The 47,384-nt window shown below is 60.4% G+C and carries 40 protein-coding genes (1 of these 40 only partly in view); 19 read left to right on the top strand and 21 right to left on the bottom strand.

Annotated features, from left to right (window positions below; translation table 11 throughout):
- Both DI396_RS09710 and DI396_RS09715 read right to left on the bottom strand, forming a co-directional pair.
- Positions 1 to 33 carry the start of an HlyD family secretion protein gene (locus DI396_RS09710; protein ID WP_110796003.1) on the bottom strand. The gene continues 1,128 nt to the left of window position 1, outside the view, so 33 of the gene's 1,161 nt are visible here — the first part of the coding sequence; it begins with the start codon at positions 31 to 33; the stop codon falls past the left edge of the window.
- Positions 26 to 505 (bottom strand): MarR family winged helix-turn-helix transcriptional regulator, encoded by a 480-nt coding sequence (locus DI396_RS09715; RefSeq protein WP_235851808.1) that lies wholly within the window; start codon positions 503 to 505, stop codon positions 26 to 28. Before DI396_RS09715 ends, DI396_RS09710 begins: the two co-directional genes overlap by 8 nt.
- A 71-nt stretch (positions 506 to 576) precedes the next feature.
- On the opposite strand from DI396_RS09715, the gene DI396_RS09720 reads away from it, so the two are divergent.
- On the top strand, positions 577 to 1,035 hold the full coding sequence (locus DI396_RS09720) for a universal stress protein (protein WP_110796004.1): 459 nt from the start codon (positions 577 to 579) through the stop codon (positions 1,033 to 1,035).
- A gap of 289 nt (positions 1,036 to 1,324) precedes the next feature.
- Positions 1,325 to 1,975 carry an RluA family pseudouridine synthase gene (locus DI396_RS09725; RefSeq protein WP_110796005.1) on the top strand — a complete coding sequence of 217 codons (651 nt, stop codon included), beginning with the start codon at positions 1,325 to 1,327 and terminating at the stop codon, positions 1,973 to 1,975.
- A 90-nt stretch (positions 1,976 to 2,065) separates the two neighbouring features.
- Here the strand turns inward: DI396_RS09725 and DI396_RS09730 are convergent, their stop codons facing one another.
- Positions 2,066 to 3,508 carry an aldehyde dehydrogenase family protein gene (locus DI396_RS09730; RefSeq protein WP_110796006.1) on the bottom strand — a complete coding sequence of 481 codons (1,443 nt, stop codon included), beginning with the start codon at positions 3,506 to 3,508 and terminating at the stop codon, positions 2,066 to 2,068.
- 183 nt (positions 3,509 to 3,691) lie between these two features.
- Between DI396_RS09730 and DI396_RS09735 the strand changes: the two genes are divergently transcribed.
- The gene (locus DI396_RS09735) at positions 3,692 to 4,345 is read left to right on the top strand and encodes a peroxiredoxin (protein ID WP_110796007.1); all 654 of its coding nucleotides are present in this window, start codon (positions 3,692 to 3,694) and stop codon (positions 4,343 to 4,345) included.
- A gap of 222 nt (positions 4,346 to 4,567) precedes the next feature.
- Here DI396_RS09735 and pnp read toward each other — a convergent pair whose 3' ends face one another.
- The 7 genes from pnp to rbfA form a co-directional block, all read right to left on the bottom strand.
- Entirely contained in the window at positions 4,568 to 6,700 is a 2,133-nt protein-coding gene (gene pnp, locus DI396_RS09740) for a polyribonucleotide nucleotidyltransferase (RefSeq protein WP_110796008.1), read from the bottom strand.
- Positions 6,701 to 7,196: 496 nt separating this feature from the next.
- On the bottom strand, positions 7,197 to 7,466 hold the full coding sequence (rpsO, locus tag DI396_RS09745; RefSeq protein WP_110796009.1) for a 30S ribosomal protein S15: 270 nt from the start codon (positions 7,464 to 7,466) through the stop codon (positions 7,197 to 7,199).
- Between the two features lie 352 nt (positions 7,467 to 7,818).
- Positions 7,819 to 8,892, bottom strand: a complete 1,074-nt coding sequence (locus DI396_RS09750) for a calcium-binding protein (protein ID WP_162617200.1) — start codon at positions 8,890 to 8,892, stop codon at positions 7,819 to 7,821.
- A 180-nt stretch (positions 8,893 to 9,072) separates the two neighbouring features.
- Positions 9,073 to 9,594, bottom strand: a complete 522-nt coding sequence (locus DI396_RS09755) for a DUF1643 domain-containing protein (protein ID WP_110796011.1) — start codon at positions 9,592 to 9,594, stop codon at positions 9,073 to 9,075.
- A gap of 92 nt (positions 9,595 to 9,686) precedes the next feature.
- Positions 9,687 to 10,601 carry a tRNA pseudouridine(55) synthase TruB gene (gene truB / locus DI396_RS09760; RefSeq protein ID WP_110796012.1) on the bottom strand — a complete coding sequence of 305 codons (915 nt, stop codon included), beginning with the start codon at positions 10,599 to 10,601 and terminating at the stop codon, positions 9,687 to 9,689.
- 113 nt (positions 10,602 to 10,714) lie between these two features.
- A complete protein-coding gene (locus DI396_RS09765; protein WP_110796013.1) occupies positions 10,715 to 11,500 on the bottom strand; it encodes a phosphodiester glycosidase family protein in 786 nt (261 codons plus the stop codon).
- Entirely contained in the window at positions 11,475 to 11,870 is a 396-nt protein-coding gene (gene rbfA, locus DI396_RS09770) for a 30S ribosome-binding factor RbfA (RefSeq protein WP_110796062.1), read from the bottom strand. The genes DI396_RS09765 and rbfA overlap by 26 nt, the downstream gene beginning before the upstream one ends.
- A gap of 87 nt (positions 11,871 to 11,957) precedes the next feature.
- On the opposite strand from rbfA, the gene dapB reads away from it, so the two are divergent.
- Positions 11,958 to 12,779, top strand: coding sequence for a 4-hydroxy-tetrahydrodipicolinate reductase (gene dapB / locus DI396_RS09775; protein WP_110796014.1), 822 nt, complete (start codon positions 11,958 to 11,960; stop codon positions 12,777 to 12,779).
- Positions 12,780 to 12,854: 75 nt separating this feature from the next.
- Here dapB and DI396_RS09780 read toward each other — a convergent pair whose 3' ends face one another.
- Positions 12,855 to 13,091, bottom strand: coding sequence for a DUF1674 domain-containing protein (locus tag DI396_RS09780; protein ID WP_110796015.1), 237 nt, complete (start codon positions 13,089 to 13,091; stop codon positions 12,855 to 12,857).
- Between the two features lie 92 nt (positions 13,092 to 13,183).
- Here DI396_RS09780 and DI396_RS09785 point away from each other — a divergent pair, with 92 nt between their 5' ends.
- The 8 genes from DI396_RS09785 (at position 13,184) to DI396_RS09820 (ending at position 22,682) form a co-directional block, all read left to right on the top strand.
- Positions 13,184 to 14,572 carry an RsmB/NOP family class I SAM-dependent RNA methyltransferase gene (locus DI396_RS09785; RefSeq protein WP_110796016.1) on the top strand — a complete coding sequence of 463 codons (1,389 nt, stop codon included), beginning with the start codon at positions 13,184 to 13,186 and terminating at the stop codon, positions 14,570 to 14,572.
- 166 nt (positions 14,573 to 14,738) lie between these two features.
- A complete protein-coding gene (locus DI396_RS09790; protein ID WP_110796017.1) occupies positions 14,739 to 16,502 on the top strand; it encodes a heparinase II/III family protein in 1,764 nt (587 codons plus the stop codon).
- A 135-nt stretch (positions 16,503 to 16,637) separates the two neighbouring features.
- Positions 16,638 to 18,227 (top strand): bifunctional phosphoribosylaminoimidazolecarboxamide formyltransferase/IMP cyclohydrolase, encoded by a 1,590-nt coding sequence (gene purH / locus DI396_RS09795; RefSeq protein ID WP_110796018.1) that lies wholly within the window; start codon positions 16,638 to 16,640, stop codon positions 18,225 to 18,227.
- 60 nt (positions 18,228 to 18,287) lie between these two features.
- A complete protein-coding gene (gene lspA, locus DI396_RS09800) occupies positions 18,288 to 18,758 on the top strand; it encodes a signal peptidase II (protein WP_110796019.1) in 471 nt (156 codons plus the stop codon).
- Between the two features lie 53 nt (positions 18,759 to 18,811).
- Entirely contained in the window at positions 18,812 to 19,348 is a 537-nt protein-coding gene (locus DI396_RS09805; protein ID WP_110796020.1) for a DUF3035 domain-containing protein, read from the top strand.
- A gap of 311 nt (positions 19,349 to 19,659) precedes the next feature.
- Positions 19,660 to 20,973 (top strand): M16 family metallopeptidase, encoded by a 1,314-nt coding sequence (locus DI396_RS09810; protein WP_110796063.1) that lies wholly within the window; start codon positions 19,660 to 19,662, stop codon positions 20,971 to 20,973.
- A gap of 56 nt (positions 20,974 to 21,029) precedes the next feature.
- A complete protein-coding gene (locus tag DI396_RS09815) occupies positions 21,030 to 22,349 on the top strand; it encodes a M16 family metallopeptidase (RefSeq protein ID WP_110796064.1) in 1,320 nt (439 codons plus the stop codon).
- A 126-nt stretch (positions 22,350 to 22,475) separates the two neighbouring features.
- The gene (locus tag DI396_RS09820; RefSeq protein ID WP_235851809.1) at positions 22,476 to 22,682 is read left to right on the top strand and encodes a DUF6500 family protein; all 207 of its coding nucleotides are present in this window, start codon (positions 22,476 to 22,478) and stop codon (positions 22,680 to 22,682) included.
- Between the two features lie 16 nt (positions 22,683 to 22,698).
- Here DI396_RS09820 and DI396_RS09825 read toward each other — a convergent pair whose 3' ends face one another.
- Together DI396_RS09825 and deoC are read right to left on the bottom strand one after the other, a co-directional pair.
- Positions 22,699 to 25,041 (bottom strand): aldehyde dehydrogenase family protein, encoded by a 2,343-nt coding sequence (locus DI396_RS09825; protein ID WP_110796021.1) that lies wholly within the window; start codon positions 25,039 to 25,041, stop codon positions 22,699 to 22,701.
- Positions 25,042 to 25,044: 3 nt separating this feature from the next.
- Positions 25,045 to 26,061 (bottom strand): deoxyribose-phosphate aldolase, encoded by a 1,017-nt coding sequence (gene deoC, locus DI396_RS09830; protein ID WP_407936306.1) that lies wholly within the window; start codon positions 26,059 to 26,061, stop codon positions 25,045 to 25,047.
- 437 nt (positions 26,062 to 26,498) lie between these two features.
- Here deoC and DI396_RS09835 point away from each other — a divergent pair, with 437 nt between their 5' ends.
- The 4 genes from DI396_RS09835 to DI396_RS09850 are packed head-to-tail and all read left to right on the top strand — an operon-like array spanning position 26,499 to position 30,436.
- The gene (locus tag DI396_RS09835; RefSeq protein ID WP_204362826.1) at positions 26,499 to 27,428 is read left to right on the top strand and encodes a metal ABC transporter solute-binding protein, Zn/Mn family; all 930 of its coding nucleotides are present in this window, start codon (positions 26,499 to 26,501) and stop codon (positions 27,426 to 27,428) included.
- On the top strand, positions 27,425 to 28,294 hold the full coding sequence (locus DI396_RS09840; RefSeq protein ID WP_110796022.1) for a metal ABC transporter ATP-binding protein: 870 nt from the start codon (positions 27,425 to 27,427) through the stop codon (positions 28,292 to 28,294). Before DI396_RS09835 ends, DI396_RS09840 begins: the two co-directional genes overlap by 4 nt.
- 1 nt (position 28,295) lies before the next feature.
- Positions 28,296 to 29,510: a metal ABC transporter permease gene (locus tag DI396_RS09845; protein ID WP_110796023.1), complete on the top strand. Its 1,215-nt coding sequence runs from the start codon at positions 28,296 to 28,298 to the stop codon at positions 29,508 to 29,510.
- Positions 29,507 to 30,436 carry a metal ABC transporter permease gene (locus tag DI396_RS09850; RefSeq protein WP_110796024.1) on the top strand — a complete coding sequence of 310 codons (930 nt, stop codon included), beginning with the start codon at positions 29,507 to 29,509 and terminating at the stop codon, positions 30,434 to 30,436. The genes DI396_RS09845 and DI396_RS09850 overlap by 4 nt, the downstream gene beginning before the upstream one ends.
- Before the next feature lie 84 nt (positions 30,437 to 30,520).
- Here DI396_RS09850 and DI396_RS09855 read toward each other — a convergent pair whose 3' ends face one another.
- On the bottom strand, positions 30,521 to 31,303 hold the full coding sequence (locus DI396_RS09855) for a 2-dehydro-3-deoxygalactonokinase (protein ID WP_110796025.1): 783 nt from the start codon (positions 31,301 to 31,303) through the stop codon (positions 30,521 to 30,523).
- Between the two features lie 129 nt (positions 31,304 to 31,432).
- Positions 31,433 to 33,187 (bottom strand): SulP family inorganic anion transporter, encoded by a 1,755-nt coding sequence (locus DI396_RS09860; RefSeq protein WP_110796026.1) that lies wholly within the window; start codon positions 33,185 to 33,187, stop codon positions 31,433 to 31,435.
- 316 nt (positions 33,188 to 33,503) lie between these two features.
- Here DI396_RS09860 and DI396_RS09865 point away from each other — a divergent pair, with 316 nt between their 5' ends.
- From DI396_RS09865 to cueR, 3 genes are all read left to right on the top strand, one after another.
- Positions 33,504 to 37,130, top strand: coding sequence for a hydantoinase B/oxoprolinase family protein (locus DI396_RS09865; RefSeq protein WP_110796068.1), 3,627 nt, complete (start codon positions 33,504 to 33,506; stop codon positions 37,128 to 37,130).
- 110 nt (positions 37,131 to 37,240) lie between these two features.
- Positions 37,241 to 39,856 (top strand): heavy metal translocating P-type ATPase, encoded by a 2,616-nt coding sequence (locus tag DI396_RS09870; RefSeq protein ID WP_268876844.1) that lies wholly within the window; start codon positions 37,241 to 37,243, stop codon positions 39,854 to 39,856.
- A complete protein-coding gene (gene cueR / locus DI396_RS09875) occupies positions 39,853 to 40,254 on the top strand; it encodes a Cu(I)-responsive transcriptional regulator (protein ID WP_110796027.1) in 402 nt (133 codons plus the stop codon). Before DI396_RS09870 ends, cueR begins: the two co-directional genes overlap by 4 nt.
- A 66-nt stretch (positions 40,255 to 40,320) precedes the next feature.
- On the opposite strand, the gene gap is transcribed toward cueR, so the two are convergent.
- The 6 genes from gap to DI396_RS16615 form a co-directional block, all read right to left on the bottom strand.
- Positions 40,321 to 41,346, bottom strand: a complete 1,026-nt coding sequence (gene gap, locus DI396_RS09880) for a type I glyceraldehyde-3-phosphate dehydrogenase (RefSeq protein ID WP_110796028.1) — start codon at positions 41,344 to 41,346, stop codon at positions 40,321 to 40,323.
- Positions 41,347 to 41,507: 161 nt separating this feature from the next.
- A complete protein-coding gene (locus DI396_RS09885) occupies positions 41,508 to 42,584 on the bottom strand; it encodes a DUF1513 domain-containing protein (protein ID WP_110796029.1) in 1,077 nt (358 codons plus the stop codon).
- Between the two features lies 1 nt (position 42,585).
- Positions 42,586 to 43,677: an imelysin family protein gene (locus DI396_RS09890; RefSeq protein ID WP_235851810.1), complete on the bottom strand. Its 1,092-nt coding sequence runs from the start codon at positions 43,675 to 43,677 to the stop codon at positions 42,586 to 42,588.
- A complete protein-coding gene (locus DI396_RS09895; protein ID WP_204362831.1) occupies positions 43,678 to 45,288 on the bottom strand; it encodes a di-heme oxidoreductase family protein in 1,611 nt (536 codons plus the stop codon).
- A gap of 86 nt (positions 45,289 to 45,374) precedes the next feature.
- Complete coding sequence (locus tag DI396_RS09900; protein WP_110796072.1) at positions 45,375 to 46,658, bottom strand: imelysin family protein; 1,284 nt, start codon at positions 46,656 to 46,658, stop codon at positions 45,375 to 45,377.
- 444 nt (positions 46,659 to 47,102) lie between these two features.
- Positions 47,103 to 47,384 (bottom strand): hypothetical protein (locus DI396_RS16615; RefSeq protein ID WP_204362827.1); only part of this gene is annotated, 282 nt, incomplete at its 5' end.

The raw sequence follows: 47,384 nt of genomic DNA on the forward strand, positions 1-47,384 counted from the left end.
CGATGCCGGTGCGTCCGGCGTATTCTTATCCATTTTTGCCACTGTTCATTATCTCCAAACGCGCGAGGATCTGATTGAGGATCTGTGTGGACGCCCGTAAATCCTCCTCGGACACGTCCGTGAGGATCTGGCGCCTGTTTCCCGTCGCTATTTTCTTCATTTCACCAATTAGAGAGCTTGCCTTGGGGGTGAGCCGCAGCTTTTTGGCGCGTCTGTCTTTTTCGCAAGGCTGCCGTTCTACAAGTCCGCTGCCCTCCAGCCCGTCGAGCAGGCGGACCAGCGTCGCACCCTCGATCCCGAGAAGGCGCGCCAATTCGGTTTGCGTCACTTCTTCGTTTCGCGACAGTTCCAGAAGCACGCCCCAGCGCGCCTGCGTCAGTCCGAGTTCTCGAAATCGCAAGTCGATAGAACGCTTCCATTGGCGCGCCACCATTGCCAGTGATCGCGTGAATTCTTCCATGTGGTCGGGTTGATCTTGCATCAGTAGGGAAAACGTCGCTTGCATCTAATTAGGCACCTAATTAGTGTTGAACTAATGAATTGGCAAGTGACGAAATGAAGTAAAGAGACCATCCGATGTACACGACTATACTGCTTTGCTACGACGGCTCCCGCGAGGGGCGGTTGGCGCTTCGTGAAGGTGCGAAACTTGCCCAGATTACAGGCGCTGCGGTGTATTTGCTTGCCGTTGTTGAAAAGGCGTCGGGAAGCATGATGGCGCTGGCTGCGGACGCCGAGGCGCTGCGTCGTCAGCAAGCCGATTTCGAAGCGATCTTGGAAGAAGGCCGCCAGAGGCTGACAGCAATGGGGCTGGCCCCGGTGGTTCGTTTGGAATTTGGCGACCCGGTTGCCACGATCACAAGGATCGCGGGCGAAGTGGGGGCTGACTTGGTCATCGCCGGACACCATCGCGACGGATTCTGGTCGCACTGGTTAAGGCGCTCGATCACTGGCGGGCTTGGCGATAGTCTCGATTGCAGCCTGCTTCTCGCACAAAAAGTGGTCGAAGATTCAGAGCTTTTCCCGAAGAAATAGGCGAGGCTGCCAGCGCACGGCCTTTGACAGGACAACCCATGATCGGCCTTCGGATACGGGGCCTGTACTGTGGGGAGCATAGAGGGTGGAATACCTTGCTGTGCCCCGAAAAAACACCGAACGCGGCCGGGCCCAAATCGGGACGGTGCCAAGGGTGCGGGGCAAGGAGGGCGCAGACCTTCAGTCTGCGGATAGGATGACATCGTGGCACGGCGCAGGCGGGAAGCGAGCGATCCGAGATACGGCCCGGCCTCTTGTCAGGGCGCGCAGGGCATGCGATTTGGCAGTTATGCAAAGCGATTATAACCCTCCACAGGATCCGTTGGTGATCTTGCATGAAGACCACGAGTTGCTGGCCGTGGAAAAACCGGCGGGGCTTCTCTCTGTGCCGGGTAAGGGCGAAGATTTGGCCGATTGCCTGATCGCGCGCATACAAGCGGTGTTTCCACAGGCATTATTGGTGCACCGTTTGGATCGCGACACATCGGGCGTGATGATTTTTGCATTGACCCGCCATGCGCAACGGCACCTTGGATTGCAGTTCGAGAAACGGAAAACCCGCAAAACCTACGTGGCGCGGGTCGCGGGAATTTTGGAACCGCGCAAGGGTATGATCGATTTGCCGTTGATCGTGGATTGGCCCAACAGGCCACGGCAGATGGTGTGTCACGAGACCGGAAAACCGGCGCAAACCGAATATAAAGTTCTGAGCCACGGCGACAATGAAAGCCGCGTGCGGATGCATCCGAAAACCGGACGCAGCCATCAATTGCGGGTGCATATGCTCGCGCTCGGGCATCCGATTTTGGGTGATCCGTTTTATGCCGAAGGTCCGGCGCGGGATGCCTATCCACGGATGATGCTGCACTCCGAAGAGTTGCGTTTGGCACATCCCGATGGCGGTCACGGGATGAAATTCCGCGCGCCCGCGCCGTTCTAGGATACCGGCCACAGGGCAAAGAAAAACACCCGCAGCGTTCTGCGGGTGTTTTTGGTTTCTAGATATGATCTCGGATAATGCGGCCGTGGATCAGGCGTCGACAGACCAACCGGAGACCGCTTTGATATCGAGGAAATCTTCGATGCCGAAGACGCCGCCTTCGCGGCCATTGCCGGATTGTTTGATGCCGCCAAAGGGGGCGCCGGGGCCGCGGGGTTGGCCGTTCATTTCAACCATGCCGGAGCGCAGGACGCGCGCCATGCGGTTGGCTTTGGCACCGTCTTGGGTCTGCACATAGTTGGTCAGGCCGTAAACCGTATCATTGGCCATCTCGACGGCTTCTTCTTCACTGTCAAATGGCGAGATGCACAAAACCGGACCAAAGATTTCTTCGCGGTAGATGGTCATATCGGGCGTCACATCGGCAAAGATGGTCGGGCGCACATAGAAACCGCGATTGAACCCATCGGGGCGGCCCGGCCCACCGGTGACAAGGCGCGCGCCTTCGCTAATGCCCTTTTCGATCAAGCCTTGGATCTTGTTGAACTGCACTTCGTTCACAACCGGGCCGATGTGTCGGCCTTCGTCATGGGCGTTGCCGACCTGGACTTTGGCGACGGTGGCGGCGGCTTGCTCGACGGCCTGATCATAGATCGCACGTTCGACCAGCATCCGGCTGGGCGCATTGCACGACTGGCCCGAGTTGTTCATCATATGCATGACGCCGCGGCTCACCGCCTTGTCGTCTGCATCGGCAAAGATCACATTCGCGCCTTTGCCGCCCAACTCCAGATGAACCTTTTTCACAGTGTCAGCCGCAGATTTCGAAATCGCAGTGCCGGCGCGGGTCGAACCGGTGAAGGACACCATATCGACGTCCTTATGCGCGGTCAGCTGGGTTCCGACGCCTGTGCCGTCACCATTCACAAGGTTGAACACACCGGCAGGGATGCCTGCCGCATCGACCATTTCGGCGAACAACAGCGCATCAAGCGGGCTTTCTTCCGAGGGCTTCAACACCATCGTGCAGCCCGCAACCAATGCCGCCACGACCTTGAGCGTGATCTGGTTCATCGGCCAGTTCCACGGCGTGATCAATGCCGCGACACCAACGGGTTCATAGATGATGCGTGTGTCGTTGAATTTTTCGGACAAAGGCTTATTGAAGTCAAAGCCTTTGGCGGCGTTGATAAAGTTTTTCATGTGCGCCATGCCTGCGCCGACCTGTGCCGTGCGGGCCAAATCAATCGGCGCACCCATTTCCGTGGAGATCGCTTGCGCCATTTCTTCCGAGCGCGACATGTAAACTTCGAGAAGTTTCTCGATCAACGCGATGCGGTCTTCGGCGGGGGTGGCCGCCCATGCGGGCCATGCGGCCTTGGCGGCGGCGACGGCGGCATCGGTATCGGCCTGATCGCCCAAAGAGATCACCGCACACACTTCTTCGGTGGAGGGGTCAATCACATTGTGGTCGCGCGGCGCGGCGGGATTAACCCATGCTCCGTTGATGTAAAACTGGCGTTTTTCGATCATGATTTTCCTCCTAGGATGTCTGCCCGCCTGAACGTTCCACTCTGCGGGATCGTTTACCACGGGATTCGTGGGGCACTTTGTCACCCCACCCGAACAGTCGCAAGGGAGGGGGTGCAAATTTGCCTATTGGTGATTAGCTGAACGTAAGGTTACAAATCAGCAACGCAATAGGAGGGCCAGAACATGGCATTACGTATCAACGATATCGTCCCGAATTTCACGGCACAAACCGACCAAGGCGAGATCACCTTCCATGATTGGATTGGCGACAGCTGGGCGATCCTGTTTTCCCACCCCAAGGATTTCACCCCCGTCTGCACCACCGAATTCGGTGCAGTGGCGCAATTGGCGGCCGAATGGGAAAAGCGCGGCACCAAAGTGATCGGCCTGTCGGTGGATGGCGCCGATGAGCACAAGCAATGGAAAGGCGATATCGAAAGCTTCTCCGGCGCGACCGCCGGTTTCCCGATCATCGCCGATACGGATCTGGCGGTCTCCAAAGCCTTTGATATGTTGCCGGCCGACGCCTATCTGCCCGATGGCCGCACGCCCGCAGATAGCGCCACGGTGCGCTCGGTGTTTATCATCAGCCCCGACAAAAAGTTGCAACTCTCGATGACTTACCCGATGTCGGTGGGCCGCAATTTTGCCGAGGTTCTGCGCGCGCTTGACGGGTTGCAGCGCACCTTTGGTCAACCGCTTGCCACCCCTGCCAACTGGGAGCTTGGTCAAGACGTCATCGTCGCGCTGAGCCTTACGGATGATCAGGCGCGTGAGAAATTTGGCGAAATCGACGTCAAGCTGCCCTACCTGCGCATCGCGAAATCGCCAGCCTGACCCGGCGGCGTGACCGGATTGGGGCGATGCTCCCTTGTTCGGTAGAGGATACTTTGAATGCCCCGATCCTTGTGGTCGGGGTTTTTCATTGAGAGGTCGTGACCCGCCCCGCCCCGATACCGACATATCTCGCGGCGCTGCCGCACAACAAAAACTGCCTCACAACGAAAAAGGCTCCCGCACCTGCGGGAGCCTTTCAATTCTTGGCGATCAACCGATCAATCAGCCGTCGGATTTTTCCGCAGTGATCTCTTCGCCGGTTTCCTGATCGACGACTTTCATCGACAGGCGCACTTTGCCGCGATCGTCAAAACCGAGCAATTTGACCTTCACGTCCTGGCCCTCTTTGAGGACATCCGACGGGTGGTTCAATCGGCGGTTTTCGATTTGGCTGACGTGCACAAGGCCGTCGCGCTTGCCAAAGAAGTTCACGAAGGCGCCGAAATCGACGATCTTCACGACCTTGCCATCGTAGACCTGACCTTCTTCGGGCTCTGCCACGATCGAGTGGATCATGTCATAGGCCTTCTTGATGGCCTCGCCATTCGGGCTTGCGATCTTGATGATGCCTTCGTCGTTGATGTCGACTTTAGCGCCCGAGGTTTCAACGATCTCGCGGATCACTTTACCACCCGAGCCGATCACTTCACGGATCTTATCGGTCGGGATTTGCATGGTCTCGATACGCGGTGCGTGGACCGAGAAATCCGAAGCGCCGGTCAGCGATTTGGACATCTCTCCAAGGATATGCATCCGGCCGTCTTTTGCTTGCGCGAGGGCTTTTTCCATGATCTCGGGCGTGATGCCGGCAACCTTGATGTCCATCTGCAAAGAGGTGATGCCGTTTTCGGTGCCTGCCACTTTGAAGTCCATGTCGCCGAGGTGATCCTCGTCGCCAAGGATGTCGGTCAAGATCGCGTAGGATCCGTCTTCTTCGAGGATCAGGCCCATGGCTACACCGGCAACCGCCGATTTGAGCGGAACGCCCGCATCCATCATCGACAAGGAGCCGCCGCACACCGATGCCATCGACGAAGAGCCGTTGGATTCGGTGATTTCCGACACAACACGCAGGGTGTAAGGGAAATCGGTTGCCGCTGGCAGAACCGCCTGAAGCGCGCGCCACGCCAATTTACCGTGGCCGATTTCGCGGCGACCGGGCGAGCCAACGCGGCCCACTTCACCCACCGAATAGGGAGGGAAGTTATAGTGCAGCAGGAAGTTCGATTTATACGTGCCGTTCAGCGCGTCGATCATCTGCTCGTCATCGCCGGTGCCCAAAGTGGTGATAACCAAACCTTGGGTTTCGCCGCGTGTGAACAAGGCCGAACCGTGGGTCCGTGGCAAAAGGCCGGTTTCGCAAACGATTGGGCGGACGGTTGTGGTGTCACGGCCATCGATACGCTTGCCGGTTTTGACAACATCACCGCGCAAAACGCTGCTTTCGAGCTTCTTGAGGGCCGAACCGAGGTTCTCATCGGCCAATTGCTCTTCGCTGAGTGCGTCCTTGATTGCGTCTTTCGCTGCCGCAACAGCAGTCGTGCGCTCTTGCTTGTCGGTGATCGCATATGCGGCGCGGATTTTGTCCTCGCCTGCGGCTTTGACGGCAGCATAAAGATCGGAGTAATCCGCCGGTTGGAAGTCGAAGGGCTCTTTGGCTGCCGACTCTGCCAGCTCAATGATCAAATCGATCACCGGTTGGATTTGCTGATGCGCGAAGTTCACCGCGCCAAGCATTTCCGCTTCGGTCAATTCGTAGGCTTCCGATTCGACCATCATCACGGCGTCTTTGGTGCCAGCCACAACCAGATCGAGACGTTGCTCGGGGTTGTCGCGCAGCTTGTGCATATCTTCGACTTCGGGGTTGAGGATATATTCGCCATCGACATAGCCAACGCGGGCACCGGCAATCGGGCCCATGAACGGCGCGCCGGAAATGGTCAAAGCTGCCGATGCAGCGATCATCGCAACGATGTCGGGGTCATTGACGAGGTCGTGGCTGAGCACGGTGCACATCACCAGAACTTCGTTTTTGAAGCCGGGAACAAACAGCGGGCGGATCGGACGGTCGATCAAACGCGCGGTCAGCGTTTCTTTTTCCGTCGGGCGCGCTTCGCGTTTGAAGAAACCGCCGGGCACTTTACCCGCAGCATAGTATTTCTCTTGGTAGTGAACCGTCAGCGGAAAGAAATCCTGCCCCGGTTTTTGTTTCTTGGCGAACGTGACATTGGCCATGACAGAGGTTTCGCCCAGAGTGGCGATAACGGTTCCGTCTGCCTGACGGGCAATCTTACCCGTTTCCAGAGTGAGCTGTTCTTCGCCCCACTGGATCGATTTTTTCACTTCGTTGAACATCTAGATATCCTAATTGGGAGCACTCCCGACCCCTGCCGGGTCTCCCGTTTGCATGGCGGCCCCATTGCCGCCGACCTTTTCATCATCTCATGCGCCAAGGTCAAAGCGTCACGTCTCAGATACCGCGCCCATACAGGATTTTCAGGGGTTTGGAAAGGGGCGATGCGATCGGCCCGGTCACGTCAGAAGCGCGCCTATGGTGTAAATCGGCGCGGTGTGATGACCCAAAATTTGGCCGCTGTTTCGAGTGTATGAGGCCCATTGGTCCGCAGCAAGCATCGGTGCGCGCGTATATCGGGTGGCAATCGGGTAGAGCTGGGGGGACAGAACCGGTTTGGCCTGCTCCAAGAGGACGTGCGGGCCTGACCTATATGCACCGGGAGCATGTGAAACCGGCGTCTCAGTAGGGAGCGCAGGGGGAGTGCAACGGTCGGATCGGACGTGAAAAGGCCCCCGAAAATATCGAGGGCCTTTCGAATACAGGTATGATCGACGCTTAGCGGCGCAGGCCGAGGCGTTTGATCAGGTCTTGGTAACGCGCTTCATCTTTGGCACGGGTGTAGTCCAGAAGCTTGCGGCGCAGAGCCACCATTTTCAAAAGGCCACGACGACCGTGGTTGTCTTTTTTGTGGGTTTTGAAATGCTCGGTCAGGGTCGCGATGCGCGAGCTGAGAATGGCAACCTGAACTTCAGGCGAACCGGTGTCGCCTTCTTTGGTTGCGAATTCTTTCATGACGCGGGCTTTTTCTTCGGCAGTGATCGACATCGGGGTCTCCTTAGATTGAGGGTGGGGGCGCAAGCCGGGATGTCGTCCAGCAGGGTCCATAGAGGTCCGCACTCGAGAGGTGCAGATGCGCGCGTATAAGAGAGAATCGCTGTGAAGGAAAGAAAAATCGGATAGGCCCGCTTGGTGGAGGTTTAAACCATCAAATCGCCCGCCCGGCGCGTATCTCTTTACACCTGCCCCGGCTTGACGGATCTGCCGTTTCTTGGGGCACGCGAGGAGTCCGCGCCCTGCTTAGGCCGTTGCATTAGGCTGCGTAACGATCAAGGCGCCGAGTTTTCGGACAACCCTTGGTGATGTTGCTTGCCAACGGTGCGTAACCGCGCGGCACAGGTTAACCGGCCAAAAGCCCCGCTTGCGCCACCGATTGAGACATCAGTGTAATATCCGCCAAGGAGAAATCTTCGCCATTGCGCACCAAGACCACATCTGCGCCGTTCATTGTAACAATAACGCCGCCCGCTGCGTCAGGATCTGCGCGCAGTTCGATGTCCGGATCGGCATCGGGGTCGGTGCTGTCGTCATAGACGAGAACCAAAGTGTCGCTGCCAGCCGCAAAATCCATCACCTCGGCGCGCGCGCCATCAGGAATCCAATCGCCGGCGCAAATCACATCGGCCCCGTCGCCGCCGGTGACGATGTCATAGCATCCTGCCACAATCAGATCGTCGCCATCACCGCCATTGAGGTAATCGCCGCCATCCACATCGGAGATGTCATCAGGATCGGCATCGGCGTCATCACATAGGCCGGAAATGACGTCGTTGCCCGCGCCGCCGAACAGCGTGTCGGCCCCGAGGCCGCCATCGATGTAGTCGCTGTCAAGCCCGCCATGGAGCGCATCATTACCGTCGCCGCCGGTCAGCGTGTCGTTCCCGCTGCCCCCGTCAAGGGTATCATCGCCGTCCTCGCCGTAGAGGTTGTCATTTTCGTTATGGCCGTAAAGGAGGTCATTGCCGGCGCCGCCAAATAGGGCGTCTTCGCCATCCTCGCCGTGAAGCTCGTCGTCACCCTCATCGCCGGACAGGATGTCGTTGCCGTCTTCGCCATGAATTTCGTCGTCACCCGAAGCCCCTTCGAGCTGGTCGGCTTCCGCGCCGCCACGCAGCCAATCATCCCCTTGGGTGGTCACGTCTTCTGTCGCGGTCACGTCGTCGGTTGCCGTCGCATCCTCAATGGGGTGCTCGTCGGTGGCCTCAAGCTGCAAGTCCGAGGCAGCGCGGTCGTCGGCTGAATCGATCTCTTCAACCTCCGTCAGAAGATCGCTCACGTCCTGAACGGCGGCAGCGTTCGCGCCGCTCGGCGCATCGCTTTCTTCCGTGACTGCATCGCTTTCCTCGTCGTCCATGTTGACGAAGGCCGTTGCACCCACAACCATCATACCTAACAAACCAGCAAGCATTAACATCGTACATTTATCCCGTAATACACGCCCGACCATGCCACACAACGCGGCGCAGGTCAAACCTTCTGAGTGGAAATTGGTTAACGCAAAATTTGAAAAACGTTAACGAAATGAATGGGTTAGTCTATATGTTGTGGTGGCGTAACTTTGCCAAAACGTTAACGCACCGTTGGGCGAAGGTTGCTATCGGGGTGCGGATGCGGGCCAACGATCCGGTTGCTGCGCGTAGGCGATATAGAGCGGGTGTTTGGGGTGGCCTGCTTTGCTCAGGCCGAGGTGATAAAGCGGCTTGCCGGAGGCACGCAAAATCGCCTCAACCGCGGCGCCGCGCGCCAAATGCGCGCCGTGGGTGCCCCATGCGGCGATGACATCATCGGCCCACAGGCATCCCTCATGGATCGCCTTGTCATTCTCCGGCCCGATGGGGTCGGCTGCCGCACGCATCAATTTCGGATCCGTATCGCGCCATGCAAAAATATTGGTGACGCGAAAGCCGCCGTATCCCAATGTTCGCGCCCGCCGTTCGCAGCGTTCTACCGTGGGATCATTTTGCACTTCGGTCGCGGTCGAGGGGTTGAGCATTACAAAGAGCACGCGCTTGCCCTGCGCATCCCATTCCCGCGTGAGCGCATATCGGTAGCGTTCGCAATCGGAATAAATCGCGGTTGAGGGCGCGTCGTCTTTGGTATGGCTGCGGGTGATCATGGGGTTTCATGCCCTGATCCGACAGCGGGGTTCAAGAAGTTTTCCCCAATGCTCGGCAAAGATCACCGCATGCCGCAGTCAAACCGCTTTGCCTATTGCGTTGCGCGCACAAACACGCGGCTCGGATGCAATTCACCCGCCTTATAGACGCCAACGGCCACCGCCTCGCCATGCAGTGAGGCCCAGCATTCATCGCCGTATTCCACGTCCGATACGATCACCATGCCCGGATTGCCATTGCGCAGTTTCGCTGCGCCGCCTTCGGTGGTCTTGACCTCAGGCAGATCGGCTAAACCTTCTTCAAGCGGCAAAAGATGTGCGTCAATCTCGGGGGTTTTGGCCAATTCTTCGATCTTTTCCATACTGATCCCATCTTCTGCATCGAAGGGTCCGGACCAGACACGGCGCAGCCATTCTACATGGCCGAAACATCCCAATGCCGCGCCAAGATCACGGGCGATCGAGCGCACATAGCCGCCCTTGCCGCAGGTCATCTCCAAAATGACGTGATCCGCATCGGGGCGTTCCGCCATGAGCAATTCCTCGACATAAAGAGGACGTGCGGCGATTTCGAAATCCTCGTCACTACGGGCCCGTTTATAGGCCCGTTCGCCATCAATTTTCACGGCGGAAAACTTTGGCGGGACTTGCATGATATCGCCGACGAACTGGCCAAGGGCGGCCTTGATTTCATCGTCTGTAGGGCGCGCGTCCGAGGTGTCAGTGACTTCGCCTTCGGTGTCATCGGTGTTGGTGGCTTGCCCCAAACGTACCGAAAACCGGTAGGCTTTCATCGCGTCGGTGATATAGGGCACGGTCTTTGTGGCCTCGCCCAGTGCCACGGCCAAAACGCCGGTCGCTTCGGGATCCAATGTGCCGGCATGGCCGGCTTTCTTGGCGGAAAAGGCCCATTTCACCTTGTTCACCACGGCGGTCGAGGTGATGCCCGCCGGTTTGTCGACGACGAGCCAGCCGGAAATGTCGCGGCCTTTGCGGGTACGTGCCATAGAATGGGCCTCATAGGTTCAGATGGACTGGGTTCAGGATGGAATACGCATGATGTGAGGGCGCGGCCTACCCAATAGAGCGCCGCGCGTCAATTGCGATGCGCGGAGCACGGTTACTTGATCACCTCGACGGTGCCGACAATCGGGCCCAGATAGGTGCCAAAATTGAAGGCCGTCATGCCGCGCCGGTAAAGCCGCGAGATATTGCCGTCAAAGTAGAGCGCATTGGGCAGTTTCAGCACATCGCGGTAAAGCGTGCCAAAATCGTAAAAATTCACCGGGCTGCGCGAGATCGCAAAAACCGCGTGTTTGCCGTCTGCCGTAGTGCCGACGCCATTGCGGATGTAACGGCTGTCGCCGCCGTCGATAAAACGCGGGTGCAGCGTGCCATCAATCACCAACATCGGCCCGGATTGCGAGGCATAGCGGCATTTCGGTTTTGCGGCGATAAAAGATTTGGTTTCCATCACATCGGCGCGCCCATCGCGGATGCACAACACCCCATTCGGTAATAGACCAAAGTTGCCGCCGCCGCCGGTGGTTATCACCCGCATCGTTTCAACCCCGTCTTCGACATAATGGCCCACGGGAGAGCGATCCTCATGATACATGCCCGCATTCATCGCCATACCAAGTTGCAGGCCCTCTGGTTCCAGCATTTGGTCGATCCGTGCGAATTGGCCCAGAGGTTTGCCAGCACTGTCATTAAGAAACAGGCGCAATTCTTCGGATTGCAGATCTACGTCACAGACGGTGAATTGCGTGCCCTTGTGGGAGATGTCGTTGCAATTGGCCGCCCGGCTGGCCGTGCCCCATCCGATCGCCGCCGCCACAGTTCCCGCCACTGCGAAGCCTACCGCAGCGCGGCGGGGTTTATTCGTCGAGATCGCGGCGGACATTGTCTTGATCCAGCAGCGCGCGTGTCGCGTCCATCCGGTCAAAGGTGTCGTCAATCATGAACCGCAATTCCGGTACGTGTTTGAGCGTCATCTTGCGCCCAAGATAATGGCGCAGCTCGCCCTTGTTCTTTGCCAAAAGGGCAATCGCCAATTCCTTGTCGCCACCGCCGAGCGGCAGCGCATAGACCGTCGCAATCCGCAAATCCGGTGTGACGCGGACCTCGCCGATGGTGATCGACATACGGTTCAAATCCGGATCATGGATCTCGCCGCGCGAGAGCAATTCCGATAGCGTCCGCCGGATCAACTCGCCAACGCGGAGCTGTCTTTGGGAGGGGCCGGAGCCCTCATGATGTGCGTTCTTTGCCATGGGCTTCATCTAGTGCTTTGCAGGGGCTTTGCCAAGCATGCATTGCTCGGGTAGGAAGGCGCAAAGCCAAATCAGGAGACCAATGCCATGAGCGACAGCGCGCAGGATTTGCCCGGAATTGTAGTGACAGGTGCCTCGGGCCGTATGGGGCAGATGTTGATCGAGACGATTGCCGCATCGGATAAGGCACGTCTCGTCGGGGCGGTAGAGCGGAGCGGCCACGCATGGGTCGGACAGGATATCGGCGCGGCCATGGGGGGGGCTGATATGGGCATTGTGGTCACCGACGATGCGCTGGAGGCCTTTGCCAAGGCGCAAGCCGTGATTGATTTCACCGCGCCCGCCGCCACAGTCGAATTTGCAGCTTTGGCAGCTCAGGCCCGCGCCGTGCATGTGATCGGCACCACCGGTATGTCTGCGGAGGATCTTGCCGCGCTGGGCCGTGCGGCCCATCATGCGGTGATTGTGCGGGCGGGAAATATGTCTCTGGGTGTGAATTTGTTGACGCAGTTGACCAAAAAAGTCGCTGCGGCCTTGGATGACGATTACGATATCGAGATCATCGAATCGCATCACAACCGCAAGGTTGATGCGCCCTCGGGCACCGCGTTGATGTTGGGCGAGGCGGCCGCCGAAGGACGCGGCGTTTCACTTGAGGCGGTATCGGATCGCGGCCGCGATGGCATCACGGGCGCCCGCAAACGCGGCGATATCGGATTTGTCGCGGTGCGCGGCGGTGATATCATCGGCGAACATGACGTGTTGTTCGCAGGCACGGGGGAACGTATCACCCTGCGCCATGTCGCCTCGGATCGCTCGGTCTTTGCCCGCGGGGCACTCAAAGCCGCACTTTGGGGCCAGGGCAAAAAGCCAGGTGAATACGATATGCTTGACGTGCTGGGTCTGTGATCTGCAGGCGGATGCCGTGGGGCCCAGCGCCTGCACCAAAAACGCGCCACAACGTTTAAGTCTTGGGCCTTGCGATCAAAAATCGATAGCGAGGCCTTTTTTCTCCCAATCGCCATAGCGCACCGGCTCTGGTCCGTCGCGCCCGCCAAGTTCGGTGGGCATCGGCGCATCCATCTGGGCCAATCTGCGGCGTTCGGCGGCTTCGGCCAATGCGCGTTGGGCGGCGGCGGGCAGGGTCGGGTCAATGGCCGGCGTGTCTTGCGCGGGTCCTGTGGCGGCCACCTGCGGGGATTTTGCGCTATTGTCGCTCATGACTTGGGCTTCCTTTGCTTTATACCTGTTGATATACGCGCGCTTTAATCACGGGCAAGACCCGATCCATGCTGTAATCAAGGAATATGCCAATGACACCCGCCTCCAGAGATCCCCGTCGGGGGGGAAAGCCCGCAGGCACGCGAACGTCTGGTGGTGGTGCGGATCGCGGCACGGGCGGTGGAAAGTCGCGGCACGATACCTATAAAAAATCCCCGCCCCCGACGCCGCGTGTGGTGGCGGTGCGGCTTTTGGATGCGGTTTTGGGCGACGGGAAGTTGATGTCGGAAATGATCGGGGCCGGGGCGCTTGACCGGCTCGATCCGGCGGACCGCGCCCGTGCGCAACGATTGGCGTTGGATGTGCTGCGCGGGCTGGAACGGGTTGATAAGGTGCTGGCCAAACATCTCAAACGCGGCGAGCCGCTGTTGCATGCGATGAATGTGCTGCGCCTTGGCACGTTGGAATTATGCCTTGGCGGGGATGCACATGGGGTCGTCAACGAGGCGGTGAATATTGTTGGCCGCAACCCGCGCACCATGCAAATGAAGGGATTGGTGAATGCCGTTTTGCGCAAGGTTGCAAAGGACGGTCCGGCGGAATGGGAGATCCTGCGGGTGCCGCGCCTGCCCCGGTGGCTGCGCGATCCTCTGGCGGAGGCCTATGGCAAAGACGAAATGAAAGCGATGGAGGCGGCACATTTCGCAGGTGCGCCATTGGACCTTACTGTGAAGAATGATGCGAAGGGATGGGCCGAAAAGTTGGGCGCTGATATTTTGCCGACGGGGTCTTTGCGGATGGCGTCAGGGGTGCAAGTGTCGGCGTTGCCCGGATTTGATGAGGGCGCGTGGTGGGTGCAAGACGCTGCCGCTGCTGTGCCGGTGAAAATCCTTGGCCCGAAAGCCGGGGAGAGTGTGCTGGACCTATGCGCCGCGCCGGGGGGCAAGACGATGCAGATCGCCGCCAGCGGTGCCAAAGTCACGGCCGTCGATATCTCGGCAAGCCGTATGGCGCGGGTTTCTGAAAACCTGGCGCGCACCGGTCTTGAGGCTGAATGCGTGACCGAGGATGCCCTGACTCACACGGGCGCCTATGATGCCATCGTTTTGGATGCGCCGTGCTCGGCCACCGGCACGATTCGCCGTCACCCCGATTTGCCCTTTGCCAAAGATGGCAGCGAATTTGGCATGTTGATTGGCCTGCAAGAAGAGATGCTTGATCACGCGATTGGGCTTTTGAAACCCGGCGGGCGATTGGTCTATTGTACCTGTTCGCTGTTGCCCGATGAAGGCGAGTGTCAGGTCGAGGACGCTTTGGCGCGCCATGATGACATCACCGTCGACCGTGCGGCATTGGCCGTTGATGGCGTTGATCTTGAGTGGATCACCGAAGAAGGCGGGCTGCGTTTGCGGCCTGATTACTGGGCGGATCGCGGCGGTATGGACGGTTTTTATATCGCCTGCTTGGTGAAATCTGCCTGACACGCAGGCCGGGCAGCGCGGCCGGTGGCGTGGTGGCCGCAGGGGATGCCGAGGGCGCCAAACCTGACCGCGTGGGTTTGATGATTTTTTGAGCGGTGACTTGGCTGCGTGTTTTCGCTAATATGTCTCTCAAAGCGCCACAAGAGCGCAACGAGAGGCAGAGCAGATGGCCCAAGAAAAGTGGATGTCGCGCGGAACGCGTGCCCTGAATCGTGTGCATGCGCGTTTGAGCGCTTTGGCACGCCCTGCAACCGGTTTTGTGTCACAGCCCGAGCCGCGCACCATCGGTAGTTTTGCCCGGGGGCGGCAGCTGGTGGCGGGGAACCTGTTGTTCGCGGGGCAATTGCATCAAGATGACGGTAGCGGTCTTTGGGCCATTGGCGCCGGTGCGCCGCCTGATCCGGCGCGGGATGAAGAGACGCACGGCTTTGCATGGCTCGACGATCTGGCGGCTGTCGGGGACCGGCCTGCGCGGTTGGTGGCTCAAAAATGGCTCTGGGATTGGATCGCGCGTTACGGACGCGGTGGCGGCGCGGGGTGGACGCCCGAACTCACCGGGCGGCGCTTGATTCGCTGGATCCACCACGCGATTTTCCTGCTCAACGGTCAAGACACGGCCCAGTCACAAGCGTTCTACCGGTCGCTGGCGCGGCAAACGATTTTCCTGGGCCGCCGCTGGAAAGGCGCCTTGCCCGGATTGCCACGGTTCGAGGCACTGACTGGCTTGATTTACGCGGGGCTGTCGTTGGAGGGGATGGAGCGCCTCGTTGATCCCGCCGTCAAAGCTTTGGCCCGCGATTGCCGCACGCAAATCAGCGGCGAAGGCGGCATTCCGACCCGCAATCCCGAAGAACTCCTGGAGGTCTGCACTCTGCTAACATGGGCTGCGGCCGCCTTGCGCGAAGCTGGTAAAACTGTGCCGCCGGAGATCATGTCGGCCATCGAGCGTATCGCGCCGAGCCTGCGCAGCCTGCGCCATGCCGATGGCGGATTGGCGCGATTCCATGGCGGCGGGCGGGGGCTTGAGGGGCGGCTGGATTGGGCGCTTGCCAATAGTGGGGTCAAAACGCGCCACGCAGACGGATTGGCGATGGGCTATGCGCGATTGAGCGCGGGGCGGACATCGGTGATCATCGATGCCGCGCCGCCACCGGGCGGCAAAGCCTCTTTCGATGCCCATGCGTCGACGTTGGCGTTTGAACTGACGTCGGGGCGCCGGCCGTTGATCGTCAACTGTGGATCGGGCGCGCATTTCGGTGAAGACTGGCGCCGCGCGGGACGGGCCACGCCATCCCATAGCGCGCTGGCACTTGAGGGATATTCGTCGGCCCGGCTTGGCCGGATTGGTCCGCGCCGTGAAATGCTTGTGGATGCGCCGCGCGAGGTGCCGGTGCAGATCACCCATGCCGAGCAAGGCTTGCGGTTCGAAGGTGGACACGACGGGTATCTCAAAACGCACGGGTTGACCCATGCGCGGACATTGGATTTGTCGTTCGACGGGCGCGGGTTGAAGGGCGAGGATTTGCTGGTTGCCATCGAGGCCCCGGATCAGGTCCGGTTCGATGCGGCGATGGATGCGGCCGCCTTGCAGGGAATCCCCTATCAGGTGCGGTTTCACCTGCACCCCGAAGTTGATGCTTCGCTGGATATGGGCGGCGCTGCGGTGTCATTGGCGCTTAAAAGCGGCGAGGTTTGGGTGTTTCGCACCGATGGGAGCACCAAAATATCGCTGGAACCGGGGGTTTATCTGGAAAAAAACCGTCTTAAGCCTCGCGCTGCGCAGCAAATCGTATTATCGGGTCGCGCATTGGAGTATGCGACACGTCTGCGATGGACCCTGTCCAAAACCGTCGAAACGCCCGTTTCGATCCGTGATTTGAAGCAGGACGGGCCAGGCGCGCCGTATGCTCCCGAATATGAGGTAGAATAGAGCCCGCGTGAGACGAGCCCTACAACATATCCCCCGCGCGTTGGGTGGCATCACGCCGCCCGCGCATCTGCTTGTGCCGCAACAGGACGGCGCGGGTTTGCACATTGACTGCCATCATTTGGGATCTCGACTGATATGACCGACCTTTCGCCCCTGCGCCGCGCGCTAATTTCCGTATCTGACAAAACCGGCCTTGTTGAGCTTGGCCAAAAGCTGGCCGCGCGCGGTGTTGAACTGCTCTCCACCGGTGGCAGCGCCAAGACATTGCGCGATGCGGGGCTTGACGTGCGCGACGTCGCGGATGTCACCGGCTTTCCCGAAATGATGGACGGGCGTGTGAAAACTTTGCACCCCAAAGTGCACGGCGGTCTTCTGGCGCTGCGGGACAACAAAGGTCACGTTGCGGCGATGGAAGAGCACGGGATCGGCAATATCGATCTGCTCGTGGTCAACCTTTATCCGTTTGAAGAAACCGTCGCCAAGGGCGCGGATTATGATACCTGCATCGAGAATATCGACATTGGCGGCCCTGCGATGATCCGCGCCGCCGCCAAGAACCACGGCTTTGTCACCACGGTTGTCGATGTCGAGGACTACGATGCCTTGATCGCAGAGCTTGATGCCAACGACGGCCAAACCACATATGCCTTCCGCCAGCGTCTGGCACAGATCGCCTATGCACGGACCGGCGCTTATGACGCTGCTGTCTCGACATGGATGGCGGGCGCGCTGGGCGAGGATGCGCCGCGCCGCCGCGCCTTTGCCGGCACCATCAAGCAGACGCTGCGCTATGGCGAGAACCCGCATCAAAATGCGGCCTTCTACACCGATGGATCCGAGCGCCCCGGCGTGGCCACCGCCGCGCAACATCAGGGCAAGGAACTGAGCTACAACAACATCAATGACACCGATGCCGCGTTCGAATTGGTGGCCGAATTCGACCCCGCCGAAAGCGCCGCATGCGCGATCATCAAACACGCTAACCCTTGCGGCGTGGCCAAGGGCGCGACCCTGACCGAGGCCTATAAGAACGCCTTTGATTGCGACCGCACCTCGGCCTTTGGCGGCATTGTGGCCTTGAACGGCGAACTCAATGGCGAAACCGCCGAAGCCATCACCGAGATCTTCACCGAAGTCGTCATCGCCCCTTCGGCCACCGATGAGGCCAAGGCAATCTTTGCCAAGAAGAAAAACCTGCGTTTGCTGACCACGGGCGCTCTGCCGAATGTGCGCGACAAGGGCCTCACCGTGCGCCAAGTCGCGGGCGGTCTTTTGGTGCAGGACAAAGACACCGGTTTCATCAGCATGGATGATTTGAAGGTCGTGACCAAAGTCGCGCCAACGGACGAGCAAATGCGCGATCTTTTGTTTGCCTGGAAAGTCGCCAAGCACGTCAAATCCAACGCGATTGTCTACGTCAAAGATCAAGCGACCGTCGGCGTTGGCGCGGGGCAAATGAGCCGCCTCGATAGCGCGCTTATTGCTGCGAAGAAAGCCGAGCGTATGGCCGAAGCGATGGGATTGCCCGCGCCGTTGACCAAAGGGTCTGCTGTGGCTTCCGATGCGTTCTTCCCCTTCGCGGATGGCCTTCTCGAAGCCGCTGCGGCGGGCGCCTCATGCGTCATTCAACCGGGCGGTTCAATGCGCGACAACGAAGTGATCGCGGCGGCGGACGAGGCGGGCCTTGCCATGGTCTTTACCGGAATGCGCCATTTCCGGCACTAAACTGCGCGGCGCGTGGCAGATTGCCGCCTGCCCGCGCCGAATGAATTAAGGGAGAGGCTGATGCGCCTTGTGTTTTGGGTTGGATTTTGGACCTTTCTCGTCGATCAGGCGACCAAATATCTGGTCGTTCACGCAATGGATTTGCGCACTCTGGGCGAGATCGAGGTGCTGCCGCCCTTCCTCAATCTGCGTATGGCGTGGAACTACGGCATCAACTTCGGGCTGTTCTCGCAAGGCTCCGACATCGTGCGTTGGGTATTGATCACCGTGGCTTTGGTGATTTCCGGCGCGGTGCTGTGGTGGGTGCATAGTGAAGACACCGGCAAACGCGGCTTTATTGCTGCGGGTTTGTTGGTCGGTGGCGCGGTGGGCAATGTGGTGGATCGCATCTTGTATGGCGGCGTGGCGGATTTTCTGAATATGTCCTGCTGTGGGTTTGATAACCCCTATGCCTTCAATGTGGCCGATATCGCGGTCTTCGCGGGTGCGATTGGAATGGTTCTGTTTACAGGCGGAAAAAACGCCGCGTGACGGCGGTGCGGGGATGGGTTAAACCTACTCTTAATAGTGATCGGAGGACCGCGATGCGGACGGCGCGCGTTACACATATCGGGATCGGCCTTGGGCTTGCACTGCTGCTATCGGCATGCGGTGGTGGTGAGGGGCGTGACATCAAATTGCGCAACCTGAGTAACAATTCCGGTGGACCGAACGAGTTCGCCGTGATTCCGGGCAAGCCGCTGCAAGCGCCCGCAGATTTCGCAGCGTTACCGGAACCGACGCCGGGCGCGGGCAACATCACCGACCAAAACCCGAAAGCCGACGCTGTGGCGGCCTTGGGCGGCAATTCCGCGCGGCTGACGCCGGCGGGTGTGACTGCATCGGACACTGCATTGACCCGCCATGCCACGCGGTTCGGCACGCAATCGAACATCCGCCAGACTTTGGCGGTCGAGGACGAAGAATACCGTCGCCGTAAGTCGCGGTTTACCAAGCTCAAGATCGTCAAAGTCGACCGGTATCGCGAAGCCTATAAGCCAATGTCGCTCGACCCGCAGGCCGAGATGGAGCGGTTCCGCCGCTTGGGTGTGGACACGCCAAGCGCCCCTCCCAACAATTAGAGAACGGGTCGGCGCCACGCTCTTGAAGCCGGGCAATTCCATCGTATCTATCAAAAGTGAGCGGTCGTGACTGGCCTTGCTGCGCGTTTGGTGTTTTGTTCACCCTGCCCTGCGGGATGGTCCCGCACGATACGTGTTCGGCCCGAAATTTATGGGCCCAAAGACAGGATGGCCCAATGATACGGTCCTTGAAACGATCTACCCTGCACAGTTTTTCCGTTGCCGTTTCGACCCCTGCTGCGGTGGCATTGGCGGTCTTTTCCTGCGCCGCCTTCGGGCCCGCGTTGGTGGCGGCGCAAGACACGGCGACGATGGCCGCGTCCGAGCCATCAACCGAAGCCGTCGGAATTCACGATACGGTCACTGATTTTGTTTTGGACAACGGTATGCAGGTCATCGTGATCGAGGACCATCGCGCCCCCGTGGTTGTGCAAATGGTCTGGTATCGTGCCGGATCGGCCGAAGAACCGGCGGGCCGCTCCGGTATCGCGCATTTCCTTGAACACCTTCTGTTCAAGGGCACGGATAATTTGAAACCGGGGGAATTATCCTCGACTGTGGCTGCCAATGGCGGCAGCGACAATGCCTTCACAAGCTATGATTACACCGCCTACTATCAAAGGGTTGCTGCCGATCGACTTGAATTGATGATGCGTATGGAAAGCGACCGGATGGTCAATCTGCGTCTTGGCGAGGAAGAGATTGCGACAGAACGCGCGGTCATCATCGAGGAGCGTAATCAACGTACCGAGAATGATCCTGCGGCGCTCTTTCGTGAACAAAAGAACGCAGCGCAGTACCTTAATCACCGCTACGGCGTGCCGGTGATCGGATGGCGCCACGAGATGGAGCAATTGGGTCTTGAAGATGCGCTGAACTTTTACAAAACCTACTACGCGCCAAACAATGCTATTTTGGTGGTGGCAGGCGACGTGCAACCCGATGAAGTGAAGGCTCTGTCCGAGACATACTATGGCGTATTGCCCGCCAATCCGGACCTGCCGAAGCGTATCCGCCCGACCGAGCCGCCGCAAACCTCGGCGCGGCGCATGACATTCCATGATCCCCGCGTTGCGCAGCCCTATGTCGGGCGCTCTTATCTTGCGCCCGAACGCAACGCCGGCGCGCAAGAAGAGGCGGCGGCTTTGACGCTGTTGGCGGAGATTTTGGGCGGTGGGACCACATCGGTTTTGGCGGAAAAACTGCAGTTCGAAGCGCAAAAGGCGGTCTACGTTGCGGCCTATTATCGTGGCATGTCCCTGGATGCGACTACCTTTGAATTCGTCGTGGTGCCTGCGGTGGGTGTGAGTCTTGAAGAAGCCGAAGCCGCTCTTGATACCGCTTTGGCGGATTTCCTGACCGAGGGTATCGACGCCGATCAATTGGCCCGTTTGAAAATGCAAATCCGGGCCTCGGAAATTTACGCCCGCGATGATGTCGAAAGCACCGCCAACCGGTATGGCCGCGCCTTGACCCAAGGGTTGACTGTCGAGGATGTGCAGGCATGGCCCGGCATTCTCCAAGCGGTCACCGAAGAGGATATTCTCGCTGCTGCGCGGTCGGTTCTGGATAAACGCCAGTCGGTGACCGGTTGGTTGATGAGCGACGAGGAGGTTTCGCAATGAACAGGATGACCCACCCGCGCGGCGCCCGGGCCGTGGCCGTGGCAACCCCGGTACCTATGATCGCCCGTTTTGGCGCATGGCTTTTGGCATTGGCGATTCTTCTCGCAGCCTTGCCCGCCCGCGCTGAAATCCAGATTCAGGAAGTCACCAGCCCCGGCGGCATCACCGCTTGGTTGGTCGAGGATCACAGCATTCCCTTTGCCGCGCTGCAGCTCAGCTTTCGCGGTGGGGCGTCGCTCGATCCGGAGGGGAAAGCCGGTGTCACATCGTTGATGGGGGGGCTTTTGGAAGAGGGCGCGGGTGATTTGGACGCGCGCGCCTTTGCCCGTGCGGCGGAAACCCTTGCAACCTCGTTCAGTTACCGGGTGGGGGATGACTTCACCTCGATTTCCGCCAGATTCCTGACCGAAAACCGCGACGACGCCTTGGCCTTGCTGCGGAGCACCTTGATTGCGCCGCGATTCGACGCGGACGCCATCGAGCGGGTCCGGGCACAAATGTTATCGAACCTGCGATCGGACCTCAAAGACCCCAATGCCATCGCGGCGCAGGCGTTTTCTACGCTGACCTATGGCGATCATCCCTATGCCACGCCGCAAGACGGCACGATCGAGAGCATCACCGCAATGACCCGCGAGGATTTGATCGCGGCGCATAAGGCGGCTTTGGTTTTGAGCCGCGTGACGATTGGTGTGGTGGGCGACATTACGCCCGAGGACTTGGCGCCGATGCTTGATGCGCTTCTGGCGGATTTACCACAAGACGGCCCGCCCTTACCGGGCCGGGCCAATGTGACGTTGACCGGTGGCACCACGGTGATCGACTTCCCGACCCCGCAATCTGTGGCGCTTTTCGGCCATGAAGGTGTCGCCTTGGACGATGAAGATTTTTTCGCGGCCTATCTGCTCAATACCATTCTTGGCGGTGGATCGTTTGAAAGCCGCCTGATGACTGAAGTGCGCGAAAAACGCGGGCTGACCTATGGTGTGTATGCTTATCTCGTGGGCAAGGAAGAGGCGGACATCTGGATGGGGCAGGTGGCCTCGGCCAATGATCGCATCGCCGAGGCGATCAGCGTCATCCGTGCCGAATGGGCGCGGATTGCCACCGAGGGGGTAAGTGCCGAGGAATTGGAAAATGCCAAAACCTATCTGACCGGCTCATATCCTTTGCGGTTTGACGGCAACGGGACGATTGCCGGAATCATAACCGGCATGCAGGAAAACGGATTTCCCATCGATTATGCGTCGACGCGCAATGCACGGATCGAAGCGGTGACGTTGGAAGATGTAAGCCGTGTGGCCCGCGAGCGGTTGCGCCCGCAGGATCTGCGCTTTGTCGTGGTCGGGCAACCGGAGGGCTTGGAGGCGAACTGAGTTTCGCGCCGCCCTGCGTGTTGCACGCGTTTGGATGCCTCCGGCGGGGATATTTCAGGAAAGTTGAAAGAGGCGCGGCGTGTATATGTCCGCGCCTGTGCGCTTGGGGGCATGATGAGATCCGATTTGAGACGAAAGGCAATTTCCGTTTGCGATGCGAAGATTGCCAAGAAGGGCGAGGCGGTCGGCCTGTCGTTCTATGCGTTCTTTGCCAACCGCAATGAAGATCCGGAAAGGTTGATGGAGGCGGCCGAATGGTGGATTAAAACCCATCAACTCGATCATTTCGAGAAGGCAGTGAAAATTCGGGCGATGATCGCGGCCGGGCAATAGGCGCACGGTATCGGCCTTATTCGCCGTAGGGAATCCAGACGGTTTTGACCTCGGTCGCCGCAGCGAGGAAGCTGTTGCTGTCGGCGTGCGTCCAATCGCGCGCGTGGCCATTATTGACCCATGTGCGTTTTAGATTGCTCGCCGAGGCGCGCTCGATCTCACCGGAAATGTCCGAGGATGAAAAGCTCCACACCGCGTCGATATTCATATGTGCCGCCATCGGGGCCGCGAGGTCGAGATGCGAGCCGGTTAGGATGTTCACCGCGCCTGCTGGGACGTCCGAGGTGTCCAGAATTTGGTAGAAATCTGTGGCCAATAGCGGCGCAGGTTCGGATGCGACAAGCACCACGCGGTTGCCCATCGCCAAGGCCGGGGCCATGACGGAAATCAGCCCGAGGAGTGGCGCTTCGTCTGGGCAAAACGCTCCAATGATTCCCACCGGTTCGTGCATCGCAAGCGCCGCGCCGCGCATCGGAACACCATTGATCCGGCCCTCGTATTTGTCGGCCCATGCGGCATAGGTGAAAAGGCGGTCGATGCTGGCTTCGACTTCGGCCTTACCGGATTTTCCGCCCATGAGTGCATCAATACGGGCGGCCAGCTCATCCGCCCGTGCCGAGAGGTTCTCACCGATATAGTAGAGAATTTGCGCGCGCAGATGTGCGGAGGATTCGCCCCATCCGGCGGCGCTTTGTGCGGCTTCGACGGCGTTGCGGATATCCTTTCGGCTTGCCACGGGGACATGCCCCAAAATTGCGCCGGATTTGTCCAAAACAGCGCGGGAATAGCCGCTGTCAGGGCGGGTTTGTTTGCCACCAATATAGAGTTTCGGCGTGCGGTCGAGCGCCGCGTCGCCGGTGGTAGCATCACCGCCATGGGGGCGCTGCGGTTTGAGCGCCTTGCGGCGCCCTTTGGGGCGGGTGTAAGCGGTCAATCCGGCCCATCCGCCTTCGCGGCCAAAGCCGCTTTCGCGCACCCCGCCAAAACCGGCGGCGGCGTCGAACATGTTGCTGCCGTTGATCCACACCACGCCTGCGGCGAGTTTCGGCGCGATGTCGAGCGCGAGGTTGATGTTCTCGCTCCAGATCGTCGCAGCGAGGCCATAGCGGGTGTTATTCGCCATTTCGACTGCCTCGGCGGGGGTGCGAAAGGTCGCGGACACCAACACAGGGCCAAAGATTTCCTCCTGCATCAACCGATCGGCGGGTGCCAGATCGGTGATCAGGGTCGGTGGGTAAAAACACCCGGTCGCGGGCATGTCGCACGGTGGGGTAAAATGGGTGCCCGCAGGGTTATCTGCGATCATGCCTTGTACGGTTTTCAATTGCACCGGATCGGCCAAAGCTCCCATGTCGATGCTTTTATCAAGTGGGTTTCCAAGGCGTAGCTTGCCCATGCGCGCACGCAGCTTTTCATGGAATCGATCCGCGATGCCCTCATGGATCAAAAGCCGTGAGCCAGCGCAGCAGACCTGACCTTGGTTGAAGAAAATCGCATCGACGAGGCCTTCAACAGCGCTGTCGATATCGGCATCATCGAACACGATATAGGGGGATTTTCCGCCCAATTCGAGCGTCAGCGCCTTGCCAGATCCGGCAGTGGCCGTGCGGATCGCGCGGCCGACGGCGGTCGATCCTGTAAAGGCGATTTTGTCGATGCGCTCATGCGCGGTGATCATTTCGCCCACGGCGCCATCGCCGGTGACGATGTTCACCACGCCTTTGGGTAATCCGATTTGGCGGCAGATATCGGCGAACAACAGCGCGGTCAGCGATGTGTATTCGGCGGGCTTCAAGACCACGGTATTGCCCATCGCCAAGGCTGGCGCCACTTTCCACGCCAACATCAAAATCGGGAAATTCCATGGGATGATCTGACCGCATACGCCAAGCGCCTCCCGGTCCGGCATTTCATCGTCCATCAATTGCGCCATGCCGGCGTGGTAATAAAAATGCCTCTGCACCAAGGGGATATCGACGTCGCGCGCCTCGCGGATCGGTTTGCCATTGTCGAGAGTTTCCAGCACGGCAACGAGCCGCCCGTGTTTTTGCAACTGCCGCGCCAGCGCATAAAGATACCGCGCGCGGCCCGCGCCGCCGAGCTTTTGCCACTTGGATTGCGCTTTGCGGGCGGCGGCAACGGCAGCATCGACCTCGGGCAATGTGGCTTGGGTTAGGGTTGCCAAAATCTCGCCGGTGGCGGGATTGCGGCTTTCGAAATCATTGCGCGGATCGGTGAACGCCCCGTCGATGAAATGGCCGAAACGGTCGCCCTGATCCACCAGCCATGCCAAAGCTTCGGCAGGGGATTCCGGCGCAGTGCCATAGTCCATCGATTCAAAAATCTCTTTAACAGTCATAACTTATCCCATTGGATGGCGGTAGGCGGCGGAATAGGCGCCGGTGATATGGTGTTCGATTTGACGCTCGATATCGCCCAAGAGAGACGAGGCGCCAAACCGGAAGAGATCGGGCGACAGCCACCGGTCGCCAAGTTCTTCTTTGATCATCGACAGATAAACCAATGCATCCTTGGCCTTGGAAATTCCGCCTGCGGGCTTGTAACCAACGCGTGCGCCGGACCGCTCGTGATATTCGCGTATTGCGCGGATCATCACCAAGCTGACGGGCAGGGTGGCATTGACGCTTTCCTTCCCGGTGGAAGTTTTGATGAAATCGGCGCCGGCCATCATGCAAACCAGAGAGGCGCGCGCGACATTGCGCAGGCTGCCAAGCTCCCCCGTGGCCAAAATCGCTTTTACATGCGCTGCGCCGCAGGCCGCACGAAAGGCGCGCATTTCGTCATAAAGCGCCTGCCAATTGCCGGTCAAAACATGGCGGCGCGAGATCACGATATCGATCTCTTTGGCGCCTGCCGCGACACTGGCTTCGATCTCTTTCACCCGTAAATCAAAGGGAGACAGTCCCGCCGGAAATCCGGTGGACACGGCGGCGACGGGAATACCTGTCCCCTCCAGCGCTGCGACCGCAGGAGCGATCATTTCGTGGTAGACGCAGACCGCGCCTGTTGTCAGCCCCTGCATATCCAGCGCCTCCAAGAGGTCGGGTCGCAAGGGTTGCCGCGCTTTGGCGCACAGTCGCCGGACGCGGCCGGCCGTGTCATCGCCCGACAAGGTGGTCAGGTCGATGCAAGTCACGGCCTTAAGAAGCCATGCGGCTTGATATTCCTTTTTGACCGAGCGGCGGGTGCCGAGTTGCGCCGCGCGCCGTTCGATTGCGGATGTATTGGCCTGCGCGCGCATCACCCAGTCAAGGTCGAGGTCCATACCCGGATTGCGCGGTTCGACGGTCTGGGGGAGGTGCATCGGCGTGCTGCCCAAACAGCTGTCCGGCGCGGTCTTTGCAGTCTTTTGCGTCATCTGGCCCTCGCCTTCGCCCTCGTCGATTGGCGCAGTCCATCGCGCCCTGTGCACAGACCCGTTCAGGCCATATTTGTCAGGGTGTCACGGGGCCGCATTCTTGGCAAGTCGCGTCCCGGTGCGGGTCGCGGAGTTTTGCCGCTTCGGGTCGTCTGGTAACGCTCTCGGGGGTCATAGCGACGGTGATTGCGCAAGTTGCCTATTACAGGGGCAAATTCACTTGGGTCAGAGCGATTTGAGAAAATTGTCTGGTCTAGTTGCGAATTATTCGCATTTTGGTTGACGAAGTTGAGAATCATTCGCATATATGTCGCATGAAACAGCGAAAAATACCGATAGCGACGCGCCGCCACATGCTGACCTTGATGTCAGGGGCAGCAGGCTATGCTTTGCTGGGCGCGCGATCTTCATTTGCGGCGGAAACAACTGGGACGCAGATGGTCCCGCAAAATCGCTCACAAACAGAGCCGGACCCCCGCAGCACGCCGCTTGCCGTTGTGGCGACCACCGGCATGATCGCCGATGCGGTGACGCAGATCGCTGGGCCATTTGTCCAGGTGCGCGGGTTGATGGGGTCGGGCGTCGATCCGCATTCCTATCGCCAGACCCGCAGTGATATCGTTGCCATGGTGCGTGCGGATTTGGTGCTTTGGCATGGGTTATATCTCGAAGCACAGATGGAAGAGTTTTTGCTTAAACTGGGTCACCGGAGGGCGGCGGTGGCAGTGGCTGAATCCCTGCCGGCATCTGTTTTGATGCCCTATGGCCAATATGAAAACCGGTTTGATCCGCATGTCTGGATGGCCCCGATGTTATGGGCGGATGTTATCACCGCAGTCGAGGCGGCGTTGATCGCCGCGATGCCGCAGCACGCCGAGGCATTGGCCCAAGCGGCCGCCCGTCACCGCGCCGAGATCGCCGCGTTGCACGGCTATGCCACGGCCGCGTTGGACCAGATCCCCGATGCTGCCCGCGTTCTGCTCACCGCTCATGACGCCTTTGGCTATTTTGGCCGCGCCTACGGGTTGGAGGTGATTGGTATCCAAGGCATATCGACCCAAAGCGAGGCCGGATTGAACCGCATCGGGCAATTGGTCGATATGTTGGTCGCCCGCGATATTCGTGCCGTTTTTGTCGAAAGCTCGGTGTCGGATCGCAACATTCGCGCTTTGATCGAAGGGTGTGCGGCGCAGGGGCATCGGTTGGCGATTGGCGGCGAATTGTTCTCGGATGCGATGGGCCCGCCCGGCACCTATGAGGCGACTTATATTGGCATGCTCGATCATAACATTACCACCATTGCCCGTGCTCTGGGGGCCGACGTGCCGCCGCGCGGGATGAATGGCCAATTGGGAGGTCACGCATGACCCAGAACGATATACCTTCAATGGCGCAAAGATCTGACATTGCCACCGCCGCATTGGCGATCCGTGGCATGACGGTGTCTTACGGTGAGAAACCAGCGGTGTTCTCCGTTGATCTGACTGTGCCGCGCGGTGCGATGATGGCCATTATCGGTCCCAATGGCGCGGGGAAATCCACCTTGCTCAAGGCGGCGCTTGGCGTGGTGCCTACCCTCTCGGGCGAGGCTTACGTGTTCGGCAAACCCTTGGCGCAGATGCGGGCGCGCATCGCCTATGTGCCACAACGGGCGTCGGTTGATTGGGATTTTCCGGCCCGTGTGATCGACGTGGTTGCGATGGGGCTTTACCGCGAGTTGGGCTTGTTGGGGCGGATGACGGGGGCGCACCGTGCCCGCGCGGCCGAGAGTCTTGCACGTGTCGGCATGTCCGATTTTGCCCATCGCCAGATCGGTCAACTTTCCGGCGGGCAACAACAGCGGGTGTTTCTGGCACGTGCGCTGGCGCAAGAGGCCGATCTATATTTGCTTGATGAACCCTTTGCCGGTGTCGATGCCGCAACCGAAAAAGCGATCATTGCGGTGCTGCAAGCGTTGAAAGACCAAGGCAAGACCGTCGTCGCGGTGCACCATGATCTGGCCACGGTGAAGGATTATTTCGATCATGTCTTCCTGATCAACAAATCCCGGATCGCCGAGGGACCGGTCGAGGCGGCGTTCACGCCCGACAACCTGCAAAAAGCCTATGGCGGGCGCCTCGTTACGGCGCAGCTCGATCCCGCCTCGCAGATCACCCCTGTGGTGCCGCCGCGCAAGGATCTCGCGTCCGGCCTTGCGCCCAAGGGGTCTGGCACTGTCGGCGGAGCGGGTTGATATGACGGAGCTGTTCGCCGCTTTGAGTTTGCAAATGGGGTATAATGCGACGCTGGTCGCGGTGGGTGCGGCGCTCTTGGGCGCGGCGGCCGGGGTGACCGGCACGTTTTTATTCCTGCGTAAACGCGCGTTGGTCAGTGATGCAATCAGCCATGCGACATTGCCGGGGGTCGGCATCGCCTTCATGGTCATGGTGGCGCTTGGGGGTGAGGGGCGTAGCTTGATCGGTTTGATGACAGGATCGGCGATTTCGGCGGTGCTGGGCCTCTTGTGCGTTGGCTGGCTGACGCGGCACACGCGGCTGTCCGAAGACGCCAGTATCGGCGCGGTGCTGTCGGTGTTCTTTGGCTTTGGGGTGGTTCTGTTGACCGTGATCCAGACCATGAGTGCCGGACGACAAGCCGGATTGGAAAGCTTTTTGTTGGGCGCGACAGCGGGGATGTTGCGATCCGAAGCGGTGGTGATCGCCTTGGGCGGGTCATTGGCGGTTGTGTTGGTGGTGCTCTTGCGCCGGCCGATGACATTGGCGGCCTTTGATCCCGAATATACCGCAGGCGCCGGCTGGCCTTTGGCGCGGATTGATTTTGCCATGATGGGGTTGGTGACGGCCGTGACTGTGGTGGGGCTGAAAATCGTCGGGTTGATCTTGATCGTGGCGCTGTTGATCATTCCGCCGGTCGCGGCGCGTTTTTGGAGCGCCCGGTCGGGTCATGTCGCCGCTTTGGCGGGGTTGATCGGCGGGATTTCCGGCTTTGTCGGCGCGGCAATTTCTGCTTCTGCGCCCAGCCTGCCAACCGGGCCGATCATCGTCTTGGTTGGCTCGGCGATTTTCGTGGTCTCTTTGCTTGTTGCGCCGGAGCGCGGGGTTTTGGCGACACTCGTGCGGCGGCAGAGGTTTCACCGCGCGGTGCATCTGCGGCAGGGGCTGCTGTCACTGGCCAATGGTCAACCGATTTATGAACCGCTGACGCGGCGATTGTTGCAACGAGAAGGATTGCTGCGCGGCGACGGGGTGCCCACGGCCGCAGGCAGCAAAGCCGCATCAGAGATGGGCCGGGACGAGCAGCGTTGGCAGATTTTGCGCGCCGATCCCGCATTGGAAAGCGCTGCGGCGCAATATGACGGGTTGACCGATGTGGGCGCGGTTCTTACCCCCGATCAGATCGCGGCGATTGACGCAAAATTGCCCCGTGCCACGCCGGAGGTGATGCCATGAGCGGCGCAGAATTTGTTCCCCTGTCCCTGACCCCGCTGCTCATCGGCAGTTTCGCCGCAATGGCTTGTGCGCTTCCGGGAAACTTTCTGGTGTTGCGCCGTCAGGCGCTGATCGGTGATGCGATCAGCCATGTGGTTCTGCCCGGCATCGTCGTGGCATTCTTGTTGACCGGTATGGTGGCCACATGGCCAATGATGTTGGGCGCGGGGGGCGCGGCCCTGATTGCAGTTCTGTTGATTGAAGCCGTGCGCCGCATCGGCCGGATCGAGCCGGGCGCAGCGATGGGCGTTGTGTTCACCACCATGTTCGCCGGCGGGGTTTTGTTGCTGGAGCTTTCGGATACCTCTTCGGTGCATTTGGACGTGGAACACGCGCTTTATGGCAATTTGGAAAGCTTGATCTGGCTTGACGCCTTCGGGTGGCATTCGCTGTTTGAGGCCGAAGCACTGCGCGGAGTGCCGCCGGAGCTGTGGCGTATGGCGGCGGTTCTGGTTGCGGTGATCGGATTTATCGCGCTGTTTTGGCGGGCGCTTGCGATCTCCAGCTTTGACGAAGGGTTCGCCCGCACGCTTGGCCTGCGCACAGGCGCGTTGGGCGGGGCATTGGTGGCGGTCTCGGCCATTGCTGCGGTGGCGGCCTTTGATGCGGTTGGCTCGATCATCGTGATTGCAATGTTCATCTGCCCGCCCGCCGCCGCGCGGATGATGACCAACCAGTTGGGCCGTCAAGTCGCATGGAGCATGGTATTTGCCGTGACCTCGGCAGTGCTTGGATATGTCTTTGCCGGCTATGGCCCGCTTTGGCTCGGTTTCGATAATTCGGTCAGCGCGGCGGGGATGATCGCGGTCGTGTCAGGGATCATCCTTGCACTTGCAGCGCTCTTTGGTCCGCACCGCGCCCGCAGAGGTGCGCCTTTGGCGGGATAGGTTGCCGCACATTATCCGCCGCGCGGGTTGCGGTAGGCTGTCGAAGTGCACGGCATGGAGAGGTGCGCTGCGCCGAGGCCGCGCTCAGGCCACCGGGTTCAAGCAATCGTGCAGCGCAATAAACCCGTTTTGCGCCATTGCATCGGCATCGGTTTCGGTCACCGTCAATCCCTGCGCCGCCAGCGCAGCGCGATAGGCGCTGGCGCTGCGCCTATCTGCGATCAGGGCAAGGTTCTGTCCCAGCCAATAGGGTTTGCTGGCCGACAGTTCCGCCCCTAACAGATACCCTGCAATCGCCGCCTCATCGCCGGTTAAATCGGCGGATGACAGGTGCGCGGCCAAGGCTTCGGGCCGCGATTGGCTGTTGGTCAACGCCTTAATATCCGGCGCGGCGTCGCCCAAGGGGGCACCAAGGTTGGCCGCCAGCATCGGGGTGAGGAAACTGATCATACTGACCGCTTCGCCTGCGCTTAGATGCACCCAATGACTGCGCCCGTCTATGACAAGCAACACCACCCCGTCCCAATCAGGGTTCAGCGCCAGAAAACCGGCGATGCGCAGTCTTGCCGAAGGGGACAAGATCGCGGCAGGGGCGGTCTGTTCCATCCCGTTCAGGCTTGGGTTCTTTGTCAAATCTGCCGCGTCCGGCAGGATCGCCGCCGGCAGGGCCGTCAGCCCATGTGCGCTGTCGTCGGCCACAATCGCAGGCATTTTGGCAGGCACGCCCAGATGCTCCATCAGGCGGCTTGCCGTGTCGCCGGCGGCCTGACCAAGCGTGCTGCGCCCGCGATAGGCCCAACCGGTAAATGTGCCAGAGCCATGGCGTAGAACGCCAATCCATTCGGGGAAAGATGTTGTGCTTTGCATGCGCCACAGGTAGCCGCCGTGCGGGCCAAAATCAATGCCGCCGATACCGGCGCCGGTAAGTCACCACATAAACCGCGCAAGCGTGTATCTAACCGGCGTATATCTATACGTGCCGGACGCTTGCGTGGGTTATGCGGTGCCGTCTGCAGCCGTCTTCGGGGTCAAGGCCACAGCAGCATCATATTGCGATAAAAACACCTGCCCGGTCAGCTCCTTCAGGAACGGGCTGCGCGCCAATTTGTCCATCACCGGCCCTTTGACTTCGGACAGATGCAGCGCAATCCCCATGCCATTCAGACGGTGATTGATTTCTTCGAGGCTCTCCAACGCGCTCATGTCTATTTCGTTTACCGCTGAACACATCAACACCACATGTTTGATCGGCTGATCACAGACCACGCGGTCATATATGTAATCCTCCAAGAAACGCGCATTGGCGAAATAGAGGCTCTCGTCGATGCGGATCGCCAGAACGTCAGGGTGGGTTTCCACCGTATGACGTTTGATGTTGCGGAAATGTTGGGTGCCGGGAACGAGGCCGACCTCGGCAATATGTGGCCGGGAGGTTTTATAAAGGAACAGCAGGATCGATAGCGCCACGCCGGTTGAGACACCCACCTCGACGCCAGAGATCAGCGTGAGGAAGATCGTCGCAAACACCGCCGCAAAATCGACCTTGGAATAGGCCCATGTCTTGGTCAGGATCGAGAAATCCACCAAGGACATGACCGCCACAATGATGGTCGCAGCAAGGGTCGCTTTGGGGAGAAAGAACAAAAGCGGGGTCAGTAAAAGCGCAGCGAGCGCGATGCCGATGGCGGTGAAGGCCCCTGCCGCAGGGGTCTCGGCCCCCGCGTCGAAATTCACCACCGAGCGGGCAAAACCGCCAGTGACCGGATAGCCGCCCGATAGCGCGGCAGCGATATTGGAGGCGCCAAGGCCGACCAATTCCTGGTCCGGTACAATGCGTTGACGTTTCTTTGCGGCGAGGGTTTGGGCCACCGATACGGATTCGACAAAGCCGATGACCGAAATCAGCAAGGCCGCGACGAACAGCTGTGACCAGATGTCGGGGTCAAAGCTGGGCACGGTGAGCGGGGGCAGGCCGCTGGGCACGGCACCGACGATTTTGACGCCCGCTTCGTCAAGATTGAACAGCCAGACCGCCAATGTGGTGACGACGACGGCCCCGACGGGTCCGGCCTTGGCCAGAATATCTGCCAGACGCGGCGCCATCCCTGTGGCCAAAAGCGCGGGTTTGAGCCCCTTGCGGACCCAAAACAGGAACACCACCGTGGCCACACCGATGACGAGCGTGATGATGTTGGTCTGTGCGAGGTGCCCGACCAAGGAGGATAAGAGCTGGATCAGGTTGTGACCCTGCGCCTCAATGCCAAAGATATGTTTGAGTTGCGATGTGGCGATCAAAACGCCCGATGCGGTGATGAAGCCGGCGATCACCGGATGCGATAGGAAATTCGCCAAGAACCCCAACCGGAACACGCCCATCACCAACAAAATCACGCCGGACATAAAGGCCAACGTCACGGCCGCCAAAGCATACTCTGCCGTGCCTTGCAGCGCCATATTGCCCACCGCCGCCGCCGTCATCAATGAGACAACCGCCACCGGACCCACGGCCAATGCACGGCTGGTGCCGAAAATCGCATAGGCCACCAATGGCAGGATCGACGCATAAAGCCCCATCTGCGCCGGAAGTCCCGCCAGAAGGGCATAGGCAAGCGATTGCGGGATCAACATGATCGTTACGATGATTGCCGCAACCCCGTCCGAGGTGAGCGTCGCGCGGTTATAGGTCTTGCTCCACTGCAGAATCGGCAGGTGTCGTTCAACTTGGGCGCGGGAGGGGATCAGGCGGTTCATCAAAGGACCTTATCGAAGCGGTGCGTGCATGTCGCGGTGAGAAGAGATTTCTTATATATTCGGAAAATAAAATATGTAAAGAGCTGCGTAATCCGCGCAGCGTCTTCGGTCTAATGGTATCGGCATCCGAACCTGTGCCGGGATCGACTGGCAACAAGGCCGGAAGCGTAACGGTCTTAACCGGAATGCGCCCGGCTGGCCGGTATGTCAGACCCCGCGCGTTGACATTTGCGCCGGGGGCTGAGCAATTTGCGCAGGTGCCGCAATGGGTTTTGTCCCGCCGTTGGCGCAGGAGATTCATCACGGGGCTTTTGCTATGACCGATCGCAACACCGCATCACAGGCGCAGTCCATCACACCGCCCGCTTGGCAATTCTGGATTGATCGTGGCGGCACGTTTACCGATATCGTTGCGCGTCGTCCCGATGGGCAGATCGTGACGCATAAGGTTCTGTCGGAAAACCCCGAACGCTATAAGGACGCTGCCGTGCAGGGTATCCGCGATTTGATGGGGCTGGCGGCGGATGCGCCTTTTGCGGACGGGTCCATCGCCCATGTCAAAATGGGCACCACCGTGGCAACCAATGCGCTGCTTGAACGCAAGGGTGAGCGGGTATTGCTGGTGATCACCAAGGGATTTGGTGATCTTTTACAGATCGGCTATCAATCGCGGCCGCGCTTGTTTGATTTGCACATCAAGCGTCCTGAATTGCTTTATGAGCGTGTGGTCGAGATGGATGAACGCTTGGATGCCGAGGGCGGAGTATTGCGCCCCTTGGAGGAGGCGGCCCTGCGCACGGATTTGCAATCGGCGTTTGATGAAGGCCTGCGCGCCGTGGCGATTGCGGGACTGCATGGGTATCTCAATCCCGCGCATGAAACCCGCGCGGCCCGGATTGCACACGAGGTCGGGTTCACCCAAATTTCTACCTCGCATGAGGTCTCGCGCCTCGCCAAATTGGTCGGGCGTGGTGACACCACCGTGGTCGATGCTTACCTCTCGCCGGTTCTGCGCGGCTACGTGGATCAGGTCGCTGGCGCGCTTGATCTTGGCCGCGCCTGCGCGCGGTTGATGTTCATGCAATCCAGTGGCGGATTGACCGATGCGGGACGGTTTCAGGGGCGCGATGCGATTTTGTCAGGTCCGGCGGGCGGCATTGTCGGCATGGTCAAAACCGGCGAAGCCGCAGGGTACGACCGGTTGATCGGTTTTGATATGGGCGGCACGTCCACCGATGTCAGCCACTATGCCGGTGCCTATGAGCGCAGCTTTGAGACCGAGGTCGCAGGCGTGCGGATGCGCGCGCCGATGATGGATATTCACACCGTTGCGGCGGGGGGCGGCTCGATCTGCAGCTTCCGCGACGGGCGGTTTCAAGTCGGGCCGGAAAGCGCCGGCGCCGATCCGGGGCCGGCGTGCTACCGGCGTGGTGGACCGCTGACCGTGACCGATTGCAACGTGATGCTGGGCAAACTGAACCCGGATTACTTTCCCTCGGTGTTCGGCCCTGACGGGGATCAACCTCTTGATGCGGAGGCTGCGCGTGCGGGGTTTGCACGGCTGGCTGCCGAGGTCGCCGCCGCCACGGGACAACTGGCAATGCGCCCCGAAGATATCGCTGCCGGTTTCTTGCGCATCGCCGTCGACAACATGGCCAATGCGATCAAGAAAATCTCGGTCGAGCGGGGCCATGATGTGACCGGCTATACCTTACAATGCTTTGGCGGGGCGGGGGGACAACATGCCTGCCTTGTCGCCGATGCATTGGGAATGCGGCGGGTGATGTTGCATCCGCATGCGGGGGTGTTGTCGGCCTATGGCATGGGTTTGGCCGAAATCCGCGCCCTGCGCGAGGTGCAACATGACGGGCCTTTGGCCGACGTTGCGCCCGCCCGCGCGGGTTTGGAGGCCATCGCCGCCGAGGCCCGCGCCGAGGTCGAAGAGCAAGGCGCATCTTCCCCAAGGCTGCACCTGCATGCGCATCTGCGCTATGAGGGATCGCATCAACCGCTTGAGGTGCCCTTCGGCAGCGCCGATGACATGCGTGCCGCATTTGAAGAGGCCCATCGCCAGCGCTTTGGCTTTGCCTCGCCCGAGCGCGCGGTTCTGTTTGATATGCTCGCCGCCGAAGCCATAGGCCACGCCCCTGATGTGCCCGCCAACACCATGCCAGCCGGCGATGCACAGGCCGCCGCGATGGTGCCGCTTTATCTGGGGCAGGCATGGGGTGATGTGCCGCTTTATGACCGCGATACGTTGGGCCTTGGCACATGCGTTATCGGCCCCGCCGTCATCACCGAAGCCACCGGAACCAACGTGATTGAGGCAGGGTGGAGCGCCGCGCCCGACGAAGCCGGAAACCTGATCCTAACGCGAGACACTGCGGTCCCGCGCAGCGCGGCGGCGGGAACCAAGGCCGATCCGGTCTTGCTTGAGGTGATGAGCAATCTGTTCATGTCGGTCGCCGATCAAATGGGCGCAACCTTGGCCAATACCTCTTGGTCGGTGAACATCAAGGAACGGCTCGATTTTTCCTGCGCGATTTTCGATGCGCGCGGTGATTTGGTCGCCAATGCCCCGCATGTGCCGGTGCATTTGGGGTCTATGTCGGACAGCATCAAAGAGGTGATGCGCCGCAATCGTGATGTGCAGGACGGCGATGCGTTCATGCTCAATTCGCCGTTTTCGGGCGGGACACATTTGCCCGATGTGACCGTGGTGACGCCGGTGTTTGTGGGCGGGCGCGCGGCCTATTGGTTGGGCAGTCGCGGGCATCATGCCGACATCGGGGGCCGCACCCCGGGGTCCGGCCCGCCCGACAGCCGCCACATCGACGACGAAGGCGTGCTCATCGACAATATGCAAGTGATGAAGGGCGGCGCATTTTTGGAAGCCGCAGCACGCGATGTGTTGGCGTCGGGCAAATACCCCGCCCGCAACCCTGACCAAAATATCGCGGACCTCAAGGCGCAAATCGCCGCCAATGAAACCGGTCGCCGCGCGCTTTTGCAGATTGCGGCGCGCTATGGTGCCGATGTGATCACCGCCTATATGGGGCATGTGCAAGACAATGCCGAGGCCAGCGTGCGGGCCATTCTGGCCGATCTGCCGGACGGGCGTTTCACCTATCCGATGGACAGCGGCGCCAAAATAGAGGTTGCCCTTCGGGTGGACCGGACCGCCGGACGTGCCACGGTGGATTTCACCGGCACCTCGGCGCAGGACGCAGGCAATTACAATGCGCCCTTTGCGATTTGCCGTGCTGTGGTGCTTTATGTGTTCCGCACATTGGTGGGCAAGGAAATCCCGCTGAACGAGGGTTGCCTCAAACCGGTTGAGATCATCGCGCCCGAAGGCAGCATGTTAAACCCGCGTTATCCTGCCGCCGTGATTGCGGGCAATACGGAGGTCAGTCAAGCCGCCTGTAACGCGCTTTATGGGGCGCTGGGCGTGATGGCCGGATCGCAAGGCACGATGAATAATTTCATCTGGGGGAATGAGACCTTCCAAAACTATGAAACCATTGCCGGCGGCACCGGGGCGGGGCCGGGATTTGACGGATGCGGCGCGGTGCAAAGCCATATGACCAACACACGCATGACCGATCCCGAGATTTTGGAGAAACGCTTTCCCGTGCGGCTGGAGCATTTCGGCATCCGGCGCGGATCGGGCGGAGCGGGGCGCTGGCGCGGTGGTGACGGGGCCGAACGGCATTTGCGGATGCTTGAGCCGGTGACCGTAACCACGCTTTGTTCCCATCGCATTGTGCCGCCCTTTGGCGCGGCGGGCGGCGATGCGGGGGCGGTGGGTGAGAACAACGCGCAAATGCCGGACGGAACGCGGATCAGTTTGGAGGGCAACGCAGAAATTGACCTGCCTGCCGGCGGGCTTTTTGTGATGCGCACACCGGGCGGCGGCGGGTGGGGTCCTCAGGACACGTAGCCGGGATGGCAGAATGTCGCTTTAGGGCGGGCGGCATCCGGCACGCTATTGACCTTCCCACGACTGGAAGGACTATATGCCTGTCGAGATGATGCAAAAAGGCCGCCCCGATGCCCCACGATGATTCACAAACGCCCGCCCACACGGGCGATGACACGCCCCGTCACGTCGCCCCCGTTGGCGGGCACGATGCCGCAGAGCCGCGCAAGGCCTCCCGCGATGGGATCAGTTTTTCCATCGACGGAATGCATTGCGCAGGCTGCGTGGGGCGGGCCGAACGGGCTCTCGCAGGGACACCAGGCGTGGCGGAAGCTTCGGTTAATTTGGCCACCGAACGTGGAACCATTACCGCAAAGGCCGGTGTCGATGCGGCGGTTCTGACCCGGGATGTGGTCGCAGCTCTGACCAAGGCAGGATACCCGGCGCGCACCCGTGAGGTTGTATTCGATGTTTCGGGAATGAGCTGCGCCTCTTGTGTCGGACGTGTCGAAACCGCATTGCGCGGCGCCGAAGGGGTGGTTGAGGCCACGGCAAACTTCGCCGCCGACACGGCGCAGGTGCGCTACCTTGAGGGGGCCACCGATCCCGCGCAATTGGCGCGGATCATTACATCGGCGGGATATGAGGCGCATCCGCGGGGCGCGGCGGATGGCGCTGGCGCAGAGGAAGATGCCGGCGCGGCGCGGCGGGATGCAGAATTGCGCCGTGCGGCATGGTCGGCAGGCGTGGCGGGGGCGTTGGCTCTGCCGGTGTTTGTGGTCGAGATGGGCGGGCATCTATTCCCGCCGTTCCATCATTTCCTGATGGGCCTTTACGGCCAGGACGCCCTTTGGATGGGGCAGTTTATTTTGACCACGTTGATTTTCTTATGGCCCGGACGGGTGTTTTTCATCCGTGGTATTCCGGCGTTGCTGCGCGGCGCACCCGAGATGAACAGCCTTGTCGCACTGGGCGCAGGTGCGGCCTATGCGTTTTCGGTGATCTCGCTTTTCGCGCCGGGCATTTTGCCCGATGGCGCGGCAGCGGTCTATTTCGAAGCGGCCGCCGTGATCGTGGCATTGATCCTTTTGGGGCGCTGGTTGGAAGCCCGCGCCAAAGGCCGCGCGGGGGCGGCGATACGGGCGCTGATTGCCTTGCGCCCTGACGTGGCCGAGGTCCGGCGCGGCGCAGATTGGACCGAAGTGCCGTTGAGCGCGGTCGTCGTCGGCGATCTATTGCGCCTGCGCCCGGGGGCGCGGGTGGCGGTCGACGGCGTGGTGCGCGCGGGCGAGAGCTATGTCGATGAAAGCATGATGACCGGCGAACCGGTGCCCGTTGCCAAAACCCAAGGCGCATCCTTGAGCGCAGGCAGCATCAACACGCAGGGCGTGTTGCAATACGAGGCCACGGCTGTCGGCGCAGATACGGCTTTGGCCAAGATCGTCGCCATGGTCGAACGGGCACAGGGCGGCAAATTGCCGGTACAGGCACTGGCCGACCGCGTGGTGCGGGTGTTCGTGCCGGTGGTGATTGCCATTGCCCTGCTCACTGTGGCGGCATGGATGATTTTTGCCCCTGCGCCGGCATTGGGGTCCGCATTGGTCGCGGGGGTGTCGGTGTTGATCATTGCCTGTCCCTGCGCGATGGGTTTGGCGACGCCGACGTCGATCATGGTCGGGACTGGTCGGGCGGCGGCATTGGGCGTCTTGTTTCGCAAGGGGGATGCGTTGCAACGCCTGTCTGCGGTCAAGGTTATGGCTTTTGACAAGACCGGAACATTGACCGAAGGCCAGCCTGATGTGCGTGAGGTCCTGTGTACAGCAGGTTTTGAGCGCGCCAATGTGTTGCGCCTCGCTGCCGCCGCTGAAAGCGGATCGGAGCATCCCGTCGCCCGTGCGATCCTGCGCGCGGCGAAAGGGATGGACCTACCCGAGGTAGAGGCCTTTCGCGCGGTGACGGGCGCCGGGATCGAGGCCGAAGTCGAAGGCCGCGCCCTGCGCATCGGATCGGCACGGATGATGGGTGAAGCGGGGCTGGACCTTGCGCCATTTGCGAAGGCCCTGGCGGAAAGCGACGCAGCGGGCGCCAGCCCCTTGTTCGTGGCGATTGACGGCGCTTTGGCGGCGCTGATCAGCGTTGCGGATGCGCCGAAACCCTCTGCGGCGGCGGCGGTCAAAGCGCTGCATGCGCGCGGCGTCAAGGTTGCCATGATCACCGGCGATGCACGGGCCGCCGCCGATGCTGTCGCCGCAGATCTCGGGATTGATCACGTCGAGGCGGAGGTGCGCCCCGAGGACAAGGCCGCCGCGATTGTGGCCCTGCGCGATCGCTATGGCGCGGTGGCCTTTACCGGTGACGGGATCAACGACGCACCGGCCTTGGCCGAAGCCGATGTCGGATTGGCCATAGGCACCGGCACCGATGTCGCCATAGAGAGCGCCGATGTGGTGTTGGTCTCTGGTGATCCTGTCGGGGCGGTCACGGCGCTTGATCTGTCGCGCAAAACCATGCGCAACATTCGGCAAAATCTGTTTTGGGCCTTTGCCTACAATGCCGCGCTGATCCCCGTGGCGGCAGGGGTGCTTTATCCGGCGTTCGGCGTGACGCTTTCTCCGATGTTGGGTGCGGGGGCGATGGCGCTGAGCTCGATCTTCGTGTTGTCGAATGCGTTGCGCTTGCGCCGGGTGACGCCGGTATTGACGGACGTGCCTGCCATATCCCCCATCGCGAAAGGAGAAGCTGCATGAACATTGGAGAGACCGCCGAAAAATCCGGCCTGCCCGCCAAGACCATTCGCTATTACGAAGACATCGGGTTGATCGCGCCACTGCGCAGCGCCAATGGCTACCGTGATTTTGGTGCGGCGGATTTGCACAAGTTGGCCTTCATTGCCCGGGCCCGTGCCTTGGGGTTTTCGATTGAGGATTGCCGCAGTCTTCTGGCGCTTTACGAGGATGCGGGTCGGGCCAGCGCCGATGTGAAACGTATTGCGCAAGAGCATCTTGGCCGGATCGAGGAGAAGATTGCGCAGTTGCAATCCATGCAGGACACCTTGTCGGATCTGGTGCAGGCCTGCTGCGGCGATCATCGCCCCGATTGCCCGATCCTTGGCGATCTTGCCGGGGCTTTGACGCGCAAGATTTAGGCGCGGGTCAAGAGAGCATTGCCTAGGCATGCCGACCCACGCGGTTTGGTGATTCCAGATGCCCGGTTAAGCCACAGCGCGCGCCGATTGCCCCACGGCCGCAAGCTTGGCCGCAGTATCGAGCATCCGGTTCGAGAACCCCCATTCGTTATCATACCAGCTCAGCACCCGCACCATGCCGCCTTCGGTCACGGTGGTTTGTGCCTCGGCAAAGATCGAACTATGCGGATCGTGATTAAAGTCACTGGAGACCAGTGGTGCGTCGGCCACGTCCAAAATCCCCGCCAACGATCCTGCGCGGGCCGCGCTGCGGACCGCAGCATTGACGGTTTCAACCGTGGCAGGTTTGGCAGGCATAAACGTCAGGTCGATGACCGAGACATTCGGTGTTGGGACCCGTATGGCCGATCCGTCCAGTTTGCCTTTCAGATGCGGCAGAACAAGGCTGACGGCGCGGGCGGCGCCGGTCGAGGTCGGTATCATCGACAGGGCTGCCGCGCGGGCGCGATAAAGGTCCTTATGCGCGGCATCCAATGTCGGTTGATCGCCGGTATAGCTGTGAATCGTGGTCATATATCCGGTTGTAATTCCGAAAGCATCATCCAGCACCTTGGCCACGGGGGCGAGGCAATTCGTGGTGCAAGAGGCGTTCGAGACAATCACATCATCGGCGGTCAAGGTGTCATCATTGACGCCGAAAACGATGGTCTTGTCGGCGCCGTCTGCCGGGGCGGAAATCAACACTTTGCCCGCTCCGTTTTCCAGATGCGCCGCGGCCTTGGTGCGGGTGGTGAAAATCCCGGTGCATTCAAGTGCGACATCAACCCCCGCCCATGGCAGTTTCGCCGGATCGCGTTCTGCGGTGACGCGAATACGGTGGCCGTTGATCACCAAATGATCGCCATCGACCGCGACATCGGCGTGAAACCGTCCGTGAACGCTATCATACTTCAATAGATGTGCAGTGGTTTCGATCGGGGTCAGGTCGTTGATGGCGACAATGTCCAAATCAGTGCGGTTTGATTCAATTAAGGCCCGCAGAACACAGCGGCCAATTCGTCCAAATCCATTGATGGCAAGTGTGGTGGTCATGGCAGTCTCCTCTGGCGTGACGAGTCATGCTAGCGCTAACATAATTTGGAGGTTTTGACCAGTGGCTATGGTGGAGGGTGCCGGTGGGCGGTGACGGGCGGTGTGCCTGCCATATGATATTTTAATGGACGACAGCTGCGCGCGTCGCGCCCATGCCTTGCTTAAAGGCGCACAAGATGGTTGTCGAAGGCCAGATTATGCCTGCTCTGTGGTGTGAGGTCCGTGCCGTGCAATGCGCCGACCGCGCCGGTGCCGCTGGTCACGATCAAGCCGCGCCCGTGTCGTGCCACGCCGCAGGCATCAATGGCCTCCACTGGCGCGCGCGGGCGCCCTGAGGTTGCATCAAACAGCAACACCCGCCCGCCGCGCGGGCAGGTCGCGGCGATGATTTCCGCCGTAGGATCAAACGCAATCGACCCAATATAGCCATCGACATCGCGGTGTAGCTCTGTTCCCGCATCCAAAAGCTGCACGGCCCCGCCGCGCCGATGGACCGCGACCAAAGGCGGCACCTCGGTCATGTCGCCTTGCCATTGCATACCCATAGCCACCGCGCCCGCCGCGTTCACGTCAATATGGCGGATCGAGTTTTGATGCAGGTCCGGTGCAAGTGCAGCCTGTTCCAACATCTCGCCTGTCTCGGAAATATAGCTTAGATTCGGGGCCATGGTGGCGAGGTTGAGCTTGGCGCGACCCGCCTCAGGATGGGTTTCGATGCCGCCATTCGCGACGATCAATGTGTCTGTTTCGGGCAGGCGGCTAATCTCATGCGGGCCAATGCCACCGCTTTCGAAATGGCCGATACGTTTGTATCCGTTCGCGGCATCCCACACGCCAATCATGCCGCGGGCCGCGTCATATTGGTTTTCGGTGGTATAGAGCCGCCGGGCATCCCGTGAAAACACGCCATGCCCGTAGAAATGAAACCCCACGGGGGCATGCAATTCGGTGGTTACTGCGCCGCGTGCACAATCGATCACCATGGCGAAATTGCCGGGGCGTCGGGCAAAAGCCACGACCTCGGGGCGTTTGGGATGCGCTGCTGCCGCGTGGCCTCGGGCGGGGAGGGGCAATTGAAATACCATGCCGCCGTTCGTTGCGAGCCCGCACAACACATATGCGCCGTCCGGCAACCGCGCCGCCGACAAAAACGCCGGACTGCCCGCGTCCGCCCATGTCGGGATCGGGGTTAGGGACGAGGCGAGCATCCCCGCCAGAAAAGCGCGGCGCGATGTCATATCAATCGCCGTCCAAGGCATTGAACCCTGCCGCCACGCCAAGGCGCGGCCCGAGCGATCCGCGCACCACAGCGCGGGCGGCCTGCACCGATTGTTGCAAGATTTCGATCTTGAGCCGTCCGGTCGGGTCGATCACACCCGCAAACACCGGATCGTCGAGATCCCCACCAACCGTCAAAGCATGTTCGAACGCCCCTGTAAGATCATCGCCAAGCGCAGCGTCATCGCCGGCCAATCGCAGCGCAAGATCTTCGAGGCTGGCCACCGAGAGCATCACATGCCGCCAGGACCGTCCCGAACGTCGGGCTTCGGCGCGGGTCGGGCGCGGGCGTTCAAAGCTGCCCAATGGCCGGCCCAGACGGGTATCGGCGGTGAACTCCAGTCCTTCGTTCAGCACCTTGTAGAGCACCTGCACCGCTTCGGTGCGGCTGCGATACCGCGGCCCGTCGGTCATCATTTCCTCTGCGTAGCTGTCTTGCCACTCGGCGAGGATCGCCGCCGAAGTTGCCGCGCTGTCGGCGCTCATCGCTTGGAGCAACGCACAGCGATAATCGGCATTGCCCGCAACAGAAAGCGTGTCATCAAAGAGCAGCGCCTCCATCGCATAGAACCCGCGCGCCGCGATCGACACCTCGGCGTAGGCCGCAGGGCTTTGCACGGCGGGATCTTCGGCGGCAATCATTGCAGCGATGCTGCGCGGGGTGGCTCCGCGCGTGTCCGGCCAAAAGGCCAAAGCAAAAGCGCGTGTGTCGGTTTCCGTCGGGCCAAACCGCAGGTGGCTGGCCGAGATCCAGGCATCAAAGGCCGCGTCGTAAGCGGCGCGCAACTCGGTGTCCTGTGCCGTGCAATGCGCGCGCGCCACATCCGCCAGATGCGCGGTGGTCTCAGCCAATGCGGCAAAGCGCGGCAGGATATGCGCGTCGATGACATCGGCCACACGCGCGGCTTTTTCGGCCTCGGACAGAACCGGTGGCGGGGTTTCCTGCGCGGGAGCAGGCCGCGCCGCAAGCATCATCATGGCGGCGAGGGCTGCGACGGCAAGGGTTGCGGCGCGAGGGGCTCGGGGCAGGTGTCTGGCAATCATGCGTGGCATTTAGAGGCTTTCCAAAAAGTGGATCAGATCGGCACGGGCATCTGCGGGCAAGCCAGCGACGGCATCGCGGGCAGGCTGCGCTTCGCCGCCATGCCACAGGATCGCTTCGAGCAGGTTGCGCGCGCGCCCGTCATGCAAGAATTGCGTGTGGCCACTGACCCGTTCCGTCTTCCCAATACCCCACAAAGGCGGCGTGCGCCATTCGCGGCCCGTTGCGCGGGCCTCGGGCATATGGTCGGCCAATCCCTCACCCATATCATGCAGCAGGAAATCGCTATAAGGCGCGACGAGTTGAAAGCTTTGCTCCGGTTGGTTCTTCAACCGATGGGTGACGAAACGCGGTGTGTGGCAGGACGCGCAGCCCAGATCAAAAAATACCTGCTTCCCGCGCAATACCTGCGCATCACCCGCATCGGGGCGGGCGGGCACGGCAAGATTGCGGCTGTAGAAGGTCACCAGATCGAGCGCGGCATCATCCACCTCGAAGCCGCGCGCATCCCCGTCACCATGCAGCGCAGCGCGGCAATCGGTTTGAGCTTCGGTGCAATCGCCCCAAGGATCAGGGTGCAGGGAAGATGACAGGCCCATGTCGCCGGAAAACGCCCCTGCGGATTGTGACCGGACAGTGGGCTTGCCTGCCTTCCATCCGAACCGGCCCAACATCGGGCGGTCAAACTCGCCGGACCAGACCACATTGGGGCGGCCTGAAATTCCATCGCCATCCGCATCGTCGGGGTCAGCCAAGGCCAGAATATCCGAGGCGGGAATGGCTTCGATCAATCCCAGGCCGATCATCTGCGGCGCCACGCGGGGGCTGATTTGGGCATCCTTATGCATGGGGCCGTATTGAAGATCGCTTGCCTTATATACTGGGCGGCGCCGCGATACGGTCTCGCCATCGGCGAGCCTGACGGGTTCTTCGGTATAGGTGATTTCCATCCGGCCTTCGCCCGCGTGGCCGGTGCTGGCGAAATCCTGGAACTGCCCGCCATAGGTCGGATCGGGAAGCGTGGCGATATACCCTTCAATTGCGGCATTGCGCGCATCGGCGTCTTCGGCCTGTGCATCGGGCAGAGACACAGGCACGGGCACGGCAATGCGCAAGAACATCGAAGTGGCCAAGTCATCCGGCCCCTCGGGGGGATGACCGCGCCCGTCTTTGAGGTGGCACCTTTGGCACCCGCGCGCGTTATAAATCGGGCCAAGCCCGTCAGACGCCAAGGTGGACGAGGGTGAGGCAACCCAGAGTTTGCGAAATAGACCGTTGCCCAGTTTGAAGCGCATCTCGCTTTCAAAGGGCATATTATTCGAAAACTGCGAAAACGCATCCGCGCCGGTGCGCAGCCGGGTGGTTGCGGCCCCTGCGGGGTTTTCCTCGAAGGCTTCGGGTTTGGTGAAATCTGTCGGAGGGGCCGTGACCGACGCGATGCGCGCGGCCTCGGATTCGGTGCGCGGCACGATATCGAGATGCGGCTCGGTGGTGGCGATCTCTTGCCAAAACGGCGATAGGCGCGCGCCCTCCGCGTAGGCCCCGCCGCCGATCAAAGCGGCGGCGAGGCTGGCAGGGAGGATGAGGCCGCGAGCGGACGTGGCATGGAGCGCATCGCACATCCGGCGGGTCATAGGGGTCGGGGCCTTCATGGTCTTCTCCTTAGGCCGCCGAACGGGCGGCGGTGTGTTCGGCTTGAGCCTGCGGCTTACTGGAAAACCGCATCGGGGTTGTCGAGGCTGTCGGAGCCTTCGAATGCAATGTTGTCGAGACCCAGAACCGTGACGGCCCGTTCGATGGAACGGGTTTGATCGACGAGGGCATTCACACCGCCCATGATCAAGGCTTCGCCGGCTTCATTGCCGCGCTCAAGCATCTGGTCATAAGCAAAGCCCGCTTCGGCTGCGGTTTTGATCTGGCCCAATGCTTTCATCGTGGCGCTCAGCTTGTTGCGCATTTCGGCATCCAACGCCGGATCGGTAGCCCGCACCATATCCGACAGCGACGGGCCGCTGACCTGACGGCCATCCGCGCGGGTGTACTGACCCAGATAGACGTTCTGCACGCCCATACCGTCATAGTAATGGCTGTTGTGGGTGTTATCGGAAAAACAATCATGCTCTTCCTCGGGATCGTTGAGCATCACGCCAAGACGCATCCGCTCGCCGGCCTGCTCGCCATAGGAAAGCGACCCCATGCCGGTTAGCATCGCTGCCAACGCCGCGCCATCGGTGCCAAGAGCCTCGCGCGCCGCGCCGCCTTGCGCCCATGCGCCCGCCATATATTCGAGGTCTGAAACCAACAGATCCGAAGCGGCGGCCAGATAAGCGCCGCGACGATCGCAAGGCGCGTTGGTGCAAGCGTCGCCAGTTGCATAGTCGGTCCAGGGCCGGTTGCCCGCACCGGCGGCGTGACCATTCAAATCCTGCCCCCAGAGCAGGAATTCAATGGCATGGTATCCGGTGGCGACATTGGCTTCGATCCCGTCGGCCTCATGCAGGGTTTCTGCGAGGAATGCGGGGGTGATGTGCGATGCGTCCACCTCTTTGCCTGAAAGCGTAAAGGCCGGTGTTGCGATGACATTAAGACCGCCCAGAGCGTTTTCGTCCGTGGCCCCGCCATAGGAGGCATCGACATAGTCAATCAAACCCTCGTCTAAGGGCCATGCGTTGACCTTGCCTTCCCAATCATCCACCAGCGCATTGCCGAACCGGAACACTTCGGTCTGTTGATAAGGCACGCGGGCCGCCAACCATGCGGCACGCGCGGTTTGCAGGGCTTCGGCAGAGGGCGCAGCAATCAACGCATCAATCGCAGCATCCAGTGCCCGCGCGGTGATCAGGCTGTCTTCGTAGCTGGCCGCAGCAATCGCGGCATAGGTATTGGCGACGGCGGCGCTATCGGGTGTGGTGTCGGCGGATACGGCGAGCGGCGCAGCGCAAAGCGCCGCCGCGATCACGGCGCGGGTGTTGATCGAAATACGAGGGGTCATCATAGGGCAGGCTCCAAATGGGGTCTCTAGTGTCGGGCTGCGCGACTGCGGTGGCTGGACGGTGAATTACCCGACTTATTTACTCGGTTAAAGCGCGATTCCGCAAGGGGGCATCTGCCCTATGGTGTGGCAGGGCATCGGTGGTGCGGGAGCGAGCTATATATATTGTATACGTGTCTCCCGTTTGGCTGCGACTGGTGGCGGTGTGGCGGGTGCACAGAGGGCAGCCGGTGCAGAGGAAGAGATGCGCCCGCCAAAGCGGGCTTCGTATCTGTCCCATCCAATATGATTCCCCGAATTTGGCGTCGCGAGTCGCAAATCGGCCCGAACGCCGAGTCGAACCCATAGCGATTCCGCCTCAAACGCGCCTTAAACGGCACCGTTGCTTCGCTTATGCACGGTCAGGCTGTCTTTGAGCGTATATCGGTCACGCCCAGTGTCTGTTTAAGCCTCGGATTCGCGCGTAATCTGGCGACCAGCAAAGAAAATACGCGAGGCGGTCAAAATTTTTGCATAGGCAAAACGCCTTATTTTACTAGGGTATTCGGTCCTGTTAGCGCCGAAACGATCATGGTAGCCGAAAGAAATGACGGTTTTGCGAAAAAACCACTTGCGGGATTTGTTTGATAACACTAGAACCCCCTTCACCGGCAGCGACGATACGCTAACGGGGCGCCAGACGGGGCGGACGGGACGGTCACAGAGGTGGCGGAAGCGGACGGATAC

The organism is Litorivita pollutaquae, from assembly GCF_003205515.1.
GTDB lineage: Bacteria > Pseudomonadota > Alphaproteobacteria > Rhodobacterales > Rhodobacteraceae > Litorivita > Litorivita pollutaquae.

Bases quoted from the DNA above. Each gene is read 5' to 3' on its own strand.
- DI396_RS09715 (WP_235851808.1), bottom strand. From the start codon at position 505: ATGCAAGCGACGTTTTCCCTACTGATGCAAGATCAACCCGACCACATG.
- DI396_RS09720 (WP_110796004.1), top strand. From the start codon at position 577: ATGTACACGACTATACTGCTTTGCTACGACGGCTCCCGCGAGGGGCGG.
- DI396_RS09725 (WP_110796005.1), top strand. From the start codon at position 1,325: ATGCAAAGCGATTATAACCCTCCACAGGATCCGTTGGTGATCTTGCAT.
- DI396_RS09730 (WP_110796006.1), bottom strand. From the start codon at position 3,508: ATGATCGAAAAACGCCAGTTTTACATCAACGGAGCATGGGTTAATCCC.
- DI396_RS09735 (WP_110796007.1), top strand. From the start codon at position 3,692: ATGGCATTACGTATCAACGATATCGTCCCGAATTTCACGGCACAAACC.
- pnp (WP_110796008.1), bottom strand. From the start codon at position 6,700: ATGTTCAACGAAGTGAAAAAATCGATCCAGTGGGGCGAAGAACAGCTC.
- rpsO (WP_110796009.1), bottom strand. From the start codon at position 7,466: ATGTCGATCACTGCCGAAGAAAAAGCCCGCGTCATGAAAGAATTCGCA.
- DI396_RS09750 (WP_162617200.1), bottom strand. From the start codon at position 8,892: ATGTTAATGCTTGCTGGTTTGTTAGGTATGATGGTTGTGGGTGCAACG.
- DI396_RS09755 (WP_110796011.1), bottom strand. From the start codon at position 9,594: ATGATCACCCGCAGCCATACCAAAGACGACGCGCCCTCAACCGCGATT.
- truB (WP_110796012.1), bottom strand. From the start codon at position 10,601: ATGGCACGTACCCGCAAAGGCCGCGACATTTCCGGCTGGCTCGTCGTC.
- DI396_RS09765 (WP_110796013.1), bottom strand. From the start codon at position 11,500: ATGTCCGCCGCGATCTCGACGAATAAACCCCGCCGCGCTGCGGTAGGC.
- rbfA (WP_110796062.1), bottom strand. From the start codon at position 11,870: ATGGCAAAGAACGCACATCATGAGGGCTCCGGCCCCTCCCAAAGACAG.
- dapB (WP_110796014.1), top strand. From the start codon at position 11,958: ATGAGCGACAGCGCGCAGGATTTGCCCGGAATTGTAGTGACAGGTGCC.
- DI396_RS09780 (WP_110796015.1), bottom strand. From the start codon at position 13,091: ATGAGCGACAATAGCGCAAAATCCCCGCAGGTGGCCGCCACAGGACCC.
- DI396_RS09785 (WP_110796016.1), top strand. From the start codon at position 13,184: ATGACACCCGCCTCCAGAGATCCCCGTCGGGGGGGAAAGCCCGCAGGC.
- DI396_RS09790 (WP_110796017.1), top strand. From the start codon at position 14,739: ATGGCCCAAGAAAAGTGGATGTCGCGCGGAACGCGTGCCCTGAATCGT.
- purH (WP_110796018.1), top strand. From the start codon at position 16,638: ATGACCGACCTTTCGCCCCTGCGCCGCGCGCTAATTTCCGTATCTGAC.
- lspA (WP_110796019.1), top strand. From the start codon at position 18,288: ATGCGCCTTGTGTTTTGGGTTGGATTTTGGACCTTTCTCGTCGATCAG.
- DI396_RS09805 (WP_110796020.1), top strand. From the start codon at position 18,812: ATGCGGACGGCGCGCGTTACACATATCGGGATCGGCCTTGGGCTTGCA.
- DI396_RS09810 (WP_110796063.1), top strand. From the start codon at position 19,660: ATGGCCGCGTCCGAGCCATCAACCGAAGCCGTCGGAATTCACGATACG.
- DI396_RS09815 (WP_110796064.1), top strand. From the start codon at position 21,030: ATGATCGCCCGTTTTGGCGCATGGCTTTTGGCATTGGCGATTCTTCTC.
- DI396_RS09825 (WP_110796021.1), bottom strand. From the start codon at position 25,041: ATGACTGTTAAAGAGATTTTTGAATCGATGGACTATGGCACTGCGCCG.
- deoC (WP_407936306.1), bottom strand. From the start codon at position 26,061: ATGACGCAAAAGACTGCAAAGACCGCGCCGGACAGCTGTTTGGGCAGC.
- DI396_RS09835 (WP_204362826.1), top strand. From the start codon at position 26,499: ATGGTCCCGCAAAATCGCTCACAAACAGAGCCGGACCCCCGCAGCACG.
- DI396_RS09840 (WP_110796022.1), top strand. From the start codon at position 27,425: ATGACCCAGAACGATATACCTTCAATGGCGCAAAGATCTGACATTGCC.
- DI396_RS09845 (WP_110796023.1), top strand. From the start codon at position 28,296: ATGACGGAGCTGTTCGCCGCTTTGAGTTTGCAAATGGGGTATAATGCG.
- DI396_RS09850 (WP_110796024.1), top strand. From the start codon at position 29,507: ATGAGCGGCGCAGAATTTGTTCCCCTGTCCCTGACCCCGCTGCTCATC.
- DI396_RS09855 (WP_110796025.1), bottom strand. From the start codon at position 31,303: ATGCAAAGCACAACATCTTTCCCCGAATGGATTGGCGTTCTACGCCAT.
- DI396_RS09860 (WP_110796026.1), bottom strand. From the start codon at position 33,187: ATGAACCGCCTGATCCCCTCCCGCGCCCAAGTTGAACGACACCTGCCG.
- DI396_RS09865 (WP_110796068.1), top strand. From the start codon at position 33,504: ATGACCGATCGCAACACCGCATCACAGGCGCAGTCCATCACACCGCCC.
- DI396_RS09870 (WP_268876844.1), top strand. From the start codon at position 37,241: ATGCCCCACGATGATTCACAAACGCCCGCCCACACGGGCGATGACACG.
- cueR (WP_110796027.1), top strand. From the start codon at position 39,853: ATGAACATTGGAGAGACCGCCGAAAAATCCGGCCTGCCCGCCAAGACC.
- gap (WP_110796028.1), bottom strand. From the start codon at position 41,346: ATGACCACCACACTTGCCATCAATGGATTTGGACGAATTGGCCGCTGT.
- DI396_RS09885 (WP_110796029.1), bottom strand. From the start codon at position 42,584: ATGACATCGCGCCGCGCTTTTCTGGCGGGGATGCTCGCCTCGTCCCTA.
- DI396_RS09890 (WP_235851810.1), bottom strand. From the start codon at position 43,677: ATGCCACGCATGATTGCCAGACACCTGCCCCGAGCCCCTCGCGCCGCA.
- DI396_RS09895 (WP_204362831.1), bottom strand. From the start codon at position 45,288: ATGTGCGATGCGCTCCATGCCACGTCCGCTCGCGGCCTCATCCTCCCT.
- DI396_RS09900 (WP_110796072.1), bottom strand. From the start codon at position 46,658: ATGACCCCTCGTATTTCGATCAACACCCGCGCCGTGATCGCGGCGGCG.